The organism is Streptomyces minutiscleroticus (assembly GCF_014650875.1).
GTDB classification, from domain to species: domain Bacteria; phylum Actinomycetota; class Actinomycetes; order Streptomycetales; family Streptomycetaceae; genus Streptomyces; species Streptomyces minutiscleroticus.
In genome coordinates, this window is the sequence record NZ_BMVU01000012.1 from 114,641 (window position 1) to 168,381 (window position 53,741).

Consider the following 53,741-nt stretch of genomic DNA (forward strand, 5'->3'; position numbering starts at 1 on the left):
ACGGACAGGTCCAGGCCGAGCGCGGCGGGGCCGAGGTGGAAGTCGCGGACGCTCGCGTAGCCGTCGCGCAGACCGGGAACGTTGGCCAGGACCAGGGCCAGGACGGCGGCCGCCAGCAGGAGGACGCCGCCGACCGTCTCGGTGCGCAGCGCCTCGACGACGCGGGTGCGCTCGGGCAGGGAGAGGCGGCCAAGGGCCTTGCGGGAGTCGGTGCGGGGTGCGGTCACGGTGCGGACCTCCGGTCGGCGGGCAGGGCAGAAGACCTGCCGACCAGACTTCCCGGCGCACCTGATGTCGCGTGTCGCGTCGCTGACGCGCTCGTCATGCTACCCGCGCCCCCCGCGGGCACACCTGGCGCGAGCGGCGCACGACGCGGAAGGGGCACCCGGCGCATGCGCTGCCGGGTGCCCCTGGAGAGGCGCGGTCAATCCCTCGCGCACTCCTGTGGCCGAATGGCTCAGTCGTCGCTGGAGGTCGTCGGGAGCTTGGACTGGATGAGGTCCATGACCGTGGAGTCCGTCAGGGTGGTGACGTCCCCCAGCTCGCGGTTCTCGGCGACGTCGCGCAGCAGACGGCGCATGATCTTGCCGGAGCGGGTCTTGGGCAGCTCGGCCACCGGCAGGATCCGCTTGGGCTTGGCGATCGGGCCGAGGGAGGTGCCGACGTGGTTGCGCAGCTCGGCGACCAGGTCCTCGGTCTCCGCGGCCGAGCCGCGCAGGATCACGAAGGCGACGATGGCCTGGCCGGTGGTCTCGTCCGCGGCGCCGACGACCGCCGCCTCGGCGACCGAGGGGTGCGAGACGAGCGCCGACTCGACCTCGGTGGTGGAGATGTTGTGCCCGGACACGAGCATCACGTCGTCCACCCGGCCGAGCAGCCAGATGTCGCCGTCCTCGTCCTTCTTGGCGCCGTCGCCCGCGAAGTACCTGCCCTCGAAGCGCGACCAGTAGGTGTCGATGAACCGCTGGTCGTCGCCCCAGATGGTGCGCAGCATCGACGGCCACGGCTCGGTGAGGACCAGGTAGCCGCCCCCGCCGTTCGGGACCTCATGGGCCTCGTCGTCGACGACGGTGGCCGAGATGCCCGGCAGCGGGCGCTGGGCGGAGCCCGGCTTTGCCTCGGTGACGCCCGGCAGCGGCGAGATCATCATCGCGCCGGTCTCGGTCTGCCACCAGGTGTCCACGACCGGGGTGCGGTCGGCGCCGATGTGCTTGCGGTACCAGACCCACGCCTCGGGGTTGATCGGCTCGCCGACCGAGCCCAGGACGCGCAGCGACGACAGGTCGAACTTGGCGGGGATGTCGTCGCCCCACTTCATGAACGTGCGGATCGCGGTGGGCGCCGTGTAGAGGATCGTGACGCCGTACTTCTGCACGATCTCCCAGAAGCGGCCCTGGTGCGGGGTGTCCGGCGTGCCCTCGTACATGACCTGCGTCGCGCCGTTGGCCAGCGGTCCGTAGGTGATGTACGAGTGCCCGGTGACCCAGCCGATGTCGGCGGTGCACCAGTAGACGTCGGTCTCCGGCTTCAGGTCGAACACCGCGTGGTGGGTGTACGCGGTCTGGGTGAGGTAGCCGCCGGAGGTGTGCAGGATGCCCTTGGGCTTCCCGGTGGTGCCGGACGTGTACAGGATGAACAGCGGGTGCTCGGCGTCGAACGCCTCGGGCGTGTGCTCCGCGGACTGCCGCCCGGTGATCTCGTGCCACCAGACGTCGCGGCCCTCGGTCCACGCGACGTCCTGGCCGGTGCGGCGGACCACCAGGACGTTGCGGACGCCCTCGGTGCGGGTGAGCGCCTCGTCGACGGCGGGCTTGAGGGCGGAGGGCTTGCCGCGCCGGTAGCCGCCGTCGGAGGTGATGACCACCTTGGCGTCGGCGTCCTTGATGCGGGTGGCGATGGCGTCGGCCGAGAAGCCGCCGAAGACCACGGAGTGCGCGGCGCCGATACGGGCGCACGCGAGCATCGCGACGACCGCCTCGGGGATCATCGGCAGGTAGACGGCGACCCGGTCGCCCTTCTGGACGCCCAGTTCGGTCAGGGCGTTCGCGGCGCGCGAGACCTCGTCCTTGAGCTGGGCGTAGGTGATGGTGCGGCCGTCGCCGGGCTCGCCCTCGAAGTGGATGGCGACGCGCTCGCCGTGCCCGGCCTCGACGTGCCGGTCCACGCAGTTGTACGCCACGTTGAGCCTGCCGTCCTTGAACCACTTCGCGAACGGCGGGTTCGACCAGTCCAGGGTCTCGGTCGGCTCGGTCTCCCAGGTCAGCCGGCGGGCCTGCTCGGCCCAGAAGCCGAGCCTGTCAGCCTTGGCCCGTTCGTACGCCTCCGCGGTGACGTTGGCGTTCGCGGCCAGGTCGGCGGGCGGCGCGAACCTACGCTCTTCTCGAAGCAGGTTGGCCAAGGATTCGTTGCTCACGACATCTCCCTTTCCCAGGGTGTCCGTTGTGTCCCGGGCCACAGCTCATCAGACGGAACCCCTGATGACAAGGGTCGGCCGACAAGTGGTTTAGACCTGTCGGACGTGCTGGCGGACCGGGGCCATACGTTCCCACGGACGTGGAGGGCGTCCGGTTCAGACACACCGGCCGTCCGCCACGGCGGGTGCCCCGCACCGCATGTCGCGCACCACGTGCCGCGTACCGCAGCCGTGCACAGCGTGTCGCGTACCGCATGCCGTGCCCAGCAGCGTGTCGCGTACCGCATGCCGTGCCCAGCAGCATGTCGCGCACCGCATGCCGTGCGCCCGGCTCCCGCGTGGGGCGGCCGGGCGCACGGGCGCGGAGGGGGCGGCGTCAGACGGGCGACCCGGGCCGGGCCGTCGCGGCGACCCGGTCGAACACCCCGCTCTCCGGGTCGGCGTCCGAGAGCAGGTACGCCTGGGCCTCGCCGACGTCGAAGTACATGCCGTGCAGTTCCAGCGACCCCTGACGCAGGGCCCGCTCGACGGACCCGTGGGACCGCAGGTGCTCCAGCTGCTGCATGACATTGGCCAGGGACAGCCGCTCCACGGCGTCGGCGGACTCCCGTCCGGCGATGTGCGGCGCGGACCCGTCCTCGGCGGCCACCCGCTCCAGACTGGGCCGTCCGTGCCGCAGCCACCGCCTCAGCGGCGACGGGGAGCCGTCCGCGTCCATGGTCAGCAGCGCCTGCATCGCCCCGCAGCCGGAGTGCCCGCACACCGTGACGGACCGCACCCGCAGCACGTCCACGGCGTACTCGATCGCGGCCGCCACCGAGTCGTCCCCGCCCTCCTCGCCGGGCAGCGGTACGAGGTTGCCCACGTTCCGCACGACGAAGAGGTCGCCGGGACCGCTCGATGTGATCATCGAGGTGACGAGGCGTGAGTCGGCGCAGGTGAGGAAGAGCTGCACGGGCTTCTGCCCCTCGCGCGCCAGGCGGGCCAGCTCGCCGCGCATCAGCGGCGCGGTGTTCCGCTGGAACGCGCTGATGCCGTCGGCCAGCCGGTGCCTGCTCGGCCGCGCGTCCGGCGGCGCCGTGGGCGGGCTCTCGCAGTGGTGGTTGCGCCAGGGCGTCCAGGGGCGGCAGCGGCAGGGCGAGCCGCTCGCGGTCTCTGCGATGCGCGTCCCGGTCCGCCCGGTGATCCCGACCCGGCCGCCCTGCGCCGTGTGCGCGTTCTGCCAGTCGTGCAGCGCCTCGTACGCCGCGTGGTCCATGAAGGAGCCGTCCAGCTCCACGACGGCCTCGGCCCCGCGGGGCACGGCGTGCAGCGCCCGGCTGAGCCGCGGCACGGCGAGGAAGGTCAGCTGTCCTCTGACGCGTACGTGATGGACCCCCTCCTTCTCCTCGTGCGTGATCCGGGTGCGGGTGAGGCGGTGCAGGGCGACGCCGACGGCCACGGCGACGCCCAGCGCGACGCCCTCCAGCACCCCGAAGAGCACGACGCCGAACGTGGTGACGACGTACACCAGCACCTCGCGGTGGCGGGTGACCGTGCGGATGTGGTTCAGGGACACCATCTGGATGCCGACGGACATCACCAGGGCGGCGAGCGCGGCGAGCGGGATCAGCTCCAGGGCGGGGACCAGGAGCAGCGTGGCCGCCACTACCCAAACGCCGTGCAGCATCGTGGAGTTCCGGCTCTCGGCGCCCGCGTGCACGTTCGCCGTGCTGCGTACGGCGACGCCGGCGACCGGCAGCCCGCCGAGCGCGCCGGAGACGATGTTCGCGGAGCCCTGGCCCAGCAGCTCCCGGTCGAGGTCGGAGCGCGTGGCCCCGGCGGGCGGCGGGCCCGGGCGCCGCGCCACCAGTTTGTCCACGGCGACGGCGCCGAGCAGCGACTGCACGCTGCACACCAGGGTGGTGGTCAGCACCGCGGCGACGATGCCGGTCACCGGTCCCTCGGGCAGCCCGGCCAGTGCGTGGCTGTGCCAGGAGGGCAGGTCGACCCGGGGCAGCGTGAGCCCGGCGAACGAGGCGACCGCGGTGGCGGCGGCGACCGCGACCAGGGCGGCCGGAAGCTTGCGCAGCAACTGTCCGGCCCGCCCGGGCAGCCGGGGCCAGGCGAACAGCACCGCGAGCGTGAGCGCGCTCGTCGACACCGCGGCCGGCCGGAGGTCCGCCAGCTGGGCGGGGAGCGCGAGCAGGTTGTCGACGACGGCGCTCTGCGGGGTGCCGCCGAGGACGATGTGCAGCTGGGCCACGGCGATGGTGACGCCGATGCCGGCCAGCATGCCGTGCACGATGGCGGGGCTGACGGCGAGCGCGGTACGGGCCACGCGCAGGCAGCCCAGGCCCAGCTGGGCGAGGCCGGCGAGCACGGTGATGGCGCAGGTGGTCCGCCATCCGTACTGGTGGATGAGGTCGGCGGTGACGACGGTGAGCCCGGCGGCGGGACCGCTCACCTGGAGCGGGGCGCCGCCGAGGAGTCCGGCGACGAGGCCGCCGACGGCCGCGGCGACGAGGCCCGCCTGGAGCGGGGCGCCGGTGGCGAGGGCGATGCCGAGGGACAGGGGCAGGGCGATCAGGAAGACGGCGACGGACGCCGACAGATCGGCTCCCGACACGCGGAACGGGCGGAACCGGCGGAACCGGGACCGCGGCGGGCTGTGCGGCGGATGGGTGCGCTCCGTCCGAGGTGAGTCGGCGGTGCGGGCGGGGACGCAGGCGGACATTCTTTCCCGTCTCCTCCGGGGCGGCGCGGTCGCGGAACGAAGTGGCCCCCGCCGGTCGGCGGGGGTGGGTCGCGGCCGTGGGTCACGGCGTGCAGCGGCGGGATCATCAACAGTCGGTAAATGGACCGTAATGCAGAGTAAAGGGTTTGTCTCAAAAATCCGGGCAAATGGTGCAATTGTCCACTCGGACGAGTGAATAAGTATGTCGATCGGCTTGTCGGAACCTCTCCTTCCGGGGTGTGTGCGACCGTGACGGCGCTGCCCGGTATGCCCTGGTTTCCAGGAGCCCTCGCGAGGGTGTCCCGCTCTCGTGCCGGACTCTCGGCGAAGCCCGGCACCGGCCCTGCTCCGACTCGAAGGAAGAAGGTGGGCGGAGATGGCCGCCACCCAGAGGATCGCCGCGGGCGTCACGGTCGCCGCCGTCTGCGCCGCGGCACTCGCCGGCTGCGCGTCCGAGGACGGCGACGCCCGGCGAGGCGCGCACGGCTCGAAGGAAGGGGCGCACGGTGTCCGGCAGCCCGGGGCGGCCGCGCCGGGAAGCGTGATGCGGCCGATCGGCGACGGGTCCACGGCGTACACCGGGGCCCAGCCGCACCAGCCGCGGGCCGAGCGCCTGAAACCCGGCCAAAGACCCCCGCAGTTCGTGGTGTTCTCCTGGGACGGCGCCGGCGAGGACGGCCAGAAGCTGTTCTCCCGCTTCCGCAAGGTCGCCAGGGAGAACAGGGCGGCGATGACGTTCTTCCTCAGCGGCGTGTACATGCTGCCGGAGGAGAAGCGCGAGCTCTACCGGCCGCCGGGGCACGCGCGGGGCAGCTCCGACATCGGTTTCAACGACGAGCGGGGCATCCGCGCCACCGTCGGGCAGCTGCGCAAGGCGTGGCTGGAGGGCAACGAGATCGGCACCCACTTCAACGGACACTTCTGCGGCGAGGGCGGCGGCGGTGAGTGGTCGGTCGAGGACTGGAAGGACGAGATCGCCCAGGCGAAGTCCTTCGTGAAGGAGTGGAGGACCAACACGGGCCTGGAGAAGGTCTCCCCGCTCCCCTTCGACTACGACAAGGAGCTCGTCGGCGGCCGCACGCCCTGCCTGGAGGGGCGGAAGAACTTCGTGCGGGCCGCCCGGCAGCTGGGCTTCCGCTACGACACCAGCGGCGTCGACGAGCAGGTCTGGCCGGAGAAGAAGAAGGGCCTGTGGGACCTGTCGATGCAGCTCGTCCCGGTTCCGGACCGCGACTTCGAGACGCTCACCATGGACTACAACTTCATGGTCAACCAGTCCGGCACCACGACCCAGGGCGACCCGGACCGGCACGAGTACTGGGGCGACCAGATGCGCGACGGCCTGCTGAAGGGGTTCAAGCGCGCGTACAGGGGCAACCGCGCCCCGTTGATCATCGGCAATCACTTCGAGTCCTGGAACGGCGGCGCCTACATGAGGGCCGTGGAGGAGACCGTCGAACGCGTCTGCACCAAGCCCGAGGTGCGCTGCGTCTCCTTCCGCCAGCTCGCCGACTGGCTCGACGCGCAGGACCCGAGGACGCTGGACAAGCTGCGCACCCTGAAGGTGGGCGAGTCCCCCCGCAAGGGCTGGGGCTCCTTCCTGTCGGGCAGACCTGCCCCGGCCCCGAAGGGCGTCCCGGGCGCCCCGGCGGCGAAGAAGTAGCGAGCGCCGACCGGGAGCGGCGGGACGCCCGGGACCGGGCGGCGGCTCAGGCCGTCGCCGCCACCCGCTCGCCCAGGACGAAGTCCGGGTCGACCTGGGCCGCCAGGTCGGTCCCGGTCCGCTCGTTGCCCCAGGACCGCGCGTTCTTCAGGTGGAAGTGCACCATCTGGCGCGTGTAGCGCTCCCAGTCGCGCAGCTCGTACGTGGCGTCGGCGGCTTCCCGCAGGGCGCGCAGCGCGCGGTGGTTGCCGTCCTCCAGGAGTTCGAACCGCGGCGGGCGGCCCTTCTCCATGGCGCGCACCCAGTCCGAGTGCCCGACCGTCACCAGCAGGTCGTCGCCGACCTCGGCGCGCAGGAAGTCGACGTCGTCCTGGCCCTGCACCTTGTTGCCGACGACCTTGAGGGTGACGCCGTAGTCGCGGGCGTACTCCTTGTACTGGCGGTAGACGGAGACCCCCTTCCGGGTCGGCTCGGCCACGAGGAAGGTGATGTCGAAGCGGGTGAACATGCCGGACGCGAAGGAGTCCGAGCCCGCTGTCATGTCGACCACCACGTACTCGTCGCGGCCGTCGGCCAGGTGGTTCAGGCACAGCTCCACCGCTCCGGTCTTGGAGTGGTAGCAGGCGACTCCGAGGTCGGCTTCGGTGAAGGGGCCGGTGACCATCAAACGGACGGTGCCGCCGTCGAGTTCCACCGGGCGCGCGCAGGCGTCGTAGACCGGGTTGTCCTCGCGCACCCGCAGCAGGCGCGAGCCCTCGCCGGGCGGTGTCGTCTTGATCATCGAGTCGGCGGAGGCGATGCGCGGGTTGGTGCCGCGCAGATAGTCCTTGATCAGCGGCAGCCGCGCGCCCATGGCGGGCAGCCCGTCGGCGACCGCGTCGTCGAGGCCGAGCGCGGCGCCCAGGTGCTGGTTGATGTCGGCGTCGACCGCGACGACCGGCGCTCCGGTGGCGGCGAGATGGCGGATGAACAGGGAGGACAGCGTCGTCTTGCCGCTGCCGCCCTTCCCGACGAAAGCAATTTTCATGTTCAGTAAGGTAGCGGCGGGCGCGGCCCGGAGGGCGGGAAGGCGTGAAGAAGACCACTCCAACGGGGAGTCCTCGGCCAGGGTGCGTAGGGTCGTACTCATGAGTACGACAGGAGCGAGTGCCGACCCTCCCCCGAGCTCCCGGACGGGCTCGGGCGCGGGGGACCCCCTTGCGACGCTGGGCACGCTGCCCGGGGTGCCCGAGGCGGTGGAGTCCGTGCGCAAGGCCGTGGACCGTGTCTACGGGCACCGCATCATGCGGCGGCGCAGCAACGAGATCACCTCCGAGGCGGCACTGCGCGGCTCCCGCGGTTCGGCGGCGCTCGCCGGTGCCGACTGGGCCCTCGAAGAAGTGCGGCGGCGCACGGACTTCAGCGGCGACGACGAGGCCCGGCGGGTCGGCGCGGCGCTGCGGCTGACGGCCGAGGCGGGGCAGCTGCTGTCCATCTGGCGGCAGTCGCCCCTGCGCGTGCTGGCGCGGCTGCACCTGGTGGCGGCCGCGGACGGGCGGGAGGAGGTCGGGCGTCCGCGCCAGGCCGGCGAGCCCGTCGAGGAGCCGCTGATCGAGCTGCCCCTGCCGGACCCGGACGAGGTGGCCGGACGCCTGGAGGGCCTCTCGCGGCTGGTCGTCGCCGGCAGTGCGGCGCCCGCCCTGGTGACGGCCGCCGTGGTCCACGGCGAACTGCTGGCCCTGCGACCCTTCGTCTCGCACAACGGGCAGGTCGCCCGGGCCGCCGAGCGCATCGTCCTGATCGGCAGCGGCCTCGACCCCAAGGCCGTCTGCCCGGCGGAGGTCGGTCACGCGGAGCTGGGGCGGGCGGCCTACGTGGCCGCGCTGGAGGGTTACGTCTCCGGCACCCCCGAGGGCATGGCGGCCTGGATCGCCCACTGCGGCAGGGCGGTGGAACTGGGAGCCAGGGAGTCGACCGCGGTGTGCGAGGCACTTCAGCGCGGAGCCGCCTGAGCACCGCTTTCCGGAAATGCACCGCGCCGGACCGGCCGGTCCGGCGCGGATGATCACGCGCGGGTGATTGCGATCGGATGATTCCGATCGGATGATCACGTGCGGGTGATTCCCTGGAAAAGGGTCCGGAAAAAAGGGGCGGCGGTACGAATGACCGTACCGCCGCCGACATGTCCACCGCGTTACCAGGCGTGCTCGATATGTCGCCCATCAGGTCGGGAACTGTTGCCCGTCACCTGGTGCGGCTGGCCCGTAATCGACGGGTCGGCGTCGCGTGGGTACGTGGTGTCCATGCTCGGTCCGTGGGGCCGTGAAATGAGTTGGTGGGTGATCCTCTCGGATGTCCCCGGTCTCGCGGGCCGTTAAAACCTTTGTACTCCAGGTCCCGGACGAGCGAAAGCCCTGCCCGCACTTCTTTACTTTTGCCCTCAAAACAGCATGAAACGGACTGCTGGACGGATGCCCTCCGCACACGCCCTCCCGGGGGTCCGCATGGCCTCCCGGGGCGCCGGCCTCCTCCGGGGTGACGTCCGGGGTCGCCCTTCGGGGGTGCCTCAGACCGCCGCCGGGCGGCGCCTGCTCGCGTACCAGACCAGTCCCGCCGTCGCCGCGGCCGCTCCTATGGCCGCGGCCGCGACGAGGGCCGGCCGCGGCCGCGCGGGCAGCCGCTGCTTGAGGCGCACGGGGTGGTGGAAGTCCAGGACGGGCCATCCGCGCGCGAGGGCCTCGCGGCGCAGCGACCGGTCCGGGTTGACCGCGTGCGGGTGGCCGACCGACTCCAGCATCGGCACGTCCGTGGCCGAGTCGCTGTAGGCGTAGCAGCGTGCGAGGTCGTACCCCTCGGAGGCGGCCAGCTCCTTGACCGCCTCGGCCTTCGTCGGCCCGTACGCGTAGTACTCCACCTCGCCCGTGAAGCAGCCGTCGTCGCCCACCACCATCCGGGTCGCCACCACGCGGTCGGCGCCCAGCAGTTCGCCGATCGGCTCGACGACCTCCGCCCCGGAGGTGGAGACGATCACGACGTCGCGGCCCGCCATGTGGTGCTCCTCGATGAGGGAGGCCGCCTCGTCGTAGATGATCGGATCGATCAGGTCGTGCAGCGTCTCCGCGACGATCTCCTTGACCTGCCGGACGTTCCAGCCGCGGCACAGGGCGGAGAGGTACTTGCGCATCCGCTCCATCTGGTCGTGGTCGGCGCCGCCGGCCGTGAAGATGAACTGGGCATATGCGGTCCGCAAGACCGCCCTGCGGTTGATCAGTCCTCCTTGATAGAAGGACTTGCTGAACGTGAGTGTGCTCGACTTCGCAATGACCGTCTTGTCCAGGTCGAAGAAGGCCGCTGTGCGGGGCAAGGAGTGGTTTTCCACGGGCCTGAGCATAGGCGCCCACCATTCGGCGTAAGGTGGGGCGCGTGGGTTTGCCTGAGAGGGCTCTCGGGTACACCATGGAAGTCACGGATCGTTCGCGACCGTGCTAACCCGGCCCGACTCCTCCCCCCCCGAGTCGGCCGTGGGGACGACCCCCGCTCTCCCCCCCGGCGGGGGTCGTCGCATGTCCGGATGGGTTTCTCCGTCCCTTCTCCCGCTGTCCGGGCCGCGCTGCGCGCGCGGCCCGGTTCGTCTCTGTGCACGCATGATCCGCTACGGAGCGTAATGGGCGGGCTGCTCGTTCGAAGTCGCGAGTGAGTCACCTGTTTGGGTGAAGGCGATATTCACAACCACCGAGTTGTCCACAGTTATCGCCCAAGATCCACGCGATTTCCGGGATCGCCGCATCGTGATTCCGACGCGTCCCGCTCGCGGAAGTCCTCGGTCGCCTCCGGCTCGCCCCACGGGCAATGGCCGGTTCGTATCGGCGGTTCATATGGAGTGCCGGTTGCCGGTTCTTCGCGCGAACGGGAATGGCGGGGCCGCAGGGGCCCCGCGGTATACGCGGCGAAGGGGGATGGAAATCGTGGCGGGAGCCATCACGCACGACCGGCCGCCGGCCGCCGAGGAGCGGCGGGACGGACCGTTGATCGTCACCGAGGACGCCGAGCTCCTGGACGACCTGCTGCGGCTGTGTGCCGCGGCGGGCGCCCGGCCCGAGGTCCACCACGGGATGCCCGCGTGCAGGGGCGAGTGGGAGACGGCGCCTCTCGTCCTGGTCGGCGACGACGCCGCGCGCCGGGTGCGCGGCGCCGTGCGCAGACGCGGAGTGGTGCTGGTGGGGCGGGACCAGGACGACCCCGGGGTCTGGCAGCGCGCCGTACGGATCGGCGCCGACCATGTGCTGCTGCTGCCCGACGGCGAGCAGTGGCTGGTCGACCGCATCGCCGACGTGGCGGAGGGGGCCGGGCCGCCCGCGCTCACCGTGGGCGTGATCGGCGGCCGGGGCGGCGCGGGGGCGTCCACGCTCGCCTGCGCGCTGGCCGTCACCTCGGCACGCCAGGGCAGGCGCACGCTGCTCATCGACGCCGATCCGCTGGGCGGCGGACTCGACGTGCTCCTCGGCGGCGAGACGGCGGAGGGCCTGCGCTGGCCGGCGTTCGCCGCCTCCCGGGGGCGTGTCGGCGGCGAAGCCCTGGAGGAGTCGCTGCCCGAACTGCACGCGCTGCGCGTCCTCAGCTGGGACCGCGGCGACTGCGTCGCCGTCCCGCCGCAGGCCGTGCGGGCGGTGCTGGCCGCGGCCCGCAGGCGCGGCGGCGCGGTGGTCGTGGACCTGCCCCGGCGCGTCGACGAGGGCGTCGCCGAGGCTCTGGCCCAGGTGGACCTGGGCGTGCTCGTGGTCCCGGCCGAGCTGCGCGCGGTCGCGGCGGCGGGACGGGTGGCGTCCGCGGCGGGCATGGTCCTGCCCGACCTCAGGGTCGCGGTCCGGGGGCCGTACGCGCCCGGGCTCGACGACCGCGAAGTGGCCCGGCTCCTGGGACTCCCACTGATCGGCGAGGTGCCGGCGGACCCGGGACTGCCCGCCGTCCAGGAGAAGGGCAGGCCGCCCGCGGGCGACGGACGGGGCCCGCTGGCCCGCTTCTGCACAGCCTTCTGGGACCGGGCCGAGAGCGCCGGAGGAAGCACGTGAGCGGGCGGACGCGGGAGCGGACGGTGGTGACACCGGCGGCGGCAGCGGTGGCCGCGAGCACACGGCCGGGCGGGCACGGACGCGGCGGGCCGGTGTCCGCGTCCAGGGGACCGGCGTCCGCGTCCACGGCGACGGAGCCGCCGGCTCACGGCGGGCTGCTGGACGGGGTGCGGCGGTGGCTCGCCGTCCGCGGGGCCGAACCCACTCCCGCCCGGGTGGCGCAGGCGCTCCGGGAGCAGGGCCGAGTGCTCGGGGACGCCGAGATCCTGCGCACGACGGAGCGGCTGCGCTCGGAGCTGATCGGCGCCGGGCCGCTGGAGCTGCTGCTGGCGGACCCCTCCGTGACCGACGTGCTGGTGTCGGCGCCCGACCGGGTGTGGGTCGACCGGGGCGGCGGCCTGGAGCCGACGGGGATCTCCTTCCCGGACGCGGCGGCCGTACGGCGTCTGGCACAGCGCCTCGCGGCGGTGGCCGGACGGCGGCTCGACGACGCCCACCCCTGGGTCGACGCGCGGCTCCCGGACGGCACGAGACTGCACGCGGTGCTGCCGCCGGTCGCCGTCGGGTCGACCTGCCTGTCGCTCCGGGTCGTCCGGCCGAGGGCGTTCACGCTCGACGAACTGGTCGCGGCGGGCACGGTGCCGCCGGGCGGTGACCGGCTGCTGCGGGCGCTGCTCGACGCGCGTCTGTCGTTCCTCGTCAGCGGAGGGACGGGCAGCGGCAAGACCACGCTGCTCAGCGCGTTGCTGGGACTGGTCGGACCGGGCGAGCGGATCGTGCTGGCCGAGGACTCGGCGGAGCTGCGCCCCGACCACCCCCATGTGGTCCGGCTGGAGTCACGGCCGCCGAACCAGGAGGGCGCCGGGCTGGTCACGCTGCAGGACCTGGTGCGCCAGGCCCTGCGGATGCGGCCGGACCGGCTGGTCGTCGGCGAGGTGCGCGGACCGGAGGTCGTCCATCTGCTGGCCGCGCTGAACACGGGCCACGAGGGCGGCTGCGGGACCGTCCACGCCAATGCCGCGTCCGGGGTGCCGGCCCGCCTGGAGGCGCTCGGCACGGCGGCGGGACTGGACCGGGCCGCGCTGCACAGCCAGCTGGCCGCCGCGCTGTCGGTGGTGATCCACCTCGTGCGCGACCGGTCGGGGCGGCGGCGGATCGCCGAGGTGCACGTCCTGGAGCGGGACGCGTCGGGGCTGGTGGTGACGGTTCCGGCGGTGCGCTGGGGCGCGGAGGCCTTCGTGCACGAGCGGGGGTGGGAGCGACTGCGCGGGCTGCTCGGCGGCGCCATGGGCGATGCCGCCGACGGTGTCGCCGGTGGGGCAACCGCCGGGGGTGGGGCCGTCGTCGGCGCCGCCCGTACGGAAGTGCCGAGGGACGTCGCGCGGGGCGGGATTCCGAAGGGGCGGAAAAGGGGTGCGGGACCGTGACGGAAGCACATGACATGTCGGTGGGCGCGGCCCTGGTGTGCGCCGGGATGGCGGCCTGGCTGATGAGCGATCGCAGGACGAGCGGGCGGCGGGCGCGGCTGCTGTGCGCCGGCGGTGGCGTGACGGGACCCGGTCCGCCGGTGTGGGACGGGGCGCGGCGGGTTCTGCGGGCGCCGCGCCGGCTGCCCGGCGAGTGGTGGTCGCTGGCCGCCGGAGCACTGGTCGCGCTGCTGGGCACGTCCGTCGTGCCGCTCGTCGTGGGAGCGCTCGGAGTGCCGCTGGTACGGCGCACTCTGCGGGTCCGCGCGGCGCGGCGGACGCGGGAGGCGCGGGCCGAGGCGGTGATCGCGCTCTGCGGGACGCTCGCGGGAGAGGTACGGGCGGGGCGCCAGCCGGGCGAGGCGCTGCTGTGCGCGGCGCGGGACTCGGACGGGCTCGGCGAGGCACGGGAGATGGTGCTGGCGGCGGCACGGTTCGGCGGGGACGTGCCGGGCGCGCTCACCGAGGCCGCGCGGACACCGGGAGCCGACGGGCTGCTGGGCCTCGCCGCGTGCTGGCGGGTGGCCGTGGACGGCGGCGCCGGACTGGCGGCCGGGCTCGACCGGCTGGAGGGCGCCCTGCGCGCCGAGCGGGACCAGCGTGCGGAGGTGCGCGCCCAACTGGCGGGTGCCCGGTCCACCGCCGTGCTGCTCGCGGGACTGCCCGTGCTGGGGCTGCTCCTCGGCACCGCGCTCGGCGCCGACCCGCTGCACGTGGTGCTGCACACGGCTCCGGGCCTTGCGTGCCTGCTCGCCGGCGGGGCGCTGGAGGCGGCGGGGCTGTGGTGGGCGCTGCGGATCGTACGGGGAGCGGAGGCGCGATGAGTCCGGAAACCGTCCACAGGCTGGGTGCGGCGGTGTGCGCGATGGCGGCGCTGTGGTCCGTGGCGCACGTGTCGGGGGGCGTCCGCGGAAGACGGCGAGCGCGGGAACGGCTGGCCGGACTGCTGGACGTGACGCCGGCACGCAGGACGCCCCGGTGCGACGTACGTGCCGCCGTGCGGCGAGGGCTGCCCGTCGCGGGGGCGGTGTGTGCCGGGTGGGTGCTGATCGGTGGGGTCCCGGGCGGCGCGACGGGCCTGGTGGCCGGAGCCGGACTCCTGTGGTGGCGGCTGCGACGTGCCCCTCGGGAGGCGGTGGGGGCGGTGACGGGCCGGGAGGCGGCGCGAGCGGGACGTCAGGTGCCGCTCGCCGCGGACCTGCTGGCGGCGTGCGTCATGGCCGGGGCGAGTCCCGTGGCGGCCGCCCGGGCCGTGGGCGAGGCGCTGGGCGGGCCCCTCGGGGGCCGCCTGGCCAGAGGCGCCGCGGAGGTACGGCTCGGAGCGGACCCGGCGACCGCGTGGCGCGAGGTGGCCGCCGTGCCGGACGCGGCGGCGCTGGCCCGGCTGCTGGAGCGGGCGGGCGAGTCGGGCGTACCGGCGGCCGGACCGGTCGCCCGGCTGGCCGCCGAGGCCCGCGCCCGCCGGGCGCGGACCGCCACGGCCCGGGCACGCCGGGCGGGCGTCATGATCACCGCCCCGGTGGGCCTGTGCTTCCTCCCCGCCTTCATCGCCGTCGGCGTGCTGCCGGTGGTGATCGGCCTGGCGGGCGGGCTGCTGGAGGGAGGCGGCGGATGACGGACCGACACGACGGGACCGGACGGCGCACACGCGGTCGACGGGACCGACGAGGCCGACGGAGCGAAGAGACGACGGGATGCGGGACGGACGAGACGCAGGGAGCGGTGAACGGGATGAAGCGAGCGGTGAAGGAAGAGGCGGCACGGGTGCGGGGCCTGGCGTACGGAGCGCGGGCCGTACGCGGGGACACGGGGATGGTCACGTCCGAGTACGCGGTGGGGATCATCGCGGCGGTGGCGTTCGCGGCGGCGCTCTACAAGGTGCTGACGAGCGGCCAGGTCAGTGGGGAACTGCAGGACATCGTGAGGCGGGCGCTCGATGTCCGGATGTGAGGGGCTCGTGCGGGGACGGGAGGGACCGGCCCGTGGACGGAACGGGCCGGTACGGGGGCGACAGGAGCCGGTGCGGGGACGGAGGGGGTCGGCACGGTGGCGGAAAGGACTCGCGTTGAGCTGGAAGGGGACGGTCCGGGGCCGCCCCGCCCGGCCACCGGACCAGGGATTCGTGACGGCTGAGACCGCGGTCGTGCTTCCGGCGCTGGTGCTGTTCGCCATGGGACTCGTCTGGGCTCTGCTCGCCGCGTCCGCGCAGATCCAGTGCGTGGACGCGGCGCGGGCGGGCGCCCGGGCCGCGGCCCGCCAGGACCCGCCCGGCACCGTCGTGGAGACGGCACGCCGGGCGGCCCCGGAGGGAGCGCGGGTCGCGGTGAGCCGCGAGGGCGACCTCGTGCACGTCGTGGTCGCGGCGCACCCTCCAGGCCCGGACGGGTTGACGCTCGAGCTGAGCCACGAGGCCGTGGCGCTGGCGGAGGAGACGGTGGGAGCGGGCGGATGAGAAGGGTGCGGAGGGGGCGGCCGGAGCCCGCACGAACGGCCGGACGCCCGGGACCGGCCGAGCCCCACAAGGGCGAACCCGGGCTCCGAGGCGAACCCGGGCTCGGCCGCGGGCCCGGACGCAGACGTGGGTCCGGACGCGGGGCCGAACGCGGCAGACACGGGTCGGGCGGTGCGGACCGGGGCTCCGCCACCGTGTGGACCGTCGCCGCGCTCGCCGTCCTGACCATTGTCTTCGGTGCCGTTCTGATCGCCGGACAGGCGGTGGTCGTACGGCACCGGGCAGCGGGCGCCGCCGACCTGGCGGCGCTCGCGGCGGCGGACCACTGGGCGGACGGCGGGGCGGCGGCCTGCGGTGCGGCGGACCGGGTGGCGCGGGCACAGGGCACGCGCGTCGCGCGGTGCGCGCTGTACGGCGAGGTCTCGGACGTCACGGCGGTGGCGGGCCGGGGACTGCTCGCCGCCGAGGTCAGAGCACGCGCGGGCCCGGCAGGCCCGGCAGAGCCGGCAGCTCCTGCGGACCCGGCGAGCCGGACAGACCCGGCGGCCCCGGTCACCACGACGCGCCCATGACCATGATGGTGACCAGGACGGAAGGCGAAGGATCAATTGAAACGGACTGGAACGGGCCGCAACGGACCTCAAAGGAATGGAGCAGGCGGCACGGGCGGCACGGGGGGCACGGCACCAGCCTGTGGCGTCAGGGACCGGCCCTCTGCGTCAGCGCTGGCCCTCAGCGTCAGGCACCGGTCCTCAGCATCAGGCACCGGCCCCTGCGTCAGTCGTCGGCGCCGAGCCCCGCCCCGGACACCTCCGCCGCCCCGGACGGCCGTACCCCGTTCCCTCCTGTTTCCCCCGTCCCCCCGTCCACCTGATCCTCCATACCGTCTTCGCCGTCCCCGGCGTCCTCGCCGGGCGCCCCCCGTAGGAGCACGGACAGCAGGCGCACCGCTCCGCGTTTGTGCAGGGGGTCGTTGCCGTTGCCGCACTTGGGGGACTGGATGCAGGACGGGCAGCCGGCGTCGCACTCGCAGGAGGCGATGGCCTCGCGGGTGGCCGCGAGCCACGCGCGGGCGGTGTGGAAGGCGCGCTCCGCGAAACCCGCGCCACCCGGATGGCCGTCGTACACGAAGACGGTGGGCAGCAGGGTGTCGGGGTGGAGGGGGACGGAGACGCCGCCGATGTCCCAGCGGTCGCAGGTGGCGAAGAGCGGCAGCATGCCGATGGAGGCGTGCTCGGCGGCGTGCAGGGCGCCGCCGAGGATCTCCGGGTTCACCCGGGCGGCGTCGAGCTGGTCCTCGGTGACCGTCCACCACACCGCGCGGGTGCGCAGCGTACGGGGAGGGAGGTCGAGCTTGGTCTCGCCGAGCACCTCGCCGGTGATGAGGCGGCGGCGCAGGAAGGAGACGACCTGGTTGGTGACCTCGACGGAGCCGTAGCACAGGCGCCCCTCGCCCCAGGGGACCTCGACGTCGGTCTCCAGGACGGAGATGGCGGTGGTGTCGCGGGCGACGGTGGTGTACGGCGGGTCGGCCTGCTCGACCAGGGCGACGGAGTCCTCCAGGTCCAGCTTGCGCACCAGATACGTACGGCCCTGGTGGAGGTGGACCGCGCCCTCGTGGACGGCCGTGTGCGCGGCGGCGGCGTCGACCGTGCCCAGCAGCCGTCCCGTCGCCTCCTCGACGACCTGCACCGGGCGGCCGCCCGCGCCGCGGATGTCGGTGAGGTCGGCGGCCCGTTCGCGGCGCGTCCAGTGCCAGGCCTTCGTCCGGCGGCGCAGCAGTTTCGCGGCCTCCAGCTGCGGCAGCAGCCCGGCGGCGGCCGGGCCGAACAGCGGCAGGTCGTCGTCGGTCAGGGGCAGCTCGGCCGCCGCGGCGCACAGGTGGGGCGCCAGGACGTAGGGGTTGTCGGGGTCGAGGACGGTGGACTCCACCGGCTGGTCGAACAGGGCCTCGGGGTGGTGGACGAGGAAGGTGTCCAGCGGGTCGTCGCGGGCGACCAGCACCGCCAGGGCCCCTTGCCCGGCCCGGCCGGCGCGGCCCGCCTGCTGCCACAGCGAGGCCCGTGTGCCCGGGTAGCCGGAGATGAGGACGGCGTCCAGGCCGGAGACGTCGACGCCGAGTTCCAGGGCGGTGGTGGCGGCGAGGCCGAGGAGCTCGCCGGAGTGGAGGGCGCGTTCGAGGGCTCGGCGCTCCTCGGGCAGATAGCCGCCGCGGTAGGCGGCCACGCGCCGGACGAGCGAGCGGTCGACCTCGGCGAGCCGTTCCTGGGCGATCACGGAGATCAGTTCGGCGCCCCGGCGGGAGCGGACGAAGGCGACCGAGCGCACGCCCTGCACGGTCAGGTCGGTGAGCAGGTCGGCGGTCTCGGCGGTGGCGGTGCGCCGGACCGGTGCGCCCTTCTCGCCGTGCAGCTCGGTGAGCGGCGGCTCCCACAGGGCGAAGACCATCTCGCCGCGCGGGGAGGCGTCGTCGGCGACCTCGACCACGGGCAGGCCGGTCAGCCGGCCGGCGGCGACGGAGGGCTCGGCGGCGGTCGCGGAGGCCAGCAGGAAGACGGGGGAGGAGCCGTAGCGGGCGCACAGCCGGCGCAGCCGCCGCAGCACCTGGGCGACGTGGGAGCCGAAGACGCCCCGGTAGGTGTGGCACTCGTCGACGACGACATAGCGCAGGGCCCGCAGGAAGGAGGACCAGCGCGGATGGGAGGGAAGTATTCCGCGGTGCAGCATGTCGGGGTTGGTCAGTACGTAGTTGGCGTACTGGCGTACCCACTCGCGTTCCTCGACGGCGGTGTCGCCGTCGTAGACCGCGGCACGCACGGCGCTGCCCAGAGGATGTGAAAGTTCCTTCACGGACCGGCACTGGTCCGCGGCGAGGGCCTTCGTGGGGGAGAGGTACAGGGCGGTGGCGCCGCGTCCGTTGGGGGCCTCGGAGCCGTCGAGCAGGCACGACAGCACCGGTACGAGATAGGCCAGGGACTTGCCCGAGGCGGTGCCGGTGGCGACGACGACCGACTCGCCGTCCAGCGCGTGCTCGGCGGCGCGCGCCTGGTGGGTCCAGGGGTGCTCGATCCCGGCCTCCCGCACCGCCGCGACGACCTCCGGACGGATCCGGTCAGGCCAGACGGCATGCCGACCCGCACGCGGGGGCAAGTGCTCCGTATGAGTGATGCGCGAAGCCCGGCTCGGCCCCGAGGCGAGCCGGTCCAGGACCGTGCCCGGAGCGGGGCGGGACGCGGTGCCTGCCGAGGATCGATCGGATCGGTGATTCTTGGCCATCGGCACCGAGTGTGTCACTGGCGTGACGGACAATGGGCCCAAGGCGTCGTGCACGCCTGCCGGTAAGTGATTGAATGCCAACGCGGCTGGCGTACCGTCCCGGGGGCTGAAGCCGAGGTGTCCCGAGGGACGACCGCTCGATAGCAAGGTGCTGGAGGATCCGTGGACCTGTCTCTGTCGACCCGTACCGTCGGCGATCGTACGGTCGTCGAGGTCGGTGGCGAAATCGATGTATATACCGCGCCCAAGCTGCGGGAGCAGCTGGTCGAGCTGGTGAACGACGGCAATTTCCACCTCGTCGTCGACATGGAGGGCGTGGACTTCCTCGACTCCACCGGTCTCGGCGTGCTGGTGGGCGGACTGAAGCGGGTGCGCGCCCACGAGGGCTCGCTGCGGCTGGTCTGCAACCAGGAGCGCATCCTGAAGATCTTCCGCATCACCGGCCTCACCAAGGTGTTCCCGATCCACACCTCGGTCGACGAAGCGGTGGCGGCGACCGACTGACCACCCGTCCGCGGGCCCCGTGGGCCCGGGACCCAGAAGCAACGCGGGGGGCCGGGCCTCGGCGGCCCGGCCCCCCGACCGCACGCCCGTAGTTCCGAGGGGGACGCATGGCCACCGTTGAGCTCCGCTTCAGCGCGCAGCCCGAGCACGTCAGGACCGCCCGGCTGGTGGCGGCAGCGGTGGCGCGCAGGGCCGGGGTGGACGAGGCCGTCCTCGACGAGGTCAGGCTCGCCGTCGGGGAGGCCTGCAGCCGGGCGGTGGGACTGCACCAGAACAGCGGCATCTCGGCGCCGGTGCTGGTGCAGCTGATCGAGGAGGAGAAGCAGTTCTCCATCGAGGTCGGCGACGAGGCGCCGCGGGCGTCCGCCGGCCACCACGCGCCGGGCACCCGGGGTGACGATCCGGACATGGACAGCGAGGAGGACGAGATGGGCCTCGCGGTCATCAGCGGCCTCGTCGACGACGTGGAAGTCACCGCCGGGGAGCACGGCGGTCTGATCAGGATGAGCTGGCCGACTACGCCGCCCGCCACGCTCCTCCCCTGATCCTCTGCGCTTCTCCCGTGAAAGGGCCCTGCTGAGCGGGGCCCTTTTTCCGTTGCCCCGTATTTTGTGAAGAAATTCACCAAACAATCCGATGATCCGCCGCCTGCGAATGGATCAAGCGTCAACGCTTTTGGGGCATTACCTCTTTCAGGCCCCCCGAGATCCGGGCGATCATTTGCTGTAGAGCACGAGAAGGCCAATTCCGCTTACCGCGCACTGTTTTGATCTAGTGGGGATCCCTACAATCCGTCCACATCTTGAGCTCAGCCCAAGCGTCAAGGAGGACGAATGGCGGGGCTTTCTACCCCTCATCAGTTTGACCACCCCACAACCCTCGCGGCCGCGGTCCTGACCGACGACAACCGTCTCATCGTGATGGTCATCGCGCTCGTCGCCCTCGCGGCGCTCGCGGTGGCCGGAATCCTGGTGCGCCAGGTCCTCGCGGCGGGCGAGGGAACCGACAGCATGAAAAAGATCGCGGAGGCGGTCCAGGAAGGCGCGAAGGCATATCTCGGCCGGCAGCTGCGCACCCTCGCGGTATTCGCCGTCGTGGTGTTCTTCCTGCTCATGCTGCTGCCCGCGGACGACTGGAATCAGCGCGCCGGACGATCGGTGTTCTTCCTGATCGGCGCGGTTTTCTCGGCGGCCACCGGTTATATCGGCATGTGGCTCGCCGTACGCAGCAACGTCCGCGTGGCCGCCGCGGCCCGGGAGGCGACCCCGGCGGAGGGCGAACCCGAGAAGGACCTCACCTCCGTCTCGCACAAAGCCATGAAGATCGCTTTCCGTACGGGCGGTGTCGTCGGCATGTTCACGGTGGGGCTCGGTCTGCTGGGCGCCTCCTGCGTGGTGCTCGTGTACGCGGCCGACGCGCCGAAGGTCCTGGAGGGCTTCGGACTCGGCGCGGCACTGATCGCGATGTTCATGAGGGTCGGCGGCGGCATCTTCACCAAGGCCGCCGACGTCGGCGCGGACCTGGTCGGCAAGGTCGAGCAGGGCATCCCCGAGGACGACCCGCGCAACGCCGCGACCATCGCCGACAATGTGGGCGACAACGTCGGCGACTGCGCCGGCATGGCCGCCGACCTCTTCGAGTCGTACGCCGTGACGCTCGTCGCCGCGCTGATCCTCGGCAAGGCGGCCTTCGGCGACGCCGGTCTCGCCTTCCCGCTGCTCGTCCCCGCGATCGGTGTGATCACGGCGATGATCGGCATCTTCGCGGTGGCGCCGCGCCGCGCCGACCGCAGCGGCATGAGCGCCATCAACCGCGGCTTCTTCATCTCCGCGGCGATCTCCCTGGTGCTGATGGCCCTGGCCGTCTTCGTCTACCTGCCGTCCTCGTACGCGCGGCTGAACGGCGTCACCGACGCCGCGATCAGCGGCAAGTCGGGCGATCCGCGGATCCTCGCCCTCGTCGCGGTGGCGATCGGCATCGTCCTCGCCGCGCTGATCCAGCAGCTGACCGGCTACTTCACCGAGACCACCCGCCGTCCCGTGCGCGACATCGGAAAGACCTCGCTCACCGGTCCGGCCACGGTCGTCCTGGCCGGCATCTCCGTCGGCCTGGAGTCGGCCGTCTACACCGCCCTCCTGATCGGGCTCGGGGTGTACGGGGCGTTCCTGCTCGGCGGTACGTCGATCATGCTGGCCCTCTTCGCGGTGGCGCTGGCCGGCACCGGCCTGCTCACCACGGTCGGCGTCATCGTCGCCATGGACACCTTCGGTCCCGTCTCCGACAACGCGCAGGGCATCGCCGAGATGTCCGGCGACGTCGAGGGCGCGGGCGCCCAGGTGCTCACCGACCTGGACGCCGTCGGCAACACCACGAAGGCCATCACCAAGGGCATCGCCATCGCCACGGCCGTCCTCGCGGCCTCGGCGCTCTTCGGCTCCTACCGCGACGCGATCACCTCGGCCGCGCGGGACGTGGGGGAGAAGGTCGGCGACGGCGGCCCGATGAGCCTGGTCATGGACATCTCGCAGCCCAACAACCTGGTCGGGCTGGTCGCGGGTGCAGCGGTCGTCTTCCTCTTCTCGGGGCTGGCGATCAACGCCGTGTCGCGGTCGGCCGGCGCCGTGGTCTTCGAGGTGCGCCGGCAGTTCCGGGAGCGGCCCGGGATCATGGACTACACGGAGAAGCCGGAGTACGGGCGCGTGGTGGACATCTGCACCAAGGACGCGCTGCGCGAGCTCGCCACGCCCGGCCTGCTCGCCGTGATGGCGCCGATCGCGATCGGGTTCACGCTCGGCGTCGGCGCGCTGGGGGCGTACCTCGCGGGTGCGATCGGCACCGGCACGCTGATGGCGGTCTTCCTGGCCAACTCCGGCGGCGCCTGGGACAACGCCAAGAAGCTGGTCGAGGACGGCCACCACGGCGGCAAGGGCAGCGAGGCCCACGCCGCGACGGTGATCGGCGACACGGTCGGCGACCCCTTCAAGGACACCGCGGGTCCCGCGATCAACCCCCTGCTGAAGGTGATGAACCTGGTGGCGCTGCTCATCGCGCCCGCGGTCGTCCAGTTCAGCTACGGCGCGGACAGAAGCGTCACGCTGAGGGTCCTCATCGCGGCCCTCTCGCTCCTGGTCATCGTGGGCGCGGTGTACGTGTCCAAGCGGCGCGGGATCGCCGTGGGTGACGAGGCCAACTCCGAGCGGGTCGCCAAGCCGACCGATCCGGCGGTGGTTTCGTAGCCGGTGACCCGGGCCGCCGGCGTCACCGCTGGTCGGGCTCGGCCCAACGGACGGGCGGACAGCACATGCTGATGTGCTGTCCGCCCGTCCGTGCGGGGACACGCCGTAGTCGTGACCCTTCTCTCGCTTGGTGCAAACGGCTTCAATGCGGGGCAAGGGAGGCACCTGTCACTCGGGTGTCGCCCACTTGGCGTGTATGTTCCGGGGCCGAGAGCCATGGAAGGGACCGATCCGGTGAACAAGAAGCTCGCTGCCGCACTGTCCGGCGGTGCGGTACTGGTACTGGCGCTGTCCGGGTGCGGCGGTGACGACAGCAGTGAGAAGCTGGACGCCTGGGCCGAGCAGGTCTGTGACGCGGTGCAGCCGCAGGCGAAGAAGATCGAGGCCGCGAACGCCGCGATCCAGGAGCAGACCTCGGACAACAGCACCCCGGAGGACGTCCGGAAGACGGACTCCAAGGCCTTCCAGGACATGTCGGACGCGTACAAGGCCATCGGCTCGGCCGTGGACAAGGCCGGGGCCCCCGACGTCGAGAACGGCGAGAAGAAGCAGAAGGACGCCGTCAAGGAGCTCAACGGCATCTCCGCCTCGTACGCCGGCCTGAAGCAGCAGGTCGACAAGTTGGACACCGACGACCAGGGCAAGTTCGCGGACGGCCTCAAGGACATCGCGGCGCAGCTGGACAAGCTGGGCCAGAGCGGGAACGACGCCCTGAAGAACCTGGAGGAGGGCGAGGTCGGCAAGGCGATGGCCAAGCAGGAGAGCTGCAAGTCGGCGTCGGGCTCGCCGTCGGCCACACAGGGCTGAGCGGGGCGCGGTCCCGCGGGGTCGGCCGGGCCGCGCCGGGCCACGTGATCGGCCGGGCCGCCGGGGCCGTCGGCCGAGCGGACCACCGGTCCCGCGTGACGGACCGGCCCGCCGGCCCGACGACCGGGCGGGCCGCCGTTCCCGTACGGCCGAGCGGGTCGCCGGGTCTATTGGCTGAGCGGGCCGCCGGTACCGAGTGGTCGGCCGGGCTCGTCGGCCGGGCGGGCCGTCAGGTCCGGGCGACCGTGCGGAGTGTCGGGCTCGCCGGGCCGGGCAGGTCGTCGGCCGTGCGAGTGCGCGTAGGTACACGTAAGTACGCGTGGGTGCGCGGAGCCGCCGGGCTCGACCCCGGCCGGCCCCGTGGAACCGGGTTTCCCGACGTTCGCGTCCGGCGGGCGGCGGCCCGTGCCGGGCGCCCGCGGGTCACAATGGGGCGGTGAGTAGCGCCCCTCTTTCCGCCCTGCCCTCGTCCGACCGCCCCGACGTGACCGCCCGGCTGCGGGAGGCCCTCCTGCGGGCCGACTTCAGCGCCGACGGCCTGCTCGACCTGCTCGGCGCCCCCGCGTACGCGGCACTGGCGCGCAGCGAGATCGTGCCCGCGCTGCGGGCGACCCGCGGCGACACCCCGCTGGAGACCCTCGTCCGGCTCTTCCTGCTGCAGCAGCCCGTGCCCCGCGCGCGCCTGGCCGGCATGCTGCCCGTGGACGACTGCCTGGCCGCGGGCTGGCTGACCGCCGTCGGCGGCGACGAGGTCGCGGCCACGGTCGACGTGCGCCCCTACGGCGGGCCCGGCGGCGAGGACTGGTTCATCGTCTCGGACCTGGGCTGCGCGGTCGGCGGCGCGGGCGGCATCGGCAGCCGCGCCGAGGGCGTCGTCCTCGGCGTGGGCGGGGCGTCCACGACGCTCGCGGGCATCACCGTCCGCACGCCGGCCGGCAGCGCCCTCGACCTCGGCACCGGCTCCGGCATCCAGGCCCTGCACGCCGCGCAGCACGCGACCCGGGTCACCGCGACCGACCTCAACCCGCGCGCGCTGGACATCACCGCGCTCACGCTCGCGCTCTCCGGCGCCCCCGCGGCGGATCTGCGGCAGGGCTCGCTCTTCGAGCCGGTGGGCGAGGAGACGTACGACCTGATCGTCTCGAACCCGCCCTTCGTGATCTCCCCGGGCGCCCGCCTCACCTACCGCGACGGCGGCATGGGCGGGGACGATCTGTGCCGCACGCTCGTTCAGCAGGCGGGGGCCCGGCTGAACGAAGGAGGGTACGCGCAGTTCCTCGCGAACTGGCAGCACGTGGAGGGCGAGGACTGGCAGGACCGGCTGCGCTCGTGGGTGCCGCGCGGCTGCGACGCCTGGATCGTGCAGCGCGAGGTCCAGGACATCACGCAGTACGCCGAACTGTGGCTGCGTGACGCGGGCGACCACCGGGACGACCCGGCCGTGTACCAGGCGCGCTACGACGCGTGGCTCGACGAGTTCGAGGCGCGGAAGGTGAAGGGAGTCGGCTTCGGCTGGATCACCCTGCGCAGGAGCGCCGCCGCGGAGACCGAGCCGTCCGTCGTCGTGGAGGAGTGGCCGCACCCGGTCGAGCAGCCGCTCGGGGACGCCATCCGGGCGCACTTCGAGCGTGTCGGCTTCCTGCGCGAGCACGACGACGCCGCCCTGCTCGCCGGGCACTTCCGGCTGACGCAGGAGGTCGTGCAGGAGCAGGTCGGGCTGCCCGGAGCCGAGGACCCCGAGCACGTCGTGCTGCGCCAGCACCGCGGCATGCGGCGGGCCACCAAGGTGGACACGGTCGGCGCGGGTTTCGCGGGCGTGTGCGACGGGTCGCTCAGCGCCGGGCGGATCCTGGACGCCATCGCCCAGCTGGTCGGCGAGGACCCCGTCCTGCTCCGGGACCGGACGCCCGCGCAGATCAGGCTGCTGGTGGAACAGGGGTTCCTCGAGCCGGTGCGGTGACGCGGGACGGGCGCGCACCCGTCGCCCCGGCAGCGCACCCGTCGCCCCGGCCGTGCGCCCGGGACCTGCCGTACGCCTGTGGCCTGCCGCGTGTCTGTGGCCCACCGCGTGCCTCTGGGACCGACCGTGCATCCGGTGGGACCGACCGTGCATCCGGTGGGGTCGGCCGTGCAGCCAGGGTCGGCCGTGCAGCCAGGGTCAACCGCGCAGCCGGGGCCTGCCGCGCAGCCGGGGCCTGCCGTGTGCCCGCGCCGCCTTGCCGGGCGGCGTGCCCGCTCCGTCCGCGGCAGCGACTTCGCGCCGACTTGGGCGGTGGGCGCGGGGCGTACGGAGGGTGGCGGGGCCGTGGCGAGGGTGGGCGGAACGACGAATTCGCCACAGTGGAGTGCACGGTGAGTGGTGCCGGGGACGGTGGGGCGGGAGGGGGGACGGGCCCGCCCGGGCCGGCGTGACACTCGGGCCGGACGGCGGTACGGGGACCGTATGGCGTGCCGGTCGCCCGCCGTTCACCCGGCGTTGGCGGCACGGTCTCCCGGAGCTGCCAGCCTCCCGAACCGGAGCAGTCGGGGGCGAAGGGATACATCATGGAGAGCGGACCTGCGATCTTCACAGGATCGGTGTTCGCCCTGTTCGGGGCGGCACTGCTGGTGTGGACCGTCGTTCGGTTGCGGCACCGCGAGCCCGTCGCCCAGGGGGTGAACCCGGTCGCCGCCGTGGCCCTCACCTCCTTCGCCGGAGCCGCTGCGCTGCTCCTCAGCGCGTGGTGCTTCGCCACTCTCTGATCACCTTCCGAGCGGTCGCGCTCCGGTGCGCGGAGGGAGTACCTCCGCCGGATGTGGCGCTCCTCTCCCCGGTAAGTGGTACGTCACCCTCCGCATGGGGCCGAAACGGCTGGTGGCCGGTCCGGGCGGCAGGAATGACGGGAGTCGGGTTACCGTTCGAGTGGCCGTTGCGGGCTTTTCCCGTTTGACACGGGGGCGGGATGTACCGTCACACTCCGCAGCGTCAGCACGACACGACCCCGGGACAGAGCCTCGGGGAGACCCCCCGCGTCGACCGGAGAGAAGAGCGAAGTTGTCCCCGACCAGCGAGACCGCACAGGGCGGCCGCCGACTCGTCATCGTCGAGTCGCCTGCCAAGGCGAAGACGATCAAGGGCTATCTCGGCCCCGGCTACGTCGTCGAAGCGAGCGTCGGGCACATCCGCGACCTCCCCAACGGCGCCGCGGAGGTGCCCGAGAAGTACACGGGCGAGGTGCGCCGCCTCGGCGTGGACGTCGAGCACGACTTCCAGCCCGTCTACGTGGTCAACGCCGACAAGAAGGCCCAGGTCAAGAAGCTCAAGGACCTGCTGCGCGACTCCGACGAGCTCTTCCTCGCCACCGATGAGGACCGCGAGGGCGAGGCCATCGCCTGGCACCTCCTCGAGGTGCTCAAGCCCAAGGTCCCGGTCAAGCGGATGGTCTTCCACGAGATCACCAAGGACGCGATCCGCGCGGCCGTCGCCAACCCGCGCGACCTCAACCAGCGCATGGTCGACGCCCAGGAGACCCGCCGCATCCTCGACCGCCTCTACGGCTACGAGGTCTCGCCGGTCCTGTGGAAGAAGGTCATGCCGCGCCTGTCGGCCGGCCGCGTCCAGTCCGTGGCGACCCGGCTCGTCGTCGAGCGCGAGCGCGAGCGCATGGCGTTCCGCTCCGCCGAGTACTGGGACCTGACCGGCACCTTCGGCACCGGCCGCGCCGGCGATCCGAGCGACCCGTCGTCGCTGGTCGCGCGCCTGACGACGGTCGACGGCAGGCGCGTCGCCCAGGGTCGCGACTTCGACTCGCTGGGGCAGCTCAAGAGCGCGAACACCCTCCACCTCGACGAGGCGAACGCCCGCGCGCTGGCCGCCGCGCTGGAGAACACGCGGTTCTCCGTGCGCTCGGTCGAGTCCAAGCCCTACCGCCGCTCGCCGTACGCGCCCTTCCGTACGACGACGCTGCAGCAGGAGGCCAGCCGCAAGCTCGGCTTCGGCGCCAAGGCCACCATGCAGATCGCGCAGAAGCTGTACGAGAACGGCTTCATCACCTACATGCGTACGGACTCCACGACGCTGTCGGACACGGCCGTCGCCGCCGCCCGCGCGCAGGTCACCCAGCTGTACGGCGCGGACTACCTGCCCGAGCGCCCCCGCACGTACGCCGGGAAGGTGAAGAACGCGCAGGAGGCGCACGAGGCGATCCGTCCTTCGGGCGACCGCTTCCGCACACCCGCCGAGACCGGCCTGAGCGGTGACCAGTTCCGGCTGTACGAGCTGATCTGGAAGCGCACCGTCGCCTCCCAGATGAAGGACGCCACCGGCAACTCCGTCACGGTCCGGATCGGCGGCACCGCCGCCGACGGCCGCGACGCCGAGTTCAGCGCCTCCGGCAAGACGATCACCTTCCACGGCTTCCTCAAGGCCTACGTCGAGGGCGCCGACGACCCGAACGCCGAGCTCGACGACCGCGAGCGCCGGCTGCCGCAGGTCTCCGAGGGAGACCCGCTGACCGCCGAGGAGATCAGGGCCGACGGGCACTCCACCAAGCCCCCGGCCCGCTACACCGAGGCCAGCCTGGTCAAGGAGCTCGAAGAGCGCGAGATCGGCCGCCCGTCGACGTACGCGTCGATCATCGGCACGATCCTCGACCGCGGCTACGTCTTCAAGAAGGGCACGGCCCTGGTGCCGTCCTTCCTGTCCTTCGCCGTGGTCAACCTCCTGGAGAAGCACTTCGGGCGGCTCGTCGACTACGACTTCACCGCCAAGATGGAGGACGACCTCGACCGCATCGCGCGGGGCGAGGCGCAGGCCGTGCCGTGGCTCAGGCGCTTCTACTTCGGCGAGGGGGCCGCCGTCGCCGGCGGCGCCGCGGACGCCGGCAACGGCGACGGTGACCACCTCGGCGGTCTGAAGGAGCTGGTCACCGACCTGGGCGCGATCGACGCCCGCGAGGTGTCGTCCTTCCCCGTCGGCAGCGGCATCGTGCTGCGCGTCGGGCGCTACGGCCCGTACATCGAGCGCGGCGAGAAGGACTCCGAGAACCACCAGCGCGCCGACATCCCGGAGGACCTGGCGCCGGACGAGTTGTCCGTCGAGCTCGCCGAGGAGCTGCTCGCCAAGCCGAGCGGCGACTTCGAGCTGGGCACCGACCCGGTGACGGGCCACCAGATCATCGCCAAGGACGGCCGCTACGGCCCGTACGTCACCGAGGTGCTCCCCGAGGGCACCCCGAAGACCGGCAAGAACGCCGTCAAGCCGCGCACGGCCTCGCTCTTCAAGTCGATGTCCCTGGACACGGTGACGCTGGACGACGCCCTGCGGCTGATGTCGCTGCCGCGCGTGGTCGGCACGGACGCCGAGGGCGTGGAGATCACCGCGCAGAACGGCCGCTACGGCCCGTACCTGAAGAAGGGCACGGACTCGCGGTCCCTGCAGTCCGAGGAGCAGCTCTTCACCATCACCCTCGAAGAGGCCCTCGCGATCTACGCGCAGCCCAAGCAGCGCGGCCGCGCCGCCGCGAAGCCGCCGCTGAAGGAGCTGGGCGAGGACCCGGTCAGCGGGAAGCCCGTCGTCGTGAAGGACGGCCGCTTCGGCCCGTACGTCACGGACGGCGAGACCAACGCGACCCTGCGCTCCGGCGACAGCGTCGAGGCGATCACCCCGGAGCGCGGCTACGAGCTGCTCGCGGAGAAGCGCGCCAAGGGGCCCGCCAAGAAGACGGCGAAGAAGGCCGCGGCCAAGAAGGCGCCCGCCAAGAAGACGGCCGCGAAGAAGACCGCGGCCAAGAAGACGGCGGCCAAGAAGACCACCACCGCGGCCAAGAAGACCACGGCCAAGAAGACGGTGGCGAAGAAGACGACGACCGCGGGCACCGCCGTCGAGGACTGAGGCCCGCCGGCCGCCGCCGGGACCGTGGGCCGGGCCCAGGGCGGGTGACGGGTGGCCCTCGCCGAGGACCGGATTCCGGGGACCGGTGATCGTCGCCGGAGGCCGCGGCCCAGGGACCGGCGGCCGTCGTCGAGGACCGCGGCTCGGGGACCGGTGACTGCCGTCGGGAGCCGCGGCCGGGGACCGGTGATCGTTGTCGGGGCCGCGGCCCAGGGACCGCTCCGAGGGCCGGTCCTTCACTTCGGCTTCGCGAGGCGAACGCCCCGGCACCACAGGGTGAGCGGGGCGTTCACATGTTCGGACGTGCGCTTCGGGGTCCCGGCGCGTCCCGATAGGCTGTCAGGATGACGCGAGCCGAGCAGCCACCGGCCCCCACGCCGGCCCCCGACGACGCCCTGGTCGCAGATTCACGGGAGCGCGCCGTCCGCGCGCTGCTGCGGGTACCGCAGCTGCGCCGGTTGTGGAGCGCCCACGTCGTGGGGGGTGTCGGTGACGCCCTGGCCCTGCTGGTCCTGGTCCTCCTCGCCCTCCAGGCGGCGATCTCGGCCGGCTCCTTCGGCGGCGGCTACCGCGGCGTCGCCCTCGCCGTGGCGGCCGTCTTCGCGGCGCGCGTCCTCGCCACACTGCTCTTCGGGGCCGTCCTGCTCGGCCCGCTCACCTCGCTGACCGGCAAGGAAGGTCCGCTCGACCGCCGCTGGACCATGATCGTCACGGACGGCCTGCGCGCCGCCCTGCTGATCGTCGCTCCGCTGTGGATCGACTGGACGCCCGACAACGCGCTGGCCGTCGTGCTGGTCACGGCCTTCGTCTCCGGGGTCGCCGAGCGGTTCTGGACCGTGTGCCGCGAGGGCGCGGCGCCCGCGCTGCTGCCCGCGCCGCCCCCGGAGGGCGCGACCGTACGGCCGCTGCCGGACCGCATGGACGCGCTGCGCCGGCTGTCGCTGCGCACCCAGTTCGTGGCGATCCCCGCCGCGGCCGCCGTCCTCGTCGGGGCGTCGCTGGTCAACAACCTCCTGGGCGCCGGCGTCGACTGGTTCGACCAGCACCAGGCGGCCCTCGCCTCGTACGTCGCCGCCGGGCTGTTCGCCGCGTCCCTGTCCGTCCTCGTCTTCCTCGAGCTGCCCGACGCGCGCACCCCGCGCCCCCGGTCGCCGCTGGAGGGTCTGCGCCGTCCCCGTACGGGCACCGGCGTCGACAAGGGGCGCACGGGCGCGATCCCGCTGCTGGTCCCGGCCTGCGCCGCCGTCGCCGGGGCCGTCGCGGCCGCCGCGGCCGTCCTCGTGCTGCACGCCAAGGACCTGGGCGGCGGCCCCGTCACGTACGGGCTGCTCGTCCTGGCGCTGACCGGAGGCACGGTCGTCGGCGTCCGCGCCGCCCCGAGGACGCTGCCGTCCCTGTCGCGGCGCCGGCTCCTCGCGCTCGCCGTCGCGGCCACCGGCGTGGCGCTGCTCGCCGCGGGCCTGATCCCGGACGTCGCCACCGTCGTCCTGGTCGTGGCGCTCGCGGGCGTCGGCGCGGGAGCCGCCGCGAACACCGGGCACACGCTGCTCGACCAGGAGGCCGAGGACTTCCGGCGGGCCCGCACCACCGAGCACCTGCACGCCGTCGTGCGCGTCTTCGTGGCGCTCGGCGCCGTCGCCGCGCCGCTGCTGGCCGCCGCGATCGGGCCGCACCGCCTGGAGAACGGCAAGTTCGTGTTCGCCCACGGAGGCGCCGCGTTCACGCTGATGCTGGTGGGCGCGCTGCTGCTGCCGGTGGCCGCGCTGGTCCTCGCCAAGGCCGACGACCGTTCCGGGGTGCCGCTGCGGCACGACCTGCGGGACGCGCTGCTCGGCGGCGACGACCCGGTGCAGGCGCCGGCCGCCTCCGGCTTCTTCATCGCCCTGGAGGGCGGCGACGGCGCCGGCAAGTCGACGCAGGCCGAGGCGCTCGCCGAGTGGATCCGCGGCAAGGGCCACGAGGTCGTGGTGACGCACGAGCCGGGCGCGACGCCCGTCGGCAAGCGGCTGCGCTCGATCCTGCTGGACGTGTCGTCGGCCGGTCTCTCGCACCGCGCCGAGGCGCTGCTGTACGCGGCCGACCGCGCCGAGCACGTCGACACCGTGGTGCGGCCCGCCCTGGAGCGCGGCGCCGTCGTGATCTCCGACCGGTACATCGACTCCTCCGTCGCCTACCAGGGCGCCGGACGCGACCTCTCGCCGACCGAGATCGCCCGCATCTCCCGCTGGGCCACCGACGGACTCGTGCCGCACCTGACCGTGCTGCTGGACGTGGAGCCGGAGGCCGCGCGCGAGCGGTTCACCGAGGCGCCGGACCGGCTGGAGTCGGAGCCGGCGGAGTTCCACGCGCGCGTGCGCTCGGGCTTTCTGACCCTGGCGGCGAGCGACCCGGGCCGCTACCTGGTCGTCGACGGCGGACAGGAGCCGGAGGCCGTCACCACCGTCATCCGGCACCGCCTCGACATGATGCTGCCGCTCTCCGAGGCCGAGATAAAGGCCCAGGAGGAGGCTCGCAGGGCCGCCGAGGAGGAGGCCCGGCGCAGAGCCGAGGAGGAGGCCGCGCGCAAGGCCGAGGAGGAGCGCCTGGAGCGCGAGCGCCAGGAGCAGCTCGCCAAGCTGCGCGCCGAGGAGGAGGAGCGCAAGCGGCGGGAGCTGGAGGAGGCGCAGCGCCGCGAGGCCGAGCGCCAGGCCGAGGAGGCCCGTCGGCGCGCGGAGGAGGCCGCACGCCGTGCCGAGGAGGAGCGCGCCCGGCTGCTCGCCGAGGAGCAGGCCCGCGCCGAGGCCGAGGAGCGCCGCCGGGCCGAGGAGGAGCGGCGGCGCAGGCAGGCCGAGGAGGAGGCGCGGCTGCGCGCCGAGGCGGAGGCGCGCCGCCTGGAGAAGCAGCGCAAGGCCGAGGAGGCGCTGCTCCGCGCCGAGGAGGCGCGCCGGGTCGCGGCCGAGGCGGCCGCCGCCGCTGCCGCCCGGTCCACGACGCCTCCGGGCACCACCACCGGCCCCGCCGGAACCACCGGCCCCGCCGCACCCGCCGACTCCACTGGCACCGCCGACTCCGCTGGTCCTGTTGCTCCCGCCGGGCCCTCCGCACCCGCCGGCCGGCCGGACACGGCGGACCGCCGCCCCGGTCCCGCCTCCCCGCCCGACTTCGAGTCCACGGTGCCCACGCCGGTCGTGACGCCGGCCGACGCGCCGGGCGGTCCCGCCGACGAGACCGCGGTCCTGCCGCCGGTCCGTCCCGGCGCCCCGGACATGGAGGAGACGACCAGGCTGCCGCAGTTCCCGGCGCCCGGAGCACAGCCCCCCGGTGCCACGGACGAGACCGCGGTGCTGCCTTCCGTACGGGACGAGGACACGGGCCGTCCGGCGGACCGCGCGCCCCGGGGCTACTTCCGGGACGAGCGTCCCGCGCCCGACGGCTCCGACGGCAGCACGCGCGAGCTGCCGCAGATCGACGAAGAGGGCAACGTCCGCCGCCGCCCCCGCCCCGACTGGGCGGAGGAGACCCCGCTGGACGACCTGCCGACCCTGGCCGACGAACTGCTCGGCCCGCGCGAGGACGACGAGTGGGACGGACGGGACGGACGCCGGGGCAGGGGCGGCCGGGACCGCTGAGGCCCCCGGCCCCCGCCACGGACGGCCGAACCCCGGCGGCCGGACCCCGACGGCACCGACGCCTGGTCCCGGTCCGGTCCCGGTCCCGATGGCCCGGTCCGGTCCGGATGCCGATGGCTCGACCCGGCCCCGGACCCGGACCGGGGCCCGGCGCCGGTGGCCGAACCGTCCCGCGCTGTCAGTCCCCTCCCGCACAATGGGAACCGGCGGCGGACGCGAGGGGTACGCCGTCGGCAGTACGCACGTATGAGCAGTCCGCACATGCGAGGCGTACGCGTGTCCGAGCGCGTGCGCGCGGCAGAGGCGGCGAGGAAGGGCGGCACCCGTGCCCGTGTGGGACGACCTGGTCGGTCAGGACAAGGTGAGCGCGCAGCTCGACGCCGCCGCGCGGGACGCCGACGCCCTGGTCACCGCGGCCGCCGACGGCACCCCGCCGCCCGAGGCGTCCAAGATGACGCACGCCTGGCTCTTCACGGGCCCGCCCGGCGCGGGGCACACCACGGCCGCCCGGGCCTTCGCGGCGGCCCTCCAGTGCGTGAGCCCGGACCGCGCGCTCGGCGGGAGCCCCGGCTGCGGCTTCTGCGACGGCTGCCACACGACGCTGGTGGGCACCCACGCCGACGTCGCCACGGTCGCCGCCGTGGGCACGCAGATCCTGGCCGACGACATGCGGGACACCGTCCGCAAGTCGTTCACCTCGCCGGCGAACGGCCGCTGGCAGGTCATCCTCGTCGAGGACGCCGAGCGCCTGAACGAGAAGTCGGCCAACGCCGTGCTGAAGGCCGTGGAGGAGCCCGCCCCCCGTACGGTCTGGCTGCTGTGCGCGCCCTCCCTGGACGACGTGCTGCCGACGATCCGCTCGCGCTGCCGCCATGTGAGCCTGCTGACGCCCTCGGCCGAGGCCGTCGCCGACATGCTGGTCCGCCGCGAGGGCGTCGAACCGGAGGCGGCCGTGGCGGCCGCCCGCGCCACTCAGGGGCACATCGACCACGCCCGCCGGCTGGTCACCGATCCGCGTGCGCGCGAGCGCCGGACCGCCGTGCTCAGGCTGCCGCTGCGCGTCGAGGACATCGGCGGCTGCTTCAAGGCGGCCCAGGAGCTGGTCGACGCCGCCACGGAGGAGTCCAAGCAGCTCGCCGAGGAGATCGACGTCAAGGAGACCGAGGAGCTGAAGGCGGCGCTGGGCGCGGCCCAGGGCGGCCGGATGCCCCGGGGCACCGCGGGCGTCATGAAGGAGCTGGAGGACAAGCAGAAGCGCCGGCGGACCCGGGCGCAGCGCGACAGCCTCGACCTCGCCCTGACCGACCTCACCGGCTTCTACCGCGACGTCCTCGTCCTCCAGCTCGGCTCCCGCGTCGCCCTCGCCAACACCGAGGTCCAGGACGCGCTGGAGCGCATCGCACGCGCCACGACGCCGGAGTCGACCCTGCGCCGCATCGACGCGATCGCCGCCTGCCGCGAGGCCCTCGACCGGAACGTGCCGCCGCTGCTCGCGGTGGAGGCCATGACGATGGCCCTGCGCGCGGGCTGACCCGGACGCCGCCGGCCCACCCGGCACGTGCGGCATCCGCGGTCCGTACGACCGCGCGGCCGGACGACGCGCACGGCCCGCACGACAGGAACGGTCACACGACCAGGCCACACAGCCACACGGCCCGGACGGCAGGAACGGTCACACGATTCGTACGACCGCGCCACTCATACGGTGCCCACATCCCGGACGACCCGTACGAGGCACACGGCGCGGCCCCCCGCGTCACTCGTACGGGGCGCTCTCGCCACTCTCGGCGATCAGTCCGTCGCTCATGGTTACCATCGCCCCATGCGTATCCAGCGTCTGCTCAGGCCGGCGGGCCGTTCCGGCCGCCGCCCCCTCCGCGCGTGCGGCGCCCTCCTCGCCGCCGGTCTCCTCGCCACGGCCTGCTCCTCGGGGAACCCGAGGACGGCGCCGGTGGCGGACGCGGCGCCGGCCGCCCTGCCCGAGGCCACCCCGTCGAACCTCGCGCGCTACTACGGCCAGCGGCTGTCCTGGCACTCCTGCGACGTGCCGGGCTTCGAGTGCGCGACGATGAAGGCGCCGCTCGACTACGCCGAGCCCGGCGCGGGCGACATCGATCTGGCCGTCGCCCGCAAGAAGGCCACGGAACCGAGCAAGCGCCTGGGATCGCTGCTGGTCAACCCGGGCGGCCCGGGCGGCTCCGCGATCGGCTACCTCCAGTCGTACGCGGGCATCGGCTACCCCGCCGAGGTCCGCGCCCGCTACGACATGGTCGCCGTCGACCCGCGCGGCGTCGCGGGCAGCGAGCCCGTCGAGTGCCTCGACGGGCGGCGGATGGACGCGTACACGCAGACGGACACGACGCCCGACGACGAGCGCGAGACCGAGGCGCTGGTCGAGGCGTTCCGGGACTTCGCCGACTCCTGCGCCCGGCGCTCGGCCCGCCTGCTGGGCCACGTCTCCACGGTCGAGGCGGCCCGTGACATGGACGTCCTGCGCGCCGCGCTGGGCGACCGGAGGCTGACGTACGTGGGGGCGTCGTACGGCACGTTCCTCGGCGCGACGTACGCCGGCCTGTACCCCCGGCGGGTCGGCCGGCTGGTCCTGGACGGCGCGATGGACCCGTCCCTGTCCGCGCGGCGGATGAACGAGGACCAGACGGCCGGGTTCGAGACGGCCTTCCGGTCCTTCGCGAAGGACTGCGTGCGCCACTCCGACTGCCCGCTCGGCGGCAGGCGGGCGTCGCCGGAGCGGGTGGGCGGGAACCTCAAGGCGTTCTTCCGGCGGCTCGACGCGAGCCCCCTCGCCACCGACGACCCGGACGGCCGCGAACTCGGCGAGGCGCTGGCCACGACGGGCGTGATCGCGGCGATGTACGACGAGTCGGCCTGGCCGCGGCTGCGCGAGGCGCTCGCCTCGGCCCTGCGCGAGCAGGACGGCTCCGGCCTGCTGCGCCTCTCCGACAGCTACTACGAGCGGGACGCGGAGGGCGGCTACGCCAACCTGATGTTCGCCAACGCGGCCGTGAACTGCCTCGACCTGCCGGCCGCGTTCTCGTCCCCGGACGAGGTGAGGAAGGGGCTCCCCGCCTTCGAGAAGGCCTCGCCGGTCTTCGGCCGCGGCCTGGCCTGGGCGTCGCTGAACTGCGCGTACTGGCCGGTGAAGGCATCCGGCGCGCCGCGCCGCATCAAGGCGGCGGGCGCCGCCCCGATCCTCGTGGTCGGCACCACCCGCGACCCGGCGACCCCGTACGCCTGGGCCCGCTCCCTGGCCGCCCAGCTCGGCTCGGCGACACTGCTCACCTACGACGGCGACGGCCACACCGCGTACGGCCGCGGCAGCGACTGCGTCGACTCCACGGTCGACCGCTACCTCCTCCAGGGCAGGATCCCGGCGAAGGACAAGCGCTGCACGTGACCGTGTCGGTGGGGCGCTCGGGTGGGCTCCGGGCGCCCCTCCGGGGGTGTGTACGGAGCACCCCGGAAACTGTGTAGACTTACCGATGTTGCTGATCGCACCATAGTGCGGGACGCGCGCCGCCTTAGCTCAGATGGCCAGAGCAACGCACTCGTAATGCGTAGGTCTCGGGTTCGAATCCCGAAGGCGGCTCCATAGGGAACCAGGTCAGACCTAGTCTGGCCTGGTTTTTTCGTTCGGCGGGCACGTCCGGATCCGGTGGGCGGCAGGCTTGATTCCCTCTCGCCCGTTTCCCGTGGGATGCGCGATTCTGGATGCTTCCACCGGTTCGTTGCGGACTGGGTGGACAAGGGCGGTCCCAGGCTCATCGGCGTGAAGCAGGGACCGCCCTTGGCATGCCGCACCTGCCGCATGCGGTGTCACGTGTGGTGCTCGGCATACGGGGCGGGAACGCGTGGCGTACGCCGGACGTCCGGGGCGTGAACGGCTAGCATCGCGGCCACGGTCGTCGGCCGGGGCACCGGCCGGAACGGCCGTCGGTCGGACCAGGGGTCGGGGAGGGCGTCGTGTCGGAGGGGTCGCACGGTCCGCGGATCGCCGTCGCCGTGGTCACCATGGGCAACCGCCCCGTCGAGGTCGACGCGCTGCTCGCGTCGGTGGCGAAGCAGGACGTCGCGCCCGCCCGCATCGTGATCGTCGGCAACGGCTGCCCGCTGCCCGAGTTCCCCGGCCTGCCCGGCGAGGTCACCGCCATCGAGGTCGAGGAGAACCTCGGCTGTCCCGGCGGGCGGAACGTGGCACTGCGCCGGCTGCACGAGTTCGGGGACGTGGACGTCGTCGTCGAGCTCGACGACGACGGGCTCCTCGTCCACGCCGACGTGCTGCGCCGGGTGCGCGATCTGTTCGCCGCCGACCCGCGCCTCGGCATCGTCGGCTTCCGCATCGCCGACGAGCACGGCGAGACCCAGCGGCGCCACGTGCCGCGCGTCGGCGCGAGGGACCCGATGCGCGGCGGCCCGGTCACCTGCTTCCTCGGCGGCGGGCACGCCTTCTCGCTGCGCATGATCGACGAGATCGGCTACTGGCCCGCCGAGTTCTTCTTCGCCCACGAGGAGACGGACGTCGCCTGGCGGGCCGTCGACGCCGGCTGGACCATCCGCTACGAGCCCGGGCTGCTGCTCCAGCACCCCAGGACCTCGCCCGCCCGGCACGCCATCTACCACCGCGTCACCGCCCGCAACCGCGTCTGGCTCGCCCGCCGCCGCCTCCCGCTCCCGCTCGTCCCCGTGCACCTGGGCGTCTGGCTCGCGCTGACCCTCGTACGGACGCGGTCGCGGGCCGGACTGCGGGCCTGGTTCGGCGGGTTCGCCGAAGGACTGCGGCAGTCGGGCGGGGAGCGGCGGCCGATGCGGTGGCGGACCGTGTGGCGGCTCACCCGGCTGGGACGTCCGCCGGTCATCTGACAACTCGTTGCCTGCAGTCGAGGCACGGTCACCTGAAGGGCGGTCACCTGGCCGTCGTCCGGGGAGCGGTCGCTCAAGTGGCCGGGGAAGGAGCGAAGGCGGGCCCCGGCCGTCCCCCTCCGCCGACCGGGCCCCGCAGGACTCCGGACCCGGCCACGGCGGTGAACTCCCCCGAGACAGCGTGTGAACGCGCGCGCCGTCGGGCCGGATCCGATGCACTGATCACATCAGGCCGCGCCAACGGATCGCTAACATGAGCCCAACGGTTCTCCGGTGAACCGTCACTGAGCCTGCGGCGGTCACCGCCGCACAGGCACGGGGCCGCGAAGGACGCGGTCCCTTCCGCGAGGTCGCGGGCGCGGCGGCCCGGCGCGGCCGGCCGTGCGGAAGGGCGGAGTGGGCGGCGCTATGCGATTCGGGCTGCTGGGCGCGCCTGTCGTGTACGACGCCGACGGCCGGCCGCAGTCCATCGGCAGCGCGAAGATGCGGACCCTGCTGGCCGCGCTCCTCCTCGAACCGGGCCGGGTCGTCTCCGTCGGCTCCCTCAAGGACGCCCTGTGGGGCGGCTCCCCGCCCGCGTCCGCGCACGCCTCCCTCCAGAACCACGTCACGCGGCTGCGGCGCCTCCTCGACGACCCGGAACGGCTGCGGGCGGTGGCCCCCGGCTACCTGCTGCGCGTCGGCGAGAACGAGCTGGACGCCCGCGTCTTCGACCGGCACGTGATGGCCGCGCGCTTCGCGCACGTGGGACGCGACTGGACCCGCGTCCTGCACGAGTCCGCGGCCGCGCTCGCGCTGTGGCGCGGCACGCCGCTCGGCGGCCTGTCGCTCGCGGAGGTGGGCGGCCACGCGTTCGTCCAGCGCATGGAGGAGGCGCGGCTGCTCGTACTGGAGTGGCGCTACGACGCCGAGCTGCGGCTCGGCGGCACGCGCCTCGCGGCCCTCGCGCCCGAGCTGGCCGCGCTGGTCGCCGAGCATCCGCTGCGGGAGGCGTTCCACCGGCAGCTGATGCTGGTCCTGCACCGGACCGGGCGGCAGGCCGAGGCCCTGGCCGTCCACCGCGACCTGCGGACGCGGCTCGTGGAGGAACTGGGCGTCGAGCCCGGTCCCGCCGTGCGCGAGGCGCACCAGGAGGTGCTGCGGGAGCCGGAGGGCCGGGGCGGGGACCGTCGGGGAACGGGAAGCTCCGCCGGGTCCGCCGGCAAACCGGCCGACGGCGCGCACGGACACGCGCCGCAGGACGTACGGGCGCCCGGCGCCGGGGACGACGGCGCGGGGGCCCTGCGCGCCGCGGGCGGCGTGCCGGCTCCCCGGACCGCCGCCCCCGCGGACGCCGTACCGAAGGCCCCCGGTGGACCGTCGGACGCACCCGCCCCCGACGGTGCGGCTGACGCGCCCGCGCCCGGGGGCGGCACTGCCGTACCGGCTCCCGGTCGCGCGGCCCGGGCCGAGGACGAGGGGCCGGCCAGGGGCGGGGAGCGGGCCGGGAGCGAAGGGCGGGCCGGAGGCGAGGGGCGGGCCGAGGGCGAAGGGCGGGGCGGCGGTGAGGGGCGGGCCGCGAGTCCGCCGCGCCCCGCCCAGCTCCCTCCCGCCCCGGCCCACTTCACCGGCCGGCGCGACGTGCGGTCGCGGCTCGCGCGGGTGCTCGGCGACGCGGAGCGGTCCGCCGCGGCCGTGGCCGTGGTCAGCGGGATGGCGGGGGTCGGCAAGAGCGCGCTCGCGCTGCACGTCGCGCACGGGCTGCGGGAGCGTTTCCCCGACGGCCAGCTCTACGTGAACCTGCACGGCGCCACGCCCGGCATGGTCCCGCTCACGCCCGGCCAGGCGCTCGCCGCCCTGCTGCGCGACCTCGGCGTCGAGCCGCGCCGCATCCCCGACCAGCCGGATGCGGCCGCCGCGTCCCTGCGGTCGCTGCTCGCGCCCACGCGCACGCTCATGGTGCTCGACGACGCCGAGAACGCCGCCCAGGTGCGGCCGCTGCTGCCCGCGGGCGCCGGCTGCGCGGTGATCGTCACCAGCCGCTCGCCGCTCGCGGCGCTCGACGGAGCGCACCGCTTCCCGCTCGCGCCGCTGTCGGACGAGGACAGCGCGGCGCTGCTGTGCGCCGTGTCCGGGCGCGACGGGCTCCACGCCGGGCACCCCCTCGTCGAACTGACCGGACGGCTGCCGCTCGCCCTGCGCGTCGTCGCCGCCCGCCTCGCCGCGCGCCGCGCGCTCACCCCCGACGCGCTGGCCGGTCAGCTGGAGGCCAGCGACGGCCGGCTGCGGCAGCTGGAGTACGACGACCTGAGCGTCCGCAGATCGCTGGCCGTCGCCCACGACGCGCTGCGCGCCTCGGACCGCGAGGCCGACCGGGACGCCGCGCTCGTCCTGCGCCGGATCGGGGCCCTCGACCTGCCCGGGTACGGGGCACCGCTGCTGGCGGTCCTGACGGGCACGGACGAACGCCGGGCCGAGGCCGCGCTCGACCGCCTGGTCGACGTGGCCCTCCTGGAGGAGACGTCGTACGGCCGCTACACCCCGCACGACCTCGTACGCCACTTCGCCCGCGAACTGGCCGCGGCCGACGCCCGGGACGCTCCCGACGCCGGGACCGGTCCCCGCGGGGGCGCGGAGGCCGGGGACGGGCCCGGGCTCCCGCCCGTGGAGACGGCATTGCGCTGGTACACGGACCTCGCGCGGCAGAGCATGCTCGCCATCCAGCCGTCCGACCACGAGCGCGACGAACGGCTGCGGCCGACACCCTCGGAGCGGGCGCTCCCCGCGTCGCCCCTCGCCGCCGCGCCCCCGTTCCCGTCCGCCGAGGACGCCTTCGCCTGGTGCGACGGGGAGCTGCGGAACGTGGTCGCGCTGGTCGAGCGGTACGCCGCCGACCGGTCCGGGCCCCTCACCGCCCCGGACCGGACCACGGCCCTGGACCGAGCCACCGCCCCGGACCGGACCACCGCCCTGGACCGAGCCACCGCCCCGGACCGGACCACCGCCCCGGACCGGACCACCGCCCCGGACCGGACAGCGACCGGTCCGGGGACGGCCGCTCCCGCGCAGTCCGCCGCTTCCACACAGCCCGCCGCTTCCACACAGCCCGCGGCGGCCTCCGCCCCGCTCCTCCCCCTCGTTCCCGCCCTCGTCCGCTGCCTCTTCCCCTATCTGCAGCGCGCGGGGCGCCTCGCCGAACTGGACGCGCTCGGGCGGACCGCGCTCGCCGCCGCGCGCGCCCTGGGCGACACCGCCGCCGAGGGGTTCGCGCTCACCGACCGCGCCGGGCTGCACTTCCTGTCCGGCAGAGCCGGCGAGGCCCTCGCCCTGAACGACCAGGCGCTCGCCCTGTGGCGCCGGCTCGACGTGGTGCCGTGCGTGCGGACCTGCCTCAACAACCGCGGCCTCCTCCTGGAGGGCCTCGGCCGGCACACGGAGAGCGAGGCCGCGCTCCGGGAGAGCCTGGAGCTGTCCCGCCGGCTGGGGGACCCGTACGGCGAGGCCGTGACCTTCAGCCACCTCGGCCATCTGTACCGGCACACCGACGCGCGCGCCGCCATCGCCCACCACGAGCGCAGCCTCGCCCTCGGGGAGGTCGCCGGCAGCCTCCTCGTCCGCCACACCGCCCACTGCAACATCGGCTACGCCCGCCTCGCCCTCGGCGAGCCGGCCGCCGCCGTCGCCGACTTCGAGGAGGCCCTGCGGGTACTGGGGGGCGCGGAGGACTGGCAGGGCGAGGCCCAGACCCGGCTCGGCCTGGTTCGCGCGCTGCGCGACCTCGACCGCGCCGACGCCGCCGGCCGCGAGTGCGCGGTGCTGCTGGAGCGCGCCGAACGCCGCGCCGACCTCTACATGACCGGTCTCGCCCGCCACCAGTACGGCCTGCTGCTGTACGCGGAGGACCGCGACGAGGAGGCGTACGAGCAGTGGGAGGCGGCCCTCGCGGCGCTCGACGGGACGGTCACCCGCGTGGTGGGGGAGCTGCACGACCTCCTGACCCGCCGCCGGCCCCGGCCCGCCGCCGACGCCCGACCCGCCACCGGTCCCTGACCCCCGGCTCGCTGCCGGCCCTCGGCCCGCCACCGGCCCCTGACTCCCGGCTCGCTGCCGGTCCGCCACCGGTCCCTGGCCCTCGGCCCGCCACCGGCCCCTGACTTCCGGCCCGCCGCCCGCCGCGGCTACTTCGCGTCGGCATAGCACTCCACCACCGCCGTGGTGAACGGGAAGCGCACCGGCGTCTCCCCGAACGTCAGCCGTCCCGCCAGGTCGCCGGCCTCCCGGATCGCCGCCGCCACCGCGTCCGCCTCCTCCGCGGGGCAGTGCACGATGACCTCGTCGTGCTGGAAGAAGACCAGCTCGGCCGCCATGCCCGCACAGGCGCGCCGCAGGGCGGCGAGCATCAGCAGCGCCCAGTCCGCCGCGCTGCCCTGCACGACGAAGTTGCGGGTGAAGCGGCCGCGGGCGCGTGAGCCGGAGGAGGCGTAACCGGGCCCCCGCTCCTGGTCGCCGTCGCCCTCGCCGTCGCCCTCGGCCGGCGCCGGCTCGTCCTGCGGGATGCCGGCCTCCTCGTCGGCCGTCCCGCCCGTCCCGGCCGCGGGAGGGCAGGTCCGCCCCAGCCACGTCCGCACCAGCCGCCCCTCCTCGCCCGCCCGCGCCGCCTCGTCCACGTACGCGACGGCCCGGGGGAAGCGGCGGCGCAGCGCGGCGAGGTTCTTCAGGCCGTCGCCCGCGGTCTGCCCGTACACGGCGCCCAGCACGGCGATCTTGGCCCGGTCGCGGTTGCCGGAGAAGGCCCGCTCCGAGACCTCCTGGTAGAGGTCGCTCGCCCGGCCGGCCACGTCCATCAGGGCGGGGTCGCGGGAGATCGCCGCGAGCACGCGCGGCTCCAGCTGGTCGGCGTCGGCCACGACGAGCCGCCAGCCCGGGTCGGCCACCACGGCGCGGCGGATGACCTTGGGGATCTGCAGGGCGCCGCCGCCGTTGGTGACCCAGCGGCCGGAGGCGGTGCCGCCCACCAGGTACTCGGGCCGGAAGCGGCCGTCCCGCACCCAGTCCTGCAGCCAGGACCAGCCGTGGGCCACCCAGATGCGGTACAGCTTCTTGTACTCCAGCAGCGGCTTCACGGCCGGGTGGTCGACCTTGGCGATCTCCCAGCGGCGGGTGGACCGCACCTTGACGCCCGCCTGCGCGAACGCCTTGACCACGTCGGCGGGCAGGTCGGGCCGCACCCGGCGGCCGAACGCGGCCGACACCTCGTCGGTCAGCTCGGCCAGCCGCCGCGGCTCGCCGCCGCCCGCGTACCGCTCCCCGAGCAGGTCGTGCAGGAGCTCACGGTGCACGTCCGCCCGCCACGGCAGCCCCGCGGCGTTCATCTCGGCGGCCACGAGCATCCCCGCCGACTCGGAGGCGGTCAGCAGCCGCATCCGCCCGGGGTGCTCGGCCGCGTCGTGCCGCCGCTGCTGGTCCGCGTACACCTCGACGAGCCGCTCCAGCGGGACGTGCACCGGGCGGGGCTCGAAGAGCGGGGACTGCGCGCCGGGCTCGGCGGAGCGCTGCGGCGGATCCGGCGGTACGGGGCCGCCGCGCAGTCTGGCCAGGGCCGCTGCCGCCGACCGGGGCTCGCCGGACCGTCCCTCGTGCCCGAGCAGCAGCAGCTCGGCGGCCTCGATGTCATAGCACCGCTCGACGCGGGCGCCCGCCGCGAGCAGGCGCGGGTAGACGCCGGCGGTGGACCGCCAGACCCAGCGGGTGACGCCGGGCCGGGAGCGCACGGCCGCCGCGAGGTCCGGCTCACGGACGACGGGACCGGAGGGCAGCCCGTCCGGGCCGAGGGGGACCAGCTCGGCGCCGCCGTCCTCGGCCGGCGCGAGAGCCCACCGGTCACTCATGGGGCCGAGTGTCGCAGGCGGCACTGACAACACCCCGGACTGCCGCGCCCGCCCGGGGCCGCACGTACTCCGGACGGCCATGTCCCGGTCCCGCGCACGCGTCCCGGTCCGGCCGGCCGTGCGGATCCCGTCCTCGAACAGCTCCGGCCCCGCGCGCACGCGTCCCGGTCCGCCGCGCCCCGTGCGGGCGACGGCGGCCCCGGACGGGCGGGGCCGGTGCCGCCCGCGCCCCGTCACGGCTGCCCGTGCCCCGCCACGTGCCGCCCGCGCCCCGCCGTACCCCGGACGGGTTCAGGCCCCGTCCCCGCCCTCCTCCGCCTCCTCCGTCCCGCCGGCGCCGGCCTCGCCCGCCGCCTTCACGATCTCGGCCAGCGCCTTCGTGACGTACGCCTCCACCGCCGCCTTGTCCACGCCCAGCCCGCTGAGGACGCCCTCGCCGGCCTCGTTCTCCAGGAGCGCGAGCAGGATGTGCTCGGTGCCGATGTAGTTGTGGCCCAGCCGCAGCGCCTCGCGGAACGTGAGCTCCAGGGCCTTCTTGGCCGCCGCGTCGTACGGGATGAGCTCGGGCACGGCCGCCGCCTTCGGCGGGAGCGCGGCGGTCGCGGCCTCCCGTACGGCCTTCAGCGTCACGCCCTGCGCGACGATCGCCTTCGCGGCGAGCCCCTCGGGCTCCGCGAGCAGGCCCAGCACCAGGTGGGCGGGGGTGGACACGTCGTTGCCCGCGGCCTTGGCCTCGTTGTGCGAGGCCACCACGGTGTTGCGGGCGCGCGGTGTGTACCGGCTGAAGCCCTGCGAGGGGTCGAGGTCGGGCGACGGCACGAACCGCTTCTGGGCCGCCTGCCGGGTCACCCCCATGCTCCTGCCGATGTCGGTCCAGGAGGCGCCCGACCGCCGGGCCTGGTCCACGAAGTGGCCGATGAGGTGGTCGGCCACCTCGCCCAGGTGGTCGGCGGCGATCACCGCGTCCTGGAGCTGGTCGAGCGCGTCGGTGTGGACCTTCTTGATCGCCTCGATGAGGTCGTCGAGACGCACGGACGTCGTGATGAGCGGGTTCGTCGTCATACTGTCAACCGTAGGTTGACAGTTGGAAGGCGTCAACCCTGAGTTGACACTTGACGTGGTTCCGGCGCCCGGGCGCCTTCGGTCCCCGGCGTGACACGATCGAGGCATGAGCACGACGAGCAGCACGGTGGACCGCGCCTTCGGGGCCGCCCTCTACGCCGACACCGACGCGGCCCTCGACACGGGCGCCTCCCTGCTCGCCGCCGACCCGGCCGCCGACGCGGAACTCACCCGGCGCGGCGAGGAGTTCGTGGCCGCGGCGTGGCGGCGCGGCTGGCAGCCCGCCGACGTCGTCCGCTTCGTACGGCGCGAGCTGGACGAGGCGCACACGGCCCTCGTCTCCGAGCTGATCCTGGGCGCGGAGGAGCGGCACCGTCCCGCGCGCGGCCGCCGCTGGACCGCCCAGCTCGACGACCTCGCCGCGGCCGCCGTCCGGCGGGCCGCACCGCGCCCCGACCGCTTCTCGCACGCGACCACCGTCCTGGAGCTGTACCGGCTGCTGCTGCGCCTGCCGACGCTGGAACCGCTGGACGAGGCGCCGGCACCCGGCGGGCGCGGCCGGACGGGCCGCCCCGAGTCCCGCATGCTCGGCCGCATCCGCGCGCTGCTGGCCAAGGCGGAGGCGACCGGCTTCCCCGAGGAGGCGGAGGCGCTGAGCGCCAAGGCGCAGGAGCTCATGGCCCGGCACAGCATCGACGAGGCGCTGCTCGCCTCCCGCGCGCCCGCCGCCGACGCGCCGGCCGCCTGCCGCATCGGCGTCGACCCGCCGTACGAGACCGCCAAGGCGACCCTCCTCGACGCGGTCGCGCGGGCCAACCGCTGCCGTGCGGTGTGGAACGAGCCCTTCGGCTTCTCCACCGTCGTCGGCTTCGAGCCCGACCTGGAGGCGGTCGAACTCCTCCACACCTCCCTGCTCGTGCAGGCCACGACCGCGCTGACCAAGGCCGAGGCGGCCGCCCGGGCCGGCGGCCGCAAGCGCACCAGGACCTTCCGCCAGTCCTTCCTCGCCGCGTACGCGCACCGGATCGGCGACCGGCTGGCGGCGGCCGCCGAGCACGAGGTGGCCGAGTACGAGGAGTCGGAGCGCCGGCGGGCCGGGACCGGCGGGGACGACGGCGGGGACGACGGCGCGGACGAGAGCCTGCTGCCCGTGCTCGCGGCCCGCGACGTGGCGGTCGCCGACCGTGTCGAGGAGCTGTTCCCGCACACGACCACGGCGCGGTTGCGCGGGGTCACCGACGCGGCGGGCTGGCACCAGGGCACACGTGCCGCGGACGACGCCCGCGTCACCCCGAGTTCCCCTCTTCCGGGCTCACGGGGCTCCAGGGGCTCCCGGGGCGGCAAGCGGTAGCGGCCTCCGGGCCCGAGGGCGCCGGCGCGGTCGATCCCTCGGCGGGTGCGGCTCCCGGCGGACGCGGTCCCTCACGGGCGCCGTACCGGTGCCGTCGGCCGGCCTCCCCCGGGACACGGCGTTCTCAGGACCCCGGACCCGCCGTGGGCAGTCCGCTCGGCAGCTTGCCGCCCTCGGCCTTGGTATAGGTCTCGGCGCCGAGGCCCTCCCACTCGACCTTCAGATCGGTGGAGCCGACGGAGCCGACCGTGCCCCTCGCGCGGCCGGTGTCGCCGTCGGTGCACTTCAGCTCGATCGTCCGGGTGCCCGACTCCTCCTTCGCGGTGCCGCTGCACACGGAACCACCGGTGGAGAAGAGCGCGGCCCGGTCGCCGGTGACGACGAGCGCGACGGCCTTGCCGTCCCGGGTGGTCACCCAGCTGCCCTCCAGCGCGCCGGCCGCGGAGGCGGACGGGCTCTCACCGGCGTCCCCGGAGCCGTCGCCGCTCCCCGTGGGCGAACCGGCCGGGGCACTGGTCCCCGTGTCCTCACCGGTCCCGCCGCCGTCACCGCCGCTGCAGCCGGTCACGACGAGCGCGGCCGCCAGTCCGGCCGCGGCGGCCGCCAGGCGCGTCCGCCGGCGCGAGTACGTCGCCGAAGTCACTGAAGCCCCCAGAGGAGTGGCGGGTGTGGTCGCCGCGGCCGCCGGAGCGCCGGAACGACCGCAGCAAGCTACCAGGGCGCCCTGTGGCGCGGACCCCCTCGGCGTACGACTCCGGCCGCGCGCACCGGCCGCCGCTCGCGTGACCCACGCCTCAGCCGCCACCTATTGAAAACGGGACCCATTTTCATAAAATGGAGGCATGGCACGCAACGAACTCCGTCCGGTCGTGAAGCTCCGGTCGACCGCCGGTACCGGCTTCACCTACGTGACCCGCAAGAACCGCCGCAACGACCCGGACCGCATGACCCTGCGCAAGTACGACCCGGTCGCGGGCCGGCACGTCGACTTCCGAGAGGAGCGCTGAGCGCGGTGCGTGAGGGCATCCACCCCGCCTACGGGCCCGTCGTCTTCCGTGACCGGGCCGCCGACCACGCCTTCCTGACCCGCTCGACCATGACGAGCGACAAGACGGTCGAGTGGGAGGACGGCAACACCTATCCCGTCGTCGACGTCGAGATCTCGAACGTCAGCCACCCCTTCTACACCGGGAACGCCCGCGTCCTGGACACGGCCGGCCGGGTGGAGCGCTTCGAGCGGCGGTACGGCCGCCGGCCCTGAGCCCCGCCCCCACCCCGCGTCGCCCCGTCCCCACATCGCGGCGGCCCCGCCCTGCACGGGCGGGGCCGCCGCTTTTTCACGTCATTGAGAGGACCGGAACGCGAGGCTCTCTTCGCACGTCTCTTCTGGTGCAAAGAAAACAGGACCGGACCGGCCGGTGCCGGCGATGGCGGAAAAGAACCAGGACAGAGGCTTGAAGTGCCGTGTCCGCCGCCTTCGTCGGGGCTCTTCCGGAAGGCTTCCGGGTGGTCGGTCATCACATCTGTAACCATGGACGCGGTGGCGTGCACGTGCATCCGTGTGTGCATCCGCATGTGAAGACAGCTATGATCCGCAGCTGACCACTGCATCTGAGGCATCACCGATCAATGCACCATCGGGGAGCGACCTGTGGACCACGACGTGTACAACGGCATGGCTGCCACGGATCTTTACGGGGTGAACTGGCAGAAGAGCAGGCACAGCAATTCGCAGGGATCGTGCGTGGAATTCGCGCGACTGCCCGGCGGCGAGGTGGCGGTACGCAACTCGCGATTCCCGGACGGCCCGGCGCTCGTCTACACGCGCGCGGAGATCGAGGCCATGCTCGCGGGCGTCAAGGACGGCGAGTTCGACCATCTGGTGAGAAACGGAGGCTGAACGTCCTGGCGTGCCTCGTGACGCACGTGAAGCCGCGGCGCTGCAAGCGCCGCGGTGTTGTCACGAGGCGCGCTGCAGCGTGAAGAGGGCCCAGACGACCTTGCCCTCCAGGGGGCCGGCCAGCGGATGCCAGCCCCAGTTGTCGGCGAAGGACTCGACGAGGAACAGCCCGCGGCCCGACTCCGCGGCGAAGTCGTCCGAGTCGCCGGCCACCGGACTGTCGTGACTCGGGTCGCGCACCGCGCAGACCAGGCGCGAGGTCCAGCGCATCAAATGCAGCCGTACCGGCGGCTTCCTCCTCTCGTCGCAGGGCGCGTCCGAGGTCAGGGCGTGTTGCAGGGCATTGGTGACGAGCTCGGAGACCGCCAGGCAGGCGTCGTCGAGCCGGTCTCCGACCTTCCATTGCTCCAAGGTCCTGCGGGTGAATCTCCGCGCTTGGCCGACGGCCTCGTAGAGGCCGGGCAGGGCGCAGGAAGCGGCCTGGTACATGGCCGCGGGCTCAAGCGGAGGAAAGTCCTGCTGTAACGGCTCGAGCATGGTCGATCCATTCGTCCCCATGCGTGGCACTCCCGGAAGAATCGCAGTCGTATTGATGCGGCGGTGGTGCGGCCCTCATGGTTTCGAATGACCACTGCAGATGCAAGAGCAGATGCACGTGCACGCGCCGGATTTGAACGCTCACATACCAGTTCTTACGCATTTCTCCGTGGCCCATCCTGTACTGCTGTGACAGAGACTCTCCGTCTCTGTAATCGAACAAGTACGGGCCGGAACGTTTTAATGGCAGACTTCGGCCCCTGAAGACGGCGGGGAGGAGCCGAAGTGACCAGAGGGGAGACAGGGGGGTCGCCCCGGTCGACGCACGGAGACGGGGCCGGTGGCGGCTCCGTGGTGCGGCGCATTCTGCTGGGATCCCAGCTGCGCCGCCTGCGCGAGGGCAAGGGCATCACCAGGGAGGCGGCCGGCTACGCGATCCGGGCCTCCGAGTCGAAGATCAGCCGTATGGAGCTGGGCCGGGTGAGCTTCAAGGCCCGGGACGTGGAGGACCTGCTCACGCTGTACGGCGTGGCCGACGAGAAGGAGCGGGGCCAGCTGCTCGGCCTGGCCAGGGAGGCGAACGCCACCGGCTGGTGGCACCAGTACTCCGACGTCCTGCCCACCTGGTTTCAGACATATGTGGGCCTGGAGGGCGCCGCGTCCCTCATCCGCGTCTTCGAGGTGCAGTTCGTGCACGGGCTGCTGCAGACCGAGGCGTACGCCCACGCGGTCGTCACGTGCAACGCCCGGGGGCTGGACGCCGCGGAGATAGACCGCCGGGTGGCCCTGCGCCTGGAGCGGCAGAAGATCCTCGTCTCCGAGCGGGCCCCGGAGTACCGCGTCGTCCTGGACGAGGCCGCGCTGCGCCGCCCGTACGGCGGCCGCGAGGTGATGCGCGCGCAGTACCAGCATCTGATCGACGTGTCCGAGCAGGCGAACGTGAAGCTGCAGGTGATTCCTTTCGCCCAGGGCGGCCACGCGGGCGAGAGCGGCTCATTCACGATGCTCAGCTTCCCGGAGTCGGAAGTACCGGACGTCGTTTACCTGGAACAACTCACCAGCTCGCTCTACTTGGACAAGCCCGAAGAGGTCGCGAAGTACGCACAGGCGATGGATCTTCTCGAATCGGACAGTCCGAATCCGGCACAAACGCGCGACATCCTCCGTGGACTGCTCCAACTGTCCTGATCCGGAAGTACGATGACGACCTATCCGGATTAATTGCGCATATGCCTACGGCGGTTGGGGATCGTATGTCCTTCTTCACTGACCTGGCCCACCAGTTCATCGACGGGAAGTGGCGCAGCGGAAGCGGGTCCTGGGACATCATCGACTTCAACCCCTACAACGGGGAGAAGTTGGCTGCCCTGACCGTCGCGACCGTCGCCGAGGTCGACGACGCCTACCGGGCGGCTGCACGTGCACAGACGTCCTGGGCCGCGGCCACCGCCGACAGCCGGTGCGAGGTCGTCGAGCGGGCCGTGCGCGTCATCGAGCGCCACCGGGCCGACATCATCGAGGCGATCATCGACGAACTGGGCGGCACCCGGGCCAAGGCGGAGTACGAGGTCGCGGCCGCGCTGCAGTTCCTGCGGGAGGCGGTGCTGCTGGCCATGCGGCCCATGGGAGAGGTCCTGCCGTCGGTGCGCGCCGGCGCGGAGAACCGCGTCCTGCGCTTACCCGTCGGCGTGGTCGCGGTCATCAGCCCCTTCAACTTCCCCTTCCTGATCACCCTGAAGACGGTGGCGCCGGCGCTGGCGCTGGGCAACGCGGTGGTCATCAAGCCCAACCAGAACACCCCGATCGTCGGCGGCTGCCTGATCGCCAAGATCTTCGAGGACGCGGGACTGCCCCCGGGGCTGCTGAACGTCGTCGTGACGGACATCGCCGAGGTCGGTGACTCGCTGATCGAGCACCCCGTGCCGAAGGTCGTCTCGTTCGCCGGGTCCGACCGTGTGGGACGCCACGTGGGCGCGGTGACCGCCAGCCACTTCAAGCGCTCGATCCTCCAGCTCAGCGGCAACAGCGCCCTGGTCGTCCTCGACGACGCCGACCTCGGCTACGCGGTCGACGCGGCCGTCTGGAGCCGCTTCGCCTACCAGGGACAGCTGTGCATGGCCGCCAACCGCATCCTGGTGCACCGCTCCGTGCGGGAGGAGTTCACGCAGAGGTTCGTCGCCCGGGTCAAGGAGCTGCGGACCGGCGACCCGCACGACCCCGAGACGCACATCGGGCCGGTCATCGACACCTTCCAGGCCGAAGCGCTCACCGCCCTCGTCAAGCAGGCGCTCGCGGAGGGCGCCACCGCCCTCGTCCGGGGGAAGACCTACGGCAACCTCGTCGAGCCGACCGTGCTCACCGACCTGCCGGCCGACTCGCCCCTGCTGCGCCAGGAGATCTTCGGCCCGGTGGCGCTGCTCGTCCCGTTCGACGACGAGGAGGAGGCCGTGCGCCTCGTCAACGACACCCCGTACGGGCTCAGCGGCGCCGTGCACACGGGGAACGTGGAGCGCGGGGTGAAGTTCGCCGAGCGGATCGAGGCCGGGATGTTCCACGTGAACGACGGCACCCTGCACGACGAGCCCATGGTGCCCTTCGGCGGCGAGAAGGCCTCCGGGTACGGGCGGCTGAACGGCGAGGCGACGGTGGAGGCCTTCACCACACGCAAGTGGATCTCCGTGCAGCACGCCAGGACCGCGTTCCCCTTCTGACCCGCCCCGCGGCCCCTCCCTCCTGGAGGGGCGCCCCGGACTTGCACCTCACGTGACGTGAGGGCCCAGGCTGGGGCGCGTACCGCACAGGAGGGAGCGGAGGAGATGAGCCACTCCGTGGGACAGGTCGCCGGGTTCGCCGGGGTCACGGTGCGCACGCTGCACCACTACGACGAGATCGGGCTGCTCGTACCGAGTGAGCGCACCCCCGCCGGACACCGGCGCTACGGTGACGCCGACCTCGACCGGCTGCAGCAGATCCTGTTCTACCGGGAGCTCGGCTTCCCGCTCGACGAGGTCGCCGCGCTGCTCGACGACCGGGAGACCGGCCGGATCGACCCGCGCGAGCATCTGCGCAGGCAGCACGGCCTGCTGCTCGCCCGGATCGAGAAGCTGCAGCGGATGGCGGCGGCCGTGGAACGCGCCATGGAGGCACGCACGATGGGCATCAGACTCACACCGGAGGAGAAGTTCGAGGTCTTCGGGGGCAAGGACCCCGAGGAGCACGCCGAGGAGGCCGAGCGCCGCTGGGGCGGCACGCAGGAGTACGCGGAGTCGCAGCGCCGCGCGGCCCGCTACTCCAAGGACGACTGGAAGCGCATGCAGGCGGAGGCCGAGGACTGGGGCGGGCGCTACGCCGCCCTCGTGGAGGCCGGCGAGCCGCCGGCCGGGGAGCGGGCGATGGACCTCGCCGAGGACCACCGGCGGCACATCTCCCGGTGGTTCTACGACTGCTCGTACGACATGCACCGCTGCCTCGGCGGCATGTACGTGGCCGACGAGCGGTTCAAGGAGTTCTACGACTCCATGCGGCCGGGGCTCGCCGAGCACCTGCGGGACGCGATCACGGCGAACGCGGCGCGGCACGGAATGTGATCCGAGGGGACGGGGGAGCGGAGGAGCCAGGGGGATCAGGGGAGCCGGAGGACCTGGGAAGGCCCGGAGGACCGGGGGAGGGCATCCGGGCGCGCAGGGGGCCGCGCCGGGGTGCCCGGCGGGGACCGGGAGACCCACAGCCGTGTCCCAGGTGGGCCACAGACGGCCCCGAGGTCGCCCTTGGAACCTGGTGCTGCCATCCTGCGTTGGTAGTTTTGATCGGCGGCCGCCCCGGCCGGCCGAGGCCGCCGTGCCCTCGTCTCCCCCGCCCCCTCACCCAGGAGTCCGGAACTGATGGAGCTTGCCCTCGGACCAAGCTGGCTGGATCCGGACTACTTGCTGAACTCCTTCGGCATCTGGGGACTGCTGCTCATCGTCTTCGCCGAGTCCGGTCTGCTGATCGGCTTCTTCCTGCCGGGCGACTCGCTGCTGTTCACGGCGGGCATGCTGATCACCTCCGGCACGCTGGACTTCCCGCTGTGGGGGGCCATCGCCCTGATCTGCCTCGCCGCGGTCCTCGGCGACCAGGCGGGCTACATGTTCGGCAAGAAGGTCGGCCCCTCGCTCTTCACACGCCCCGACTCCCGCCTGTTCAAGCAGGAGAACGTGGCCAAGGCGCACGAGTTCTTCGAGAAGCACGGCCCGAAGTCGCTGATCCTGGCCCGCTTCGTGCCCGTCGTGCGCACGTTCACGCCGATCATCGCCGGCGTCAGCGGCATGAGGTACCGCTCGTTCCTGATCTTCAACGTGGTCGGCGGCGTCCTCTGGGGCGCGGGCGTCACACTGCTCGGCTCCTGGCTCGGCCAGGTGGACTTCGTCAAGGAGAACATCGAGGCGATCCTGATCCTGATCGTCCTCGTCTCCGTGGTGCCGATCGTCATCGAGTTCCTGCGGGCGCGCGGCAAGGCGAAGAAGGAGGGCGGCGCCGCGGACGACGCCGGGGACGGCCCGCGGCAGGACGCCGCGCCGTACGACCGGCAGCAGGCCCCCTACGGCGACGACCCGCACCACCAGCAGCCGCACTACGGGAACCAGTACCAGCAGCCGCAGCAGGGGCAGCAGCAGTCCCCGTCGCCCTACGGCGGCCCGCAGCAGGGGCACCAGCAGCCCTACTACGGCGACCCGCACCAGCAGCAGGCGCAGCAGCAGCCGTACTACGGGAACCAGTACCAGCAGCCCCAGCAGCAGTACTACGGCCACCAGCAGCAGGCCCAGCAGCCGCAGCAGCAGCCGTACTACGGCGAGCAGTACCAGCAGGGACAGCAGGCCCCGCAGCCCCAGCAGCCGTACTACGGCCACCAGCAGCAGCCGCAGCAGCAGCCGTACTACGGTGAGCAGTACCAGCAGGGACAGCAGGCCCCGCAGCCCCAGCAGCCGTACTACGGCGACCGGCAGCAGCCGCAGCACCCGCAGCAGCAGTACCCGGACCAGGGCGGGCACCACGCCGACCGCTGAGCGGACGACGGAACGCGTGCGGCGCGGCACCCCGAAGGGGTGC

39 protein-coding genes and 1 tRNA gene (1 of these 40 cut by a window edge) are annotated in these 53,741 nt (G+C 73.6%); 30 read left to right on the forward strand and 10 right to left on the reverse strand.

Annotated features, from left to right (window positions below):
• From nhaA to IE271_RS15275, 3 genes are all read right to left on the reverse strand, one after another.
• Window positions 1-227, reverse strand: the 5' portion of a protein-coding gene (nhaA, locus tag IE271_RS15265) for a Na+/H+ antiporter NhaA (RefSeq protein WP_190190834.1). Its footprint begins 1,174 nt before the window's first position; the window shows 227 of its 1,401 coding nt (coding positions 1-227); the start codon lies at window positions 225-227; the stop codon falls past the left edge of the window.
• Window positions 228-457: 230 nt separating this feature from the next.
• A complete protein-coding gene (gene acs / locus IE271_RS15270; RefSeq protein ID WP_190190835.1) occupies window positions 458-2,455 on the reverse strand; it encodes an acetate--CoA ligase in 1,998 nt (665 codons plus the stop codon).
• Between the two features lie 334 nt (window positions 2,456-2,789).
• Window positions 2,790-5,129 (reverse strand): bifunctional SulP family inorganic anion transporter/carbonic anhydrase, encoded by a 2,340-nt coding sequence (locus IE271_RS15275; RefSeq protein WP_190190836.1) that lies wholly within the window; start codon window positions 5,127-5,129, stop codon window positions 2,790-2,792.
• Window positions 5,130-5,505: 376 nt separating this feature from the next.
• Here IE271_RS15275 and IE271_RS15280 point away from each other — a divergent pair, with 376 nt between their 5' ends.
• Complete coding sequence (locus IE271_RS15280; RefSeq protein WP_190190837.1) at window positions 5,506-6,792, forward strand: polysaccharide deacetylase family protein; 1,287 nt, start codon at window positions 5,506-5,508, stop codon at window positions 6,790-6,792.
• Between the two features lie 46 nt (window positions 6,793-6,838).
• On the opposite strand, the gene IE271_RS15285 is transcribed toward IE271_RS15280, so the two are convergent.
• Window positions 6,839-7,819, reverse strand: coding sequence for an ATP-binding protein (locus tag IE271_RS15285; RefSeq protein ID WP_190190838.1), 981 nt, complete (start codon window positions 7,817-7,819; stop codon window positions 6,839-6,841).
• A 100-nt stretch (window positions 7,820-7,919) separates the two neighbouring features.
• On the opposite strand from IE271_RS15285, the gene IE271_RS15290 reads away from it, so the two are divergent.
• Window positions 7,920-8,783 (forward strand): Fic family protein, encoded by an 864-nt coding sequence (locus tag IE271_RS15290; RefSeq protein ID WP_190190839.1) that lies wholly within the window; start codon window positions 7,920-7,922, stop codon window positions 8,781-8,783.
• Between the two features lie 554 nt (window positions 8,784-9,337).
• Here IE271_RS15290 and IE271_RS15295 read toward each other — a convergent pair.
• The gene (locus IE271_RS15295; protein WP_190190840.1) at window positions 9,338-10,162 is read right to left on the reverse strand and encodes an HAD family hydrolase; all 825 of its coding nucleotides are present in this window, start codon (window positions 10,160-10,162) and stop codon (window positions 9,338-9,340) included.
• A 574-nt stretch (window positions 10,163-10,736) separates the two neighbouring features.
• On the opposite strand from IE271_RS15295, the gene ssd reads away from it, so the two are divergent.
• The 7 genes from ssd (at window position 10,737) to IE271_RS15330 (ending at window position 16,330) form a co-directional block, all read left to right on the forward strand.
• Window positions 10,737-11,840: a septum site-determining protein Ssd gene (gene ssd / locus IE271_RS15300; RefSeq protein WP_190190841.1), complete on the forward strand. Its 1,104-nt coding sequence runs from the start codon at window positions 10,737-10,739 to the stop codon at window positions 11,838-11,840.
• A 92-nt stretch (window positions 11,841-11,932) separates the two neighbouring features.
• On the forward strand, window positions 11,933-13,267 hold the full coding sequence (locus IE271_RS15305; protein WP_229919353.1) for a TadA family conjugal transfer-associated ATPase: 1,335 nt from the start codon (window positions 11,933-11,935) through the stop codon (window positions 13,265-13,267).
• Window positions 13,268-13,281: 14 nt separating this feature from the next.
• Window positions 13,282-14,130, forward strand: coding sequence for a type II secretion system F family protein (locus IE271_RS15310; protein ID WP_190190877.1), 849 nt, complete (start codon window positions 13,282-13,284; stop codon window positions 14,128-14,130).
• A complete protein-coding gene (locus tag IE271_RS15315; protein WP_190190842.1) occupies window positions 14,127-14,921 on the forward strand; it encodes a type II secretion system F family protein in 795 nt (264 codons plus the stop codon). Before IE271_RS15310 ends, IE271_RS15315 begins: the two co-directional genes overlap by 4 nt.
• Window positions 14,922-15,037: 116 nt before the next feature.
• Window positions 15,038-15,256 carry a DUF4244 domain-containing protein gene (locus IE271_RS15320; RefSeq protein ID WP_190190843.1) on the forward strand — a complete coding sequence of 73 codons (219 nt, stop codon included), beginning with the start codon at window positions 15,038-15,040 and terminating at the stop codon, window positions 15,254-15,256.
• Window positions 15,257-15,371: 115 nt separating this feature from the next.
• Window positions 15,372-15,758 carry a TadE family type IV pilus minor pilin gene (locus tag IE271_RS15325; protein WP_229919354.1) on the forward strand — a complete coding sequence of 129 codons (387 nt, stop codon included), beginning with the start codon at window positions 15,372-15,374 and terminating at the stop codon, window positions 15,756-15,758.
• 194 nt (window positions 15,759-15,952) lie between these two features.
• Window positions 15,953-16,330, forward strand: coding sequence for an Rv3654c family TadE-like protein (locus tag IE271_RS15330; RefSeq protein WP_229919355.1), 378 nt, complete (start codon window positions 15,953-15,955; stop codon window positions 16,328-16,330).
• Window positions 16,331-16,535: 205 nt separating this feature from the next.
• Here IE271_RS15330 and sftH read toward each other — a convergent pair whose 3' ends face one another.
• Window positions 16,536-19,115, reverse strand: coding sequence for a DEAD/DEAH box helicase (gene sftH, locus IE271_RS15335; RefSeq protein WP_229919356.1), 2,580 nt, complete (start codon window positions 19,113-19,115; stop codon window positions 16,536-16,538).
• A gap of 81 nt (window positions 19,116-19,196) precedes the next feature.
• On the opposite strand from sftH, the gene bldG reads away from it, so the two are divergent.
• From bldG to IE271_RS15400, 13 genes are all read left to right on the forward strand, one after another.
• Window positions 19,197-19,538, forward strand: coding sequence for an anti-sigma factor antagonist BldG (gene bldG / locus IE271_RS15340; RefSeq protein ID WP_009189842.1), 342 nt, complete (start codon window positions 19,197-19,199; stop codon window positions 19,536-19,538).
• A 107-nt stretch (window positions 19,539-19,645) separates the two neighbouring features.
• Window positions 19,646-20,083 carry an ATP-binding protein gene (locus tag IE271_RS15345; protein WP_190190846.1) on the forward strand — a complete coding sequence of 146 codons (438 nt, stop codon included), beginning with the start codon at window positions 19,646-19,648 and terminating at the stop codon, window positions 20,081-20,083.
• 288 nt (window positions 20,084-20,371) lie between these two features.
• Entirely contained in the window at window positions 20,372-22,774 is a 2,403-nt protein-coding gene (locus IE271_RS15350; RefSeq protein ID WP_190190847.1) for a sodium-translocating pyrophosphatase, read from the forward strand.
• Between the two features lie 216 nt (window positions 22,775-22,990).
• Window positions 22,991-23,581: a small secreted protein gene (locus tag IE271_RS15355; RefSeq protein WP_190190848.1), complete on the forward strand. Its 591-nt coding sequence runs from the start codon at window positions 22,991-22,993 to the stop codon at window positions 23,579-23,581.
• A gap of 436 nt (window positions 23,582-24,017) precedes the next feature.
• Entirely contained in the window at window positions 24,018-25,541 is a 1,524-nt protein-coding gene (locus IE271_RS15360; RefSeq protein WP_190190849.1) for a DUF7059 domain-containing protein, read from the forward strand.
• 584 nt (window positions 25,542-26,125) lie between these two features.
• Window positions 26,126-26,323, forward strand: coding sequence for a hypothetical protein (locus tag IE271_RS15365; RefSeq protein WP_190190850.1), 198 nt, complete (start codon window positions 26,126-26,128; stop codon window positions 26,321-26,323).
• A 292-nt stretch (window positions 26,324-26,615) separates the two neighbouring features.
• A complete protein-coding gene (gene topA, locus IE271_RS15370; protein ID WP_190190851.1) occupies window positions 26,616-29,453 on the forward strand; it encodes a type I DNA topoisomerase in 2,838 nt (945 codons plus the stop codon).
• Window positions 29,454-29,797: 344 nt separating this feature from the next.
• Complete coding sequence (gene tmk / locus IE271_RS15375) at window positions 29,798-33,061, forward strand: dTMP kinase (protein ID WP_190190852.1); 3,264 nt, start codon at window positions 29,798-29,800, stop codon at window positions 33,059-33,061.
• 325 nt (window positions 33,062-33,386) lie between these two features.
• Window positions 33,387-34,592, forward strand: a complete 1,206-nt coding sequence (locus tag IE271_RS15380; RefSeq protein ID WP_190190853.1) for a DNA polymerase III subunit delta' — start codon at window positions 33,387-33,389, stop codon at window positions 34,590-34,592.
• Window positions 34,593-34,883: 291 nt separating this feature from the next.
• Window positions 34,884-36,476, forward strand: coding sequence for an alpha/beta hydrolase (locus tag IE271_RS15385; RefSeq protein WP_190190854.1), 1,593 nt, complete (start codon window positions 34,884-34,886; stop codon window positions 36,474-36,476).
• Between the two features lie 118 nt (window positions 36,477-36,594).
• Window positions 36,595-36,671, forward strand: a tRNA-Thr gene (locus tag IE271_RS15390).
• Window positions 36,672-37,090: 419 nt separating this feature from the next.
• On the forward strand, window positions 37,091-37,939 hold the full coding sequence (locus IE271_RS15395) for a glycosyltransferase family 2 protein (protein WP_190190878.1): 849 nt from the start codon (window positions 37,091-37,093) through the stop codon (window positions 37,937-37,939).
• 408 nt (window positions 37,940-38,347) lie between these two features.
• Window positions 38,348-41,968 (forward strand): AfsR/SARP family transcriptional regulator, encoded by a 3,621-nt coding sequence (locus IE271_RS15400; protein ID WP_190190855.1) that lies wholly within the window; start codon window positions 38,348-38,350, stop codon window positions 41,966-41,968.
• A gap of 128 nt (window positions 41,969-42,096) precedes the next feature.
• Here the strand turns inward: IE271_RS15400 and IE271_RS15405 are convergent, their stop codons facing one another.
• Both IE271_RS15405 and IE271_RS15410 read right to left on the reverse strand, forming a co-directional pair.
• Window positions 42,097-43,806 carry a bifunctional 3'-5' exonuclease/DNA polymerase gene (locus IE271_RS15405; RefSeq protein ID WP_190190856.1) on the reverse strand — a complete coding sequence of 570 codons (1,710 nt, stop codon included), beginning with the start codon at window positions 43,804-43,806 and terminating at the stop codon, window positions 42,097-42,099.
• Between the two features lie 291 nt (window positions 43,807-44,097).
• Window positions 44,098-44,868 (reverse strand): Clp protease N-terminal domain-containing protein, encoded by a 771-nt coding sequence (locus tag IE271_RS15410; protein ID WP_190190857.1) that lies wholly within the window; start codon window positions 44,866-44,868, stop codon window positions 44,098-44,100.
• 106 nt (window positions 44,869-44,974) lie between these two features.
• Here IE271_RS15410 and IE271_RS15415 point away from each other — a divergent pair, with 106 nt between their 5' ends.
• Window positions 44,975-46,219 (forward strand): DUF2786 domain-containing protein, encoded by a 1,245-nt coding sequence (locus IE271_RS15415; protein ID WP_190190858.1) that lies wholly within the window; start codon window positions 44,975-44,977, stop codon window positions 46,217-46,219.
• Between the two features lie 124 nt (window positions 46,220-46,343).
• Here IE271_RS15415 and IE271_RS15420 read toward each other — a convergent pair whose 3' ends face one another.
• Window positions 46,344-46,862: a hypothetical protein gene (locus IE271_RS15420; protein ID WP_190190859.1), complete on the reverse strand. Its 519-nt coding sequence runs from the start codon at window positions 46,860-46,862 to the stop codon at window positions 46,344-46,346.
• A 199-nt stretch (window positions 46,863-47,061) separates the two neighbouring features.
• On the opposite strand from IE271_RS15420, the gene rpmG reads away from it, so the two are divergent.
• The 3 genes from rpmG (at window position 47,062) to IE271_RS15435 (ending at window position 48,119) form a co-directional block, all read left to right on the forward strand.
• Complete coding sequence (gene rpmG / locus IE271_RS15425) at window positions 47,062-47,226, forward strand: 50S ribosomal protein L33 (protein ID WP_037717627.1); 165 nt, start codon at window positions 47,062-47,064, stop codon at window positions 47,224-47,226.
• Between the two features lie 5 nt (window positions 47,227-47,231).
• Window positions 47,232-47,480, forward strand: coding sequence for a type B 50S ribosomal protein L31 (locus IE271_RS15430; RefSeq protein WP_190190860.1), 249 nt, complete (start codon window positions 47,232-47,234; stop codon window positions 47,478-47,480).
• 390 nt (window positions 47,481-47,870) lie between these two features.
• On the forward strand, window positions 47,871-48,119 hold the full coding sequence (locus IE271_RS15435) for a DUF397 domain-containing protein (RefSeq protein WP_229919357.1): 249 nt from the start codon (window positions 47,871-47,873) through the stop codon (window positions 48,117-48,119).
• Window positions 48,120-48,179: 60 nt separating this feature from the next.
• On the opposite strand, the gene IE271_RS15440 is transcribed toward IE271_RS15435, so the two are convergent.
• Window positions 48,180-48,656: an ATP-binding protein gene (locus tag IE271_RS15440; RefSeq protein WP_229919358.1), complete on the reverse strand. Its 477-nt coding sequence runs from the start codon at window positions 48,654-48,656 to the stop codon at window positions 48,180-48,182.
• 285 nt (window positions 48,657-48,941) lie between these two features.
• Here IE271_RS15440 and IE271_RS15445 point away from each other — a divergent pair, with 285 nt between their 5' ends.
• From IE271_RS15445 to IE271_RS15460, 4 genes are all read left to right on the forward strand, one after another.
• On the forward strand, window positions 48,942-49,844 hold the full coding sequence (locus tag IE271_RS15445) for a Sco1979 family transcriptional regulator (RefSeq protein ID WP_190190862.1): 903 nt from the start codon (window positions 48,942-48,944) through the stop codon (window positions 49,842-49,844).
• 65 nt (window positions 49,845-49,909) lie between these two features.
• Window positions 49,910-51,367, forward strand: a complete 1,458-nt coding sequence (locus tag IE271_RS15450; protein WP_190190863.1) for an aldehyde dehydrogenase family protein — start codon at window positions 49,910-49,912, stop codon at window positions 51,365-51,367.
• Between the two features lie 105 nt (window positions 51,368-51,472).
• Window positions 51,473-52,243 (forward strand): MerR family transcriptional regulator, encoded by a 771-nt coding sequence (locus tag IE271_RS15455; protein WP_190190864.1) that lies wholly within the window; start codon window positions 51,473-51,475, stop codon window positions 52,241-52,243.
• Between the two features lie 291 nt (window positions 52,244-52,534).
• On the forward strand, window positions 52,535-53,698 hold the full coding sequence (locus IE271_RS15460; RefSeq protein WP_190190880.1) for a DedA family protein: 1,164 nt from the start codon (window positions 52,535-52,537) through the stop codon (window positions 53,696-53,698).
• The last annotated feature ends 43 nt before the right edge of the window (window positions 53,699-53,741 follow it).

Excerpts from the sequence above, each read along its gene's own strand:
- IE271_RS15290 (WP_190190839.1), top strand. The coding sequence starts at position 7,920 with ATGAGTACGACAGGAGCGAGTGCCGACCCTCCCCCGAGCTCCCGGACG.
- IE271_RS15410 (WP_190190857.1), bottom strand. The coding sequence starts at position 44,868 with ATGACGACGAACCCGCTCATCACGACGTCCGTGCGTCTCGACGACCTC.
- IE271_RS15320 (WP_190190843.1), top strand. The coding sequence starts at position 15,038 with ATGAAGCGAGCGGTGAAGGAAGAGGCGGCACGGGTGCGGGGCCTGGCG.
- IE271_RS15440 (WP_229919358.1), bottom strand. The coding sequence starts at position 48,656 with ATGCTCGAGCCGTTACAGCAGGACTTTCCTCCGCTTGAGCCCGCGGCC.
- IE271_RS15295 (WP_190190840.1), bottom strand. The coding sequence starts at position 10,162 with ATGCTCAGGCCCGTGGAAAACCACTCCTTGCCCCGCACAGCGGCCTTC.
- tmk (WP_190190852.1), top strand. The coding sequence starts at position 29,798 with ATGACGCGAGCCGAGCAGCCACCGGCCCCCACGCCGGCCCCCGACGAC.
- IE271_RS15350 (WP_190190847.1), top strand. The coding sequence starts at position 20,372 with ATGGCGGGGCTTTCTACCCCTCATCAGTTTGACCACCCCACAACCCTC.
- IE271_RS15275 (WP_190190836.1), bottom strand. The coding sequence starts at position 5,129 with ATGTCCGCCTGCGTCCCCGCCCGCACCGCCGACTCACCTCGGACGGAG.
- IE271_RS15285 (WP_190190838.1), bottom strand. The coding sequence starts at position 7,819 with ATGAAAATTGCTTTCGTCGGGAAGGGCGGCAGCGGCAAGACGACGCTG.
- IE271_RS15450 (WP_190190863.1), top strand. The coding sequence starts at position 49,910 with ATGTCCTTCTTCACTGACCTGGCCCACCAGTTCATCGACGGGAAGTGG.
- IE271_RS15400 (WP_190190855.1), top strand. The coding sequence starts at position 38,348 with ATGCGATTCGGGCTGCTGGGCGCGCCTGTCGTGTACGACGCCGACGGC.
- IE271_RS15385 (WP_190190854.1), top strand. The coding sequence starts at position 34,884 with ATGCGTATCCAGCGTCTGCTCAGGCCGGCGGGCCGTTCCGGCCGCCGC.
- IE271_RS15310 (WP_190190877.1), top strand. The coding sequence starts at position 13,282 with ATGTCGGTGGGCGCGGCCCTGGTGTGCGCCGGGATGGCGGCCTGGCTG.
- IE271_RS15455 (WP_190190864.1), top strand. The coding sequence starts at position 51,473 with ATGAGCCACTCCGTGGGACAGGTCGCCGGGTTCGCCGGGGTCACGGTG.
- IE271_RS15365 (WP_190190850.1), top strand. The coding sequence starts at position 26,126 with ATGGAGAGCGGACCTGCGATCTTCACAGGATCGGTGTTCGCCCTGTTC.
- IE271_RS15280 (WP_190190837.1), top strand. The coding sequence starts at position 5,506 with ATGGCCGCCACCCAGAGGATCGCCGCGGGCGTCACGGTCGCCGCCGTC.
- IE271_RS15415 (WP_190190858.1), top strand. The coding sequence starts at position 44,975 with ATGAGCACGACGAGCAGCACGGTGGACCGCGCCTTCGGGGCCGCCCTC.
- rpmG (WP_037717627.1), top strand. The coding sequence starts at position 47,062 with ATGGCACGCAACGAACTCCGTCCGGTCGTGAAGCTCCGGTCGACCGCC.
- IE271_RS15315 (WP_190190842.1), top strand. The coding sequence starts at position 14,127 with ATGAGTCCGGAAACCGTCCACAGGCTGGGTGCGGCGGTGTGCGCGATG.
- IE271_RS15355 (WP_190190848.1), top strand. The coding sequence starts at position 22,991 with ATGGAAGGGACCGATCCGGTGAACAAGAAGCTCGCTGCCGCACTGTCC.
- IE271_RS15345 (WP_190190846.1), top strand. The coding sequence starts at position 19,646 with ATGGCCACCGTTGAGCTCCGCTTCAGCGCGCAGCCCGAGCACGTCAGG.
- IE271_RS15395 (WP_190190878.1), top strand. The coding sequence starts at position 37,091 with ATGGGCAACCGCCCCGTCGAGGTCGACGCGCTGCTCGCGTCGGTGGCG.
- IE271_RS15405 (WP_190190856.1), bottom strand. The coding sequence starts at position 43,806 with ATGAGTGACCGGTGGGCTCTCGCGCCGGCCGAGGACGGCGGCGCCGAG.